Raw genomic sequence first — 56,972 nt, forward strand, 5'->3', positions numbered from 1 at the left:
CCTGACTGGAACTGGAAACGATTCTTCACGGCAGCCTCCTCGGATGGAATGTGCCGTGATTATATGAACCACCTACGACGTAATATGTCGCGCTTGTCTTCCAGCGGAAGATTGGCGCTAATCAGGAAAGCTTTTGAAGGGTGTTCTGGTAGCGCACGGAAAGCCGGGTCGAAAACCCACGATCTCGTGAAGCTTTTGACGGAGGTCGGTGAGTTTGTTCCGGAACTGCTCCCCTACGAAGACCAACTGGAAGAGGTCTCAGAATACGGGGTCGCGGTCAGGTACCCTAATGGTTTCGCGGAGCCGACTCTGGACGAGTCACGAAGGGCATACGAGGCAGCCAGGAAGGTACCAGAGTTAGTACTGCAGAAGATGAATCTATAAAGAAGGAGATTTTGATGGCACAGATTAACGACAACTACCTCAAACTCAAGGCCGGCTACCTTTTCCCGGAGATCGGGCGCAGGGTCCGCGCTTTTGCCGCTGCCAACCCCGACGCCAAGGTGATCCGCCTCGGCATCGGCGACGTGACCCAGCCGCTTACCCCGGCCGTCCTCAAGGCGTTCCACGATGCGGTCGAGGATCTCGCCAAGGGCGAAACCTTCATGGGCTACGGTCCGGAGCAGGGGTACGACTTCCTGATCGACGCGATCATCGAGAAGTCCTACAAGCCGCTCGGCGTGGAGCTCAAGAACACCGAGATGTTCATCTCCGACGGTTCCAAGTGCGACTGCGCCAACATCCTCGACGTCTTCGCCCTCGACAACATCGTCGCCATCGGCGATCCGGTCTACCCGGTCTACAACGACACCAACGTCATGATCGGGCGCACCGGCGATGCCGACGAGAAGGGGTACTACCAGGGGCTCGTCTACATGCCCTGCACCGAGGCAAACGGCTTCTTCCCGGCTTACCCGAAGGAGAAGGTGGACATCATCTACCTCTGCTTCCCGAACAACCCGACCGGCGCCGTAGCCACCAAGGAGCAGCTTAAAGGGTGGGTCGATTACGCCCTGGCCAACAACTCAATCATCCTCTTCGACGCCGCCTACGAGGCCTTCATCACCGACCCGACCATCCCGCACTCCATCTACGAGGTCGAGGGGGCCAAGAAGTGCGCCATCGAGTTCCGCTCCTTCTCCAAGACGGCCGGCTTCACCGGCGTCCGCTGCGGCCTGGTGGTCGTCCCCGAGGAGCTGGAAGGGACCACCTCCACCGGCGAGAAGTACAGCGTGAACAAGCTCTGGCTCCGCCGCCAGACCACCAAGTTCAACGGTGCCTCCTACCCGGTCCAGAAGGCCGCCGCCGCCGTCTACACCGAAGAAGGGTGGAAAGAGACCAAGGCGGTAATCGACTACTACATGGAGAACGCCCGCATCATCCGCGAGGGGCTGGCTGCCGCCGGCCTGACCGTGTACGGCGGCGTGAACGCTCCCTACATCTGGCTCAAGACCCCCGACGGGATGAGCTCCTGGGATTTCTTCGACAAGCTCCTCAACGAGTGCAACGTGGTCGGCACCCCGGGGAGCGGCTTCGGCCCGAGCGGGGAAGGCTTCTTCCGTCTCTCCGCCTTCGGCAACCGCGACAACGTCATCGAGGCCGTGGAGAGGATCAAGAGAAACCTGAAATAGCAGTAACCACCGGTTGCCCCACCAGGGCGGCCCCGACAAAGGGCCGCCTTTTTTTATGGCTTTCCCCGGCAGGCTCGTAATTTTTAATTAACCTTGTGGCAGCAGCCGCCCGAAAAGATGGCGAGGAGGATTTGTCATGGAAATCGTGGAGTGGAACGATGCACTGCTGCTGGGGTGCCAGGAAATCGACTCCCACCACCGGAAGCTGGTAGGGATCCTCGGCAAGGTTCATCAGGACTTTCTGGACGGGACGATAGATATGGGACCGGTGCTGGACGAATTGCAGGAGTATGCGAAGTACCACTTCCGGAGTGAAGAACTTTGGATGCTCGACGGAGTGTATCCTGAAATAAGCGCTCATAGAAGGGAACATTCCTTTTTCCTGGGCAAGGTGCGGGGGCTTCAGAAGGAATACGATCACGGAGTCCAGTACCTGTCCTTGGAAATGATCACCTTCCTGGAGGAGTGGATCACCAATCACATAAAAAAGATGGATGTCACCTTGGCCTGCCACATCCTCACCGGTCCTTCGGCGGCGTGGTCTGGCGGGGTAAACTGAGTTCGGCCATGGTGACCTCCCCCTCGCTCGGGGGAGGTCCCATGCCCCGTGCTACCTTCCTAATTCCCCTATTTACCTACCATTCTCATCAGCTCCCGGTTGAAGGCCGGTAAATCACCCGGCTCACGAGAGGTGATCAAGTTGCCGTCGACCACGACCTCGGTATCCTCGTACCGGGCTCCAGATTCACGCAATTCGGTGACTACCGTTTTGTAGCACGTTGCCCTCCGCCCGCGCAGGAGCCCGGCCGAGATGAGTATCTGGGGACCGTGGCAGATGGCGGCCACCGGTTTCCCCTCGGTCAGGAATGTCCTGGCTATTTCCTGGACCTTCGGGATGCCCCGAATGGCTGCGGGTGCCTTGCCGCCCGGGAGGATGAGGACATCGTAGTCATCAGGCGATATTTCGGAGAAGATCTTGGTCACCGGCACTTCGTACCCGTGTTTCCCGCGGATGGCGTCCCGTTTTTCGGAGGCTACCTCCACGTTGAACCCGGCCTCGCGCAGACGGTACAGGGGGACGAGCAATTCGGTATCTTCGAAATCGTTGGCACTGAGAATCAGAACGTTCTTGGCTGTCATGTGAACCTCCGTTCTTTGCTGTTGGAATGACGTGGAAACTTAAACAGCGGCACTTGCCGCTGGTTAGATTTTACCAAGAAGAAGCCAGGAAGGGGTACAAATTTGGCTTCCCTCTGCATGACATAGGGCCGAGCAAAAAAGTACCGCTGAAAGTCAATATCAAAAAAGCGGGATGTCTGGTAGAGTATAGGGAACGAGTCGCAGAAACAGCATGGCAACACACAGACAGAGGGTGAACCGATGATAGGATTTGTGGAGTGGACGTTGGCAGTAACCTTGGCAGCTTCGGTCGCACTGGTCATTGCCCAGTGCAGGTCCTACTACAAGGCGAAATATTAACCACTGCGGGTGGCCCTGCAGGTGTCATAACCAACAAAGCCGGATCCGAAAGATCCGGCTTTGCCGTTTCTGGAATTTGGAGAGTTCTGCCGGCCGTCAATCCATTTCGAGGCAGACGGCATCGCAGGCCGGATCCCCCGGATAGGCCCAGCTTTCCTCGGCGATCAGTCCGAAACGGCTGATCATCTCGTGCAGGGTCTGCCAGAGCACCGGCTTGGCCACGAACCCGTCGCATCCCTCGTTTTCGAGCGCCTGTAACATGTGCTCAGGGCTGTGGCTGGCGGTAACCATGATGATTACCGACCGTCGAGCGTCGTGGCGCTTTTCGGCGGCCCTGATGGTATGCAGCGCCTCCAGACCGTCCATCTCGGGCATCACGATGTCCATGCAGATGAGATCGAAGGGATCTTCGGCCGCGAGAGCTTCCTCCACGGCCCAAACGCCCTCGGCCCCGTTGACAGCCATGAAGGTCTCGCCAAGACCGTGGAGCATGGCATCCAGGATGAGACGGTTAATCTCCAAATCGTCGACGATGAGTATTTTCACGGCGTATTCACCCGTTTTCGGTCGATCTCGGCCTGGCGAATGAAGGTTGCTTCTATGTCACAGGCTTTGAAGGACAGGTCGGTTAAACCGAGGAAGCGGGGACCACCTTCCACCTTGTTTTCGATCATGGAGAAGGGGCCCGGGCGTTCCTCTCTGAACTCCTCGGAAAGCATGTCGAGGCTGACAGTCACCCCGCCATAGAGAACGTTGCGGACATTGATCTTGGGATTGGCTTCAGGGTAGACGCGGCTGCGAATGTCCCTGATCCGTCCGGCGACGACGGCCCGCTCTTTGAGGCATTCGTCCCGGCCGTTCTTGGAGAGTTCCAGATCCTTCTGGCGGTTGGCAATCTCCTTGAGATCCTCGAAGCAGCGGGAGATCTCCTCGAGGTCGCGGTAGTTGATGCCGACCACGACCCGGGTATGAAGTGAGGTTACGCTCCCCAGCGTGCCGACATCGACGCCGCCCAGGGCGACGCACTCGCCCCCGACGATGCCGCGCTTGGTGACCCGCACGGCACCGAGACACTTGATGCCGCAAAGGCGGATCTCGGACTCCACCAGCACGTCCCCCTTCACCTCCACCTTGGTCTCGTAGATGAAGTTCGCCTTGAGGTTGCCACCGCAGCGGATTTCACCGCTTCCCTGGCCGTTCATACCGCAAAAGACGATGTCCCCCTCCGAGATGACGCTGCAGGCACCTATGTTGCCCGCGACCTTGATCCCCTTGCTGGCGGACACCTTGAAGCCGTCGAGAATGTCCCCGGTGACCTCGAGATAGCCGTTGAAATTGATGTTGCCGATCTTGAAGTCGACGTTGCCGCGCACTTCGTAGACGTCTTCGACCGAGATCTCGTTCCCCTGCAGGAACACGCGGCCGGAACCGGTGGCCAGGATGGTGACGCCGTCATCGGCCACGGCGACGTTCTTGCCGAGTTTCACGACCATCGGCTTACCGGGGGGCGCAGGGATCTCGGTGCCGAATACCGTCATGCCGGGAATGCCATCACCGGCCGGCAAAACGGTGGCTACCACGTCGCCGGTCTCGACGTTGATGAATTCCTGGACCTGGTGGAAGTCGACGACGTTTTCGCTCTCCTGGCTTTCCTCCGTACCCCTTCCACTCCCGGTGGAAAGGGCAATCCGGCCGTCCTCTCCGGGGACCATCGGGGTGCCCAGGGCGAGGACCAGCCCCTCGATGGCCCGGTTCTCCTGGGCGTGGACAAGGAGTTGCTCGACCGCCTCTTCAAGGATGCTGGTTTCGAGACCGGAATCGGTGAGGAAATTGGACAGGTCTTTCTCGGAGAGGAAAGGGCCTTCACCGGGCTGATAGGACGCGAGACAGGTGGAATGATCGGGAGCAAACGAGAGCTCCAGCCTGAAACCGGGTCCGGTCAGGTCCAGCCGCTTGGCTAACGTGCTTTCAGTCGTGGCTGGGGTCATAAGAACCTGCCCAATGAGAGAAATCGCCTTCCTTACGGCTCTCATATCGGCATCGGAGTGCTCTTCTTTAGTAAATTAGTGATTTAGGGGGGAGGCCGCCCTGTGGGAGGTGGAACGAACGGGCAAGGCGGGCCTGGCGTACAGGGGGAAGAGCGCCATGGGGGCACCACCCGGGAGAATGGGTTAGACAAAGAAGGAGAAATGGGGTAAGGGAAGCGTATGAAATGGCAGGTCTACATGATTCTCTGTTCGGACGCCAGCCTCTATACCGGCATCACGACCGATGTGGAGCGGCGCTTCAACGAGCACGCCACCGGACGCGGCGCGAAGTACTTCCGCGGCCGCCGTCCGGAGCGCCTGGTTTACCTCGAGGCGGGGCATGACCGCAGCTCGGCCAGCAAGAGAGAGTCCCACCTGAAAAGCCTCACCCGGCGCGAGAAGGATCGAATGATCGCCGCGCCGGAGAACGTTGCCGGCACCGTTTTTCCCTCCCCCATCCCACCGATCACCTGAGCGGCTTCCCCGCCACCTTTTCACGAAGATAGCGATCAATGGCGGCGGAAGCGCGCTTGCCGTCTCCCATGGCAAGGATGACGGTGGCGCCTCCCCGCACGATATCGCCGCCGGCAAAGACGCCGGGGATGCTGGTCTGTCCGTGCTCGTCGACGGTGATATTCCCCCACTTGTTGAGGGAGAGGTCGGGGGCGGTGGCGGTCAAGAGCGGATTGGCCGAGGTGCCGACGGCATTCACCACGATTCCGGCGGGCAGGACGAATTCGCTGCCCGGAACGGCAACCGGGCGGCGGCGCCCCGATTGGTCAGGCTCACCCAACGTCATCCGCATGCATTTCAATCCCCCAACCCACCCCTCCGACGTCGGGACGATCTCGGTCGGAGCGGTCAGCATGACGAACTCCACCCCTTCCTCCTTGGCGTGCTTGATCTCCTCGACCCGGGCGGGCATCTCTTCCTCACCGCGGCGGTAGACGATCATCGCCCGCTTGGCACCGAGCCTCCGCGCAGTCCTTACGCAATCCATGGCGGTATTCCCCCCGCCGATGACCGCCACTTGAGAGGCCTTGAGGATGGGGGTAGCGGCGCCTTCGTGCCGACCCGCCTCCATCAGGTTGATCCGGGTGAGGTACTCGTTGGCCGCATAGACTCCCTTGAGGTTTTCCCCGGGGATGCCGAGCATGATCGGGAGCCCGGCGCCGTTGGCGATGAAGACGGCATGGAAGGTACGGCTGAGATCGGCGAGGGAGAGGGTCTTACCGATGATGACGTTGCACTCAATGGTAACGCCGAGGGACGTGAGGATGCGGACCTCGCGGTCGATGATCTCCTTGGGGAGCCGGAATTCGGGAATCCCGTAGCGGAGCACGCCGCCGGTATCGTGCAGCGCCTCGTAGATGGTCACGGCATGTCCCATCCGGGAAAGTTCCCCGGCGGCGGTCAGGCCGGCCGGCCCGCAACCGATGACGGCCACGGAAAAGCCGCTTTGGGCCGGTGGGGCGATCGGGGGAAGTTCATCGGGATGAGCCATCGCCCAGTCGGCAACGTAGCGTTCAAGGTAACCTATGGCGACCGGTTCACCTTTCACCTTGCGGACGCAAAGCGCCTCGCACTGGGTCTCCTGCGGGCACACCCTGCCGCAGACGGCGGGAAGGGCGTTATCCCCCCTGAGAATGGTAGCGGCCTTGGGAAGTTCGCCCTCGGCGAGAGCGCCGACGAATTCCGGGATGGAGACGGCGACCGGGCAGCCGTTGACGCACGGCCGATGCTTGCACTGCAGGCAGCGCCGGGCCTCCAGGAGCGACTGCTCGTGGCTTAGCCCCCGGTTCACTTCCTCGAAGTTGCCGCTGCGGACCACGGCCGGGAGTTCCGGCATCTCGGCGCGGTTGATGGCCATACGTTCTTTCGCAGAGAGGGAATTGGTCATGATTGCACCTCCTGAGAAAGTTTGCATTTGGCGGCGGCCAAGCTGGCCGCCTCCTGGTCGCGGTAGCAACGAAGCCGGTCGCCCAGGGAGTCGAAATCGACCAGGTGGGCGTCGAACTCGGGACCGTCGACGCAGGCGAATTTGGTCTCGTTACCGACCCGTACCCGGCAGCCGCCGCACATCCCGGTGCCGTCGATCATGATGGGATTCAGGCTGGCGATGGTCTCGATCCTGTAGGGGCGGGTCACCTCAGCGACCGCTTTCATCATGGGGACCGGGCCGACTGCGAAGACGGCATCGGGGCGCTGGCCGGGATCGGCGATGAGCCCCGTCAAGGCGGCGGTCACCAGGCCACGTTCACCGAGAGAGCCATCCTCGGTGGTGATCAGCAGGGTTTCCGACAGCGGGCGAAGCTCGTCTGCCAGGATGATGAACCGTTCGGACCGGCCACCGATGATGGTGGTGATCCTGTTCCCGGCCGCTGCCAGCGCCTTGACCAGCGGGAAAAGGACGGCGGTGCCTACCCCTCCGCCCACGCAGGCGACGCGCCCCCAGCTGCGGATCTCGGTCGGCATGCCAAGAGGGCCCGCCACGTCCCGGAGAAAGCCGCCGGGCGCGGTATGGACGATATTGAGGGTGGAGGCGCCGACCGCCTGAACGAAAAGGGTAATGGTGCCCTTCTCGGCGTCCGCATCGCCGATGGTCAGCGGGATGCGTTCCTCCCCCGGGGCGAGTCGAACGATGACGAACTGGCCGGGCTTCCTTGCACGGGCGATGAGGGGGGCGGAAACCACCATCTTGTGGAGGTTCTCCGCCAGGATCTCGTTGCTGATCACTTGGAACATCGGTCTCACCTGTGGAATAGGATAGAAAGCTATGGCTTTAAAATAGCAGCAGGGGACGAAGAGGCAAGGACGTATACGGCGTATACCGAGGCCCAGGCAAAAACCGTCATGTAGCGGCGGGAATAACCGCGGAGGAGCCTATGCAGGCTGGGTGAAATCGGTATTGTGTCACCGGAATAAAAGCGAATTCCGGGGACACAATACTTATGTCGTGGCGCTGGGGGAGCTGGGCTTATTTTTGCGGAGTGGTGGCGGGTTGGACGCGGAAGGTTGCGCAGAGGATGCCGGCGAAGATGAGAACGATGCCGGCTACGTGGAACACCCGGAGCCGTTCGCCCAAAAAGAGAACGGCCAGCATGGTGCTGAAAGCGGGCATGAGGTGGATGAATTGGCCTCCGAGGTGGGCGCCGACGCTGCGCAGGCCGCTGGTCCAGGCGGAGAAGGCCACTACCGAGGCGAGAATGCCGACGTAGCCTATGCTGAGGATGGTGGCGGTGTTGAGGGTGAGGAAGCGGCCGCAAGCGAGCTCCCAGGCGTAGAAGGGGGTGAGGAAGATGAGCCCGGCAATGGAGATGGCGAAGAGGAAGACGAAGGGGTTCAGTCCGGCCGGGAATTTCCTGAGAAGCACGGAGTAGAGGGCCCATACTACGGCAGCGACAAGGACCAGTAGGTCCCCGCGGTTGAAATGGAGCGTGAGGAGCCGGGTAACGTCGCCCTGAAGGATGATGGCGGCAACGCCGCAGAGGGAGAGGGCGATACCGAGGTGCTGGCGCAGGGAGACCCGCTGGGAGAAGATGATGCGGGCGAACATCAGGATGAAGACCGGGATGGCCGAGTTGACCAGGGCGGCGTTGATGGCCGTCGTGTAGTGCATCGCGGTGTAGATGAGGAAGTTGAAGAGGGTGACCGAGAAGAGGCCGCAAAGGGAGATAAAGCCGAGGTTTCCCCGGATGATTGGCCACTCCTTGCGCAGTCTCGGCAGGGCAATGGGGGCGAGCACGACGAGGGCGATGACCCAACGCCAGAAGACGAAGCCGGCGGGGGGAATGACCGCATTCATGGCGCGGCTGATGACGAAGTTCCCGGACCAGATAAGGGCGCTCAGGGTAAGAAGGAGGTAAGGCATGGGACCTGTCGCTTGCGAGAGAGTGGGATGAGGTGCAGGCGCTAAGTTGTCTTAAGAGGGGAGGGAAGTCAAGAGGAAGGTGAGTATACGGCCAGTAGTGGGGCGGGCGCGTAGGGTGGGCAGCCCTCTGCCCACCATTCCCTGACGGACGTCCGACCCGCGTGGGCACGGGGTGCCCACCCTACCCAAGGGGGGAGAGTGGGCAAAGAAGGGGAGAGTCAGAATTCCTGCGACATGGCCTTCACCTGGCCGGCGGTGAAGACGGGGCCGTCTTTGCAGACGTAGACGTTGCCGACGTTGCAGCGGCCGCACTTGCCGACGCCGCACTTCATCCTGTTTTCCAAGGTGGTGTAGATGGCGTCGTCGGTGAAGCCGAGGCGCTCGAGTACCGGGAGGGTGAACTTGATCATGATGGGGGGGCCGCAGACGAGCGCAATGGCGTTCTCGGCGCTGGGAGCGGCCTCCTCGAGGACAGAAGGGACGAAGCCTACCTTGCCGTCGAAGTTGGGCCCGTTGCCGCCGGGATCGACGCATTTCACCAGCCGGACATCGGAGCGCTCCTGCCACTCGGCCAGCTCCCGCTTGTACACGAGGTCCGCCTCGGAACGGGCGCCGTAGACGATGGTGATATCACCGAACTTGTCGCGGAGGTCGAGGCAGTTCCAGATCACGGTCCTAAGCGGCGGAAGGGCGATGCCGCCGGCGATGAAGACGAGGTTCTTGCCGTAGAAGTCCTCGATGGGGAAGGAGTTGCCGTAGGGGCCGCGAACGCCGATGGTGTCGCCGACCTCGAGCCTGCGAAGCTCCTCGGTGACCCTGCCGACGCTCCGGAAGCAGCACTCGATGTACCCTTTCCTGGTCGGTGCCGAGGCGATGCAGAAGGTCGACTCTCCGGCGCCGAAGGCCGAGTACTCGGCGAACTGACCGGCACGGAAGGAGAAGTTCTCCCTGACGCTCTCGTCCTGGAACACCAGGCGGAACGTCCTGACGTCCGGCGTCTCATCGACGATGGCTTCGATGGTTGCGAGGTTGGGAAGGTATATGTTCTTCGACTGGCACATGTCTTTGCCTCAAAACTTCCCCCCTCGGTAAAAGGGGGGCCAGGGGGATTTTTCGCTTTACAGGTGACGGGGGAAATCCCCCCAAATCGCCATTTTTCAAAGGGGAACTTTGTCAGACGGCCTTGGAGTTGATCCTATTGAGGATATCCCCGATATCGATTCCGACCGGACAGGCCCTGATGCAGCGGCCGCAGCCGGTGCAGAGGGTCTTGCCGAACTTGTCGTCGTAGTACTTGAACTTGTGCATGATCCGGTTCCGGTAGCGCTTGTTCTGGATGTCGCGCGGATTGTGCCCGGAAGCGTGGTTGGTGAATTTGCCGAAGCCGCAGGCGTCCCAGTGTTTGCGGCGGGTGCCATGGTCGGGAGTCCCCTCGTCGTTGATGTCGAAGCAGTGGCAGGCGGGGCAGATGAAGGCACAGGCGCCACAGCCGAGACAGACGTCGGCGATGCTCTGCCAGAGGGGATCCTCGAAGTGAGTGTTGAGCCACTCCTTGATCTTGGCCAGATCCAGTTTCGCGGTGTCGGGATTTGCCAAGGGGGCCGCATCGGCGGCAGGGCCGTCCTTGAAAAAGGAGCCGTGGGCGCTCACCAGCTTCTCTCCCTTTTCGGTGACCGCGTTGCAGGCGTAGGAGCCGTCTTTCATCGGGGTCAGGAAGAGATCGCTCCCGGCCGGGGAGTCGGGGGCGTAGCCGACCGCGGTGCAGAAGCAGGCGTCGTCGCAGCTCGTGCAGGCGATGCCGACGAGGGTGCTCTTCCTGCGGCGCTCGAGGTAGAACTCGTCGTTGTAGTCCCAGGAGAAGACGGCGTCGAGGATGGAGGGGGAGCCGGCGTCGCAGGGGAGGGCACCGATGAGAACGGCTTCGGGGAAGGAGGTGCGGTCCACGTCCTTCACCTTGGTGACCCCGTCCTCCTTCCCGTAGGCGAGGATGTCCTCGCAGATGGGGAAGAAGAGCTCCTTGGAGGAGCGGCGGGGTAGGGCGCCGAGCTTCAGGTCGGAGCCGTGGGCGAGCGGCTGGTAGAGGACCATGGAGCCGGCCTCCTTCGGGCCCACCACCAGCTTGGACTCCTTCACAAGGGCGTCGATCAGGCTGCGGAGATTCGCTTCAGTAATAATCTGCGGCATAAAGGGACTCTCTGGACCCCATCCTCACCCTGTCCCTCCCCTTGAAGGGGAGGGTACGAGAGGAAGCAGGGTATTTTTGAAATCGATGACACCTGTTGTTTCACGCTTGTCCCATCTGAATCCGGCGCTCCCTCCCCTTCAAGGGGAGGGCAGGGGTGAGGATGGGGTTGACGCCAGCTATTTGATAAACGACTGGTCGTCGTCTTCCTTGTACTGGTTGAGCGGCCCCTTTTCCTGGGGGGCCATGGACGCCTCGTAGTCGTACAGTTCCTTCAGCTCCTGGGCCATCCGGCGATTGAGGAGGTTCAGGGGAATGTCCATCGGGCAGGAACGTTCGCACTCGGCGCACCCAGCGCAGCGCCCGGCCAGGTGCATGGCGCGCACGATGTGCCACGCGGTATTGCCGGCCGGACGGGGAGACGATTCCACCGCCTGGGGGCGGTTCTTATCGCACAGGCACTGCTCGCAGTAGCAGAAGGGGCAGACCTGGCGGCAGGCCATGCAGCGGATGCAGCGGGAGAACTGCTCCTTCCAGTAGGCCCAGCGCTCGGCCTGAGGCATCGCCTCGATGCGGGCGAGCTCCTCGGCCTCCAGCGGGGTGAGCCCGTCGAGGTGGGGAAGGGTGCCGGCCACGAAATCGGCCCCCTCAGGGGCGTGCGAGGTGCACTCGCGGCACTTCTTCGCGATGGATGTCTCGGTCAGGTGCCCGTTACCGGCGGCGACGGCTCCCTGGACACCCGCACAGTTGATCCCGATGATGAAGAGGTCGTCCCGCTTGATCTGCGATTCGCCCATCAGGCCGGCCAGCGCCCGCAGGTCGCACCCCTTGGCGACGATGCCGATCTTTCCGCCGGGAAGGATCCCCTTCTTGGCCTTGGTCAGGTAGAGGGAGAGGTTGTTGACGCAGGCGGGGGAGAAGATCAGTCTTCCCGCCTCCTCCTCGGTGGTAACCACGGCGGGAACCGCTGCCGACTTGCGGCGCCCGGGGAGGTAGCCGATCACCGCGGAGACCGCACCCTCCTTGAGGATCTTCACCGCCTGGCTGCGGATGGCCTCCGTCACGGCATCGTAGTAGGCCGGTTCGATCCCGCACCCTTTTGCTTTCTGTGCTTTAGCATTCATGAAATATCGCACCCTCTGGCGCCCGCCTCATGCGGCCGGGACGCAGGAATGAATGTGAAACGGGAAGAACCCCGGGCCTTCAGGTGATGCTGTCGTAGGCGGCTTTCAGCTCCGGCGTGGAGAGGGAGGCCGACCACTGTTCCTCGAGTTCGAGCTCCTTGAATTCCTTCATCGGCCCCATGGCACGCACCCGCTCGGTCAACTCGGTCACCACCTCGACCCATTTGCCACCCTCGGCCGCGGAGACCCAGGAGAACTGGAGCCGGTTGAGGTCGACCCCGACGAAGTCGAGCAGGGCGCGGAAGGCGGCGAAGCGGCGGCGGGCGTGGAAGTTACCGGCCATGTAGTGGCAGTCGCCCGGGTGGCAGCCGGAGACCAGCACCCCGTCGGCCCCTTTCTGGAAGGCACGCAGGATGAAGACGGGATCGATCCTGCCGGTGCAGGGAAACTTCAGCACCCGGACGTTGGGGGGATACTGCATCCGGCTGGTGCCGGCCAGGTCGGCACCGGCGTAGGTGCACCAGGTGCAGACGAAGGCGACCACCTTCGGCTCGAAATCGTGCATAAGAACTCCAAAACCAGTTCTAGGTTCTACGTTCTATGTTCTAGGTTGAAAACAAAATTGACTCGTGCCAGCCAATTCGCCCATCAACTTGAAACCAGGACGTAAAACCGCGAACTGCAGGTATTGTGTTGGGTCACTCAAGTGTCTTTCAACGTAGAACGTAGAACCTAGAACTGCAGTTAAAGACTTTCAATCATCGCCATGATCTGCTCGTCGGTATAACCGTCGAGTTCCACGGTCTTGGAGGGGCAGGTGGCCTGGCAGGTGCCGCAGCCGCCGCAGACGCCGGGATTGACGTAGGCGATCACCTTGACGACGTTCCCCTGGCGGTCCTTGATCTCTTTTTCCTCGATGGCGCCGTAGGGACAGACCTTCTTGCAGGCGAAGCAGCCGACGCAGTACTTCTCGTTGACCTTGGCCACCACCGGGTCGCGCTCCAGCTGGTCCTTGGCGAAGAGCGTCATCACCTTGGCCGCGGCGGCGGAGGCCTGCGAGACGGTGTCGGGGATATCCTTCGGGCCCTGGCAGGCGCCGGCCAGGTAGATGCCGGCGGTGGCGCACTCGACCGGCTTCAGCTTGGCGTGCGCCTCGGAGTAGAAGTTGTACTTGTCGTAGGAGATGCCGAGTTTCTGGGCCAGGAGATCCGCCCCTTCCTGCGGCTGGACGGCGGTGGCAAGCACCACCATGTCGGCCTCGATCTCCACCTGGACGCCGACCAGGGTGTCGCTCCCCATGACGATTATCTTCTCCCCCTTCTGGTACATACGGGAGACCATCCCCCTGATGTAGACCGCTTCCTCTTCCTCGACGGCGCGGCGCCAGAACTCGTCGTATCCCTTGCCGGGAGTCCTCGCGTCCATGAAGAAGACGTAGGCCTGCCCGTCATGCACCTTGTGGTGATAGAGCATGGTGTGCTTGGCGGTGTACATGCAGCAGATCTTCGAGCAGTAGGAGATCCCCTTCTCCCTGGCGCGGGAGCCGACGCACTGGATGAAGACTATCTGCTTCGGTTCCTTGCCGTCCGAGGGGCGAAGGATCTTGCCGCCGGTGGGGCCGGAGGCGGAGGCGAGACGCTCGAAGGTCATGCCGTCGATGATGTCGGGAATGGTGCCGTACCCGAACTCGCCGTACCCCTGGATCATGCTTCCTTCGGGCTTGCGGTCGATGGAGTAGAGCTTGAAGCCGGTGGCGACCACGATGGCGCCGATCGATTCCACCGTGATGGTGTCTTCCTGCTGGTAATCGACGGCGCCCGGCCCGCAGACCTTGGCGCAGACCCCGCACTTGCCGCTTTGGAACATGGTGCAGTTCTCGCGGTCGATGACGGGGGTGTTGGGTACCGCCTGCGGGAAGGGGACGTAGATGGCACTGCGCATCCCGTGCCCCTGGTCGAATTCGTTGGGGATCTTCTTCTTGGGGCACTTGGACATGCAGACGCCGCAGCCGGTGCACTTCGACTCGTCCACCGAGCGGGCCTTCTTGCGGACGGTGACCTGGAAGTTGCCGATGTACCCTTCGACCTTCTCGATCTCGGAATAGGTGTAGAGGGTGATGTTGGGATGGTTGGCGAGATCCACCATCTTCGGGGTCATGATGCACTGGGAGCAGTCGAGCGTCGGGAAGGTCTCGGAGAGCTGGGCCATGTGGCCGCCGATGGAGGGTTCGCGTTCCACGACCAGCACCTGGTGGCCGGCGTCGGCGATGTCGAGCGCGGCCTGGATGCCGGCGATGCCGCCGCCGATGACCAGCGCCTTCTTGGTGACCGGGACGGTGATGGGGGCCAGCGATTTCCCTTTCTTCACCCGCTCGACCATGAGATGGACGATGTCGGAGGCCTTGGCGGTCGCCATCTCCCGGTTCTCATGCACCCAGGAGCAGTGCTCGCGGATGTTGGCCATTTCGCAGACGTACGGGTTCAATCCAGCCGCGTCGGCCGCCTTGCGGAAGGTCTTCTCGTGCATGCGCGGGCTGCAGGCCGCCACCACCACGCCGGTCAGGTCGTGCTCGGCGATCGCCTTCTTCAAAAGGTTCTGGCCCGGGTCGGAGCACATGTACTTGTAGTCGCACGAGAATGCGACCCCGGGGATCTTCCCGGCGGCTTCCGCTACCCGTTCCACATCCACCGTGCGGGAGATGTTCTCGCCGCAGTGGCACACAAAAACACCGATTCTAGACATAGGTTCCTCAGGAGATGATTAAGCAACTTCTCCCTTTCCTTCAGGAGAGGGTACTCGTAGGTCGCGTTGAACAGCTTCATCGTGAAACGCGACGCTTGCCTTGACGGCCGGCAGCCACGTCGCGTTTCGTTCCTCGACGCGACCTACGTCTGCTATAGGGTCGAAGGAAGAGGCCAAAATTAGATAAGCTGTTTTTCCCTCAAAAGGGGCCGCGGGTCGATGATGACGCTGTCGAAGCCGAGGTCCGTGGAAGGGACGCCCAGGGCCAGCGCCACCAGCTGGGTGAAGTAGAAGATCGGCAGCTCGTAGCTCGCGCGGTTGTTGCTCTCGATGCTCTCCTGCCGGATGTCGAGGTTGCCGTGGCAGAGCGGGCAGGCGACCATGATGCAGTCGGCTTGGGCGAACTGGGCCGAATCGAGGATCGCGTTGGAGAGCTTCATGACCACGCCGGGGCGGGAGAGGGTGAAGTTGGCGCCGCAGCACTCCATCCGGTGGGACCACTGGACCGGCTCGGCGCCCAGCGCGCGGAGGATGTCCTCCATGATGCTCGGATCCTCGCAGTCGTCCAGTTCCGGCACCTCGGGGGGGCGCGTCAGGAGGCAGCCGTAGTAGCAGGCGACCTTCAGCCCCAAGAGCGGCTTCTTCACGCTCTCCTCGAGCTTGGCGAGGCCGTATTCGCGGGCCAGGATCTCCAGGATGTGCTTGACCGGCTTGTCCACCGTGGCGGGGCCGTCGATGGCGGTTTCCACCTGGCGGCGACGGGTCTCGTCGTGGCCGATCTTGTGCTGGGCGTGCTTTAAGCGGGAAAAGCAGGCGGCGCAGGCGACCGCCAGGTCCCCTTCCACGCCCTTCGCCATTTCCAGGTTCTTGGCGCAGAGGGAGAGGGAAAGGAGCTCGTCCACGTTATGGGCAGGGGTGGCGCCGCAGCAGAACCAGTCCGGTACTTCTTTCAGACCCAGCCCGAGCGCCTTGAAAAGGGCGCGGGTGGAGATGTCGTACTCGCGGCCGGAGGCGTGGAGGGAGCAGCCGGGATAGTAGGAGTAGTTGAGACGTTTCTTCGGGGTCACAGTGCCTCCCCTTTCTTGCGCATCTCCTCAATCCGTTTGAAGATGCCTTCGATTTCGGCGATGTTCCGGTTCTTGCTGTGGAACATCTTGAGCTTGCCCTTGGAGAGGAGTTTCGGGCCCAGCATGAGGTCCTTGAGGAACTGCCCGCTCTTCATGTTGAAGGCGGCGCCAAGCCTCAGCTCGTACTGGCGGCCGTAGGTGCGGATGTTTTCGATGAAGAGCCGGTTGGCAAGCTGGACGTAGCTTTCCTTGGAGGGGCCGTCGGCGTCCCAGGAGAGTTTCCTGAGGGCGTCCATGATGGAGGCGAGATCGACCTTGTTGGGGCAGCGGGTGGTGCAGGTCTCGCAGGAAGCGCAGTACCAGATGGAGCGGCCGGCCAGTACGCGCTCCCACTGCCCGAGCTGGAGCAGGCGCACGATCCGGTTGGGGGGATGTTCCATGAAGGCCGACATGGGACAGCCGGCGGAGCACTTGCCGCACTGGAAGCAGCGGCGGACCGAGCTGCCGGAGAGGGATTCCACCTTCTTCACGAAACCGATGTTCATGGTCTCGTTGGAGAGGTGCATCAACTTGTTTTTCACCGCGGACCTCGTAACGTCTTTGTCTTGAGAGGGGCGCAGGGCCGCCTCCGGGGCGTGCCCCCTGCCGTGAACCGGTGCGGGAAAATCCGGCTTCAGGCCGGAAAACCCCGTGAAATCAGCTTAAATCGGGATTGTTGTAACGCTGTTTTATTTTAATATCTTCGCGCCGTTAGTAGATATACGAGAGGGGTGTGTGTTAAATTTTTGTGAAATATACGCTTTTTTAAAACAAAAAAGCAAGCATTAGTTTTACTGAAACTTGGCGGACTGGCTCTGGTGTCGCAAAAAAGCACCACTATGACTAAATTTATCTCATTTGACTTCCGGGATGGGGCAGTTGAGAGGTAAAAAGAGGCCTGCCCGGGCCCTTTAGTCAATTCCGAAAGCTAACATCAATAGCAGTGGCGGTTTTGCGTGTAAAAATCATGGCAACTGGGCCATGAGACGCCGGTTTGAAAGAGCCCGATTGGGTCCATTTTAAAACAACAAGCGGCGCGCCATTGACGTCAGCGGAAGTCCGGGCAAACTCTTTGACAGTGACCGATAAATAGATTAGCTTTAACGATCCCTTAGATTCTCCACCGAGGTGTCGCATCAGCGAAAAGAAGAGATTATACGGCTACATGCTGACCTGCAGGTGGTCCTACCTGGCGGGCGCTCTGCTGCTGGTGGGAACCAACCTCTGCGGGCTCGCGATCCCGTGGCTGATGAAGCTCGCCATCGAGGGGTTGCAGCACCCCGCGTCGGTTCGTTTCACCCCCGCCCAGTACGCCGCGATGATCGCGTTGGCGGCGGCCTGCCAGGGCATCATCCGGGTCTTCTCGCGCACCACGCTCCTCAACGCGGGCCGGCGCATCGAGTACCTGCTGCGGGAGGATCTGTACGGGAAGCTTCTCACCCTCGACCTTGCCTACTTCTCTGCCTGGCGCACCGGCGACATTCTCTCGCGCCTGGCCAACGACCTGACCAACGTCCGGATGCTGCTCGGCTTCGGCGTGCTGGGAACCTTCAACACGCTGGTCCTGTACGTCGCCGCGGTGATCCTGATGTCGCAGATCTCGCTTACCCTGACCGTCTGTGCCATCATCCCGTTCCCGGTGATGATCGTCATCGTGCAGCGGATGAGCGCCTCCATGTTCAAGCGGTCGAAGCACATGCAGGAGACCCTGTCGCATCTCTCTACCAGGGTGGAGGAGAACGTGTCGGCGGCCGCGGTGGTGAAGGCCTACTGCCGGGAGCAGGGGGAGATCGAGACCTTCCGCGAGGCCTGCCAGCAGTACACCGATGCGAGCCTGGAGGTGGCCAAGCTCCGCGGCGCCATGCTCCCGATCATGGCCGCCACCGGCGCGGTGGGAACCCTCATCGTCCTCTTCATGGGGGGGAGCCAGGTCATCCGGGGCACCATCACCCTGGGGGGCTTCGTCGCCTTCAACGGCTACCTGGCCATGCTGGTCTGGCCCACGGTGATGCTCGGATGGATCCTGAACCTCATGCAGCGAGGGGCGGCGTCCATGAGCAGGCTGGGAGAGATCCTGAGGGCGGAAGCGGAGGTCAACGAGCCGGCGGACCCCATCGATCCCGGCCACATCGCGGGAGAGATCGAATTCCGGGGGCTTACCTTCGGATACGGTGCGGCTCCGGTACTCCACGGCATCGACCTCAGGATCAAGCAAGGGGAGCGGATCGGGGTCGTCGGCGTGATCGGCAGCGGCAAGTCGACCCTGGTCCGGCTCATTCCCCGGCTTTTCCAGGTGCCGGAAGGGCAGCTCCTCATCGACGGGATCGACGTCAATCGGATCCCCCTCAAGCGGCTGCGCGAGGCGGTGGGATTCATTCCGCAGGAAAGCTTCCTCTTTTCCCGCACCATCGGGGCCAACATCGGTTACGGCAAGCGCGACGCGAGCAGGGAGGAAATCGAGCGCGCCGCGCGGATCGCCGGACTGGCCAAGGATATCGCGCGCTTCCCGGACAGCTACGACACGCTGGTCGGTGAGCGCGGGGTGACGCTTTCGGGGGGGCAGAAACAGCGGGTGGCCATCGCCCGGGCGCTCATCAAGGAGCCGGGGATCCTCATCCTCGACGATCCCCTTTCGGCGGTCGATGCCGACACCGAGGAGGCGATCCTCAGCGAGCTTTCGGCCTACTACGGCAAGCGGACGGTGATCATCGTATCCCACCGGCTCTCGCCGCTACGCGACTGCGACCGCATCATCGTGATGGAAGAGGGGACGATCGTGGAGCAGGGGAGCCACGACGAGCTCGTGTCCCTGGGCGGCCGCTACGCCGAGCTCCACCGGACGGAACAGTTGAAGGCGGAAATCGGGAGGATGTAATCCGCTCCCGTTGCCCTCTCCCTCCGGGAGAGTTCAGTAGGGTGGGCCCCCTGTGCCCGCGCGGATGGTTGAAGGTTCACGGTAGGCAGAGGGCTGCCCACCGTACGGAATGCGGCTCATCAAGCTCTCCCTCCCCTTCAAGGGGAGGGCTGGGGTGAGGATGGGGTTAGGCAGTAGCGAGATCAATCAAGGAGTCCCATGCATCACGGCGGCATCTACGAAGACGAGATAGTCGGCAAGATCTACGACCGGCGGCTGATGAAGCGGTTCATCGGCTACGTCATGCCGTACCGCGGCATGATCGTGATCACGCTGTTCCTGTTGCCGCTCATCGCCGCCGCCAAGCTCTCGCAACCGTACCTGCTGAAGATCGCCATCGACAACCACATCGTCACCCACAAGATGGCGGGGCTTCCCTCGGTCGCCGCCGGCTTTCTCGGCGTCATCGTCGCCGAATCCTTCCTCACCTTCGCCGAGGTCTACCTCCTCCAGTACGTCGGCCAGCAGGTCATGAACGACATCCGCGTCCAGCTTTTCACCCATCTCCAGAGGCTCTCGGCGCGCTTCTTCGACCAGACCCCGGTCGGGAGCCTGGTATCGCGGCTGACCAGCGACGTGGAGGTCTTAGGCGAGATGTTCGCCGCCGGGGTCGTCTCGGTGGTCGGCGACGTACTGGTACTGGCCGGCATCGTCGGGATCATGCTCTGGATGAACGTCCGCCTCTCCCTGGTCACCTTCTCGGTGCTGCCGGTCCTGATCTGGGCCGCCTTCGCCTTCCGGAAGTGGATGCGGGCCGCCTTCAGGCAGGTGCGGGCACGGCAGGCCAACCTCAGCTCCTTCCTGGCCGAGAACATCGGCGGTATCTCCGTCGTCCAGCTCTTCAACCGGGAGAGCGACGAGGCGGCGGAGTTCCGGCGTCTGAACGCCTCGTACATGGAGGCCAACCTTCCGGTCATCACCTGGGATGCGGCCCTGTACGCCGTGGTCGAGGCGATCTCCTCGATCGCCGTCGCGCTGATCATCTGGTACGGCGGAGGAGAGATCGTCAGGGGCACCCTCTCTTTCGGTGCCTTGGTCGCTTTCATCCAATACATCGAGAAATTCTTCTCCCCCATCCGCGACCTCTCGGCCAAGTATTCGGTCATGCAGGGCGCCATGGCATCGCTGGAACGAATCTTCACCCTGCTGGACCGCGACCCGGAGCAGGAGACGACCCTCGAGCCGGTAGCGGGAGCGCAGCCGGAGCGCCTTGGTGAAGCGCCTCGGGAGGCTGCCGCCGGAACCCACCGGGAGTCTTCGACTGGAACGCCGCAGGAGGCCTCCACCGCAACCCAGGGGGTGCCTGTCCCCGGGGTGCAGCGGGAGGAGCTCTCGATACCCGCCCGGAAAGCGCACGAGGCGATCTCCTTCAAGGACATTTGGTTCGCCTACAACGAGGAAGAATACGTCCTGAAGGGATTCTCCCTGGAAATGAAGCGCGGCGAGAAGGTGGCGCTGGTCGGGGAAACCGGTGGCGGCAAGACCACGGTCACCCGGCTTCTATCCCGCTTTTACGAGGTATCCCGGGGTGCCATCACGATCGACGGCGTCGACATCCGTCAGTTGCCGCTTCCGGCCCTTCGCCGACGCATCGGCGTGGTGCTCCAGGACCCCTACCTCTTCTCCGGAAGCGTCGCCTACAACATCTCGCTGGGCGACCCGCTGGCAGCCGAGCGCGTGGAACAGGCGGCGGCCCTGGTCGGCGCCGACCGTTTCATCCGTAACCTTCCCAACGGCTTCGACGAGGAGGTCCGGGAGCGGGGTTCGAACTTCTCGGCCGGAGAGCGCCAGCTGATCTCCTTCGCGCGCGCGGTCGCCTTCGATCCCGAGATACTGGTCCTCGACGAGGCGACCGCGAGCGTCGACCCGGCCAGCGAACACCTCATCCAGGAAGGGCTCTCCGCGCTGATGGCGGGACGGACCACCCTGGTGGTGGCCCACCGCCTCTCGACCATCCGGGATGCGGACCGGATCGTGGTCATCCATCACGGCGAAAAGGTAGAGGAAGGGACCCACGGCGAGTTGATGGAGGCACAGGGAGTCTACTACCGGCTCTACCAGTTGCAGTTCAAGGAGTAGCGCAGCATGAAGCATCTCATTCTCGGCACCGCCGGCCATATCGACCACGGCAAGACCTCGCTGGTCAAGGCCCTCACCGGCATCGATACCGATCGCCTCAAGGAGGAGAAGGCCCGCGGCATCACCATCGAGCTCGGTTTCGCCCACCTGGAGCTGCCGGGCGGTCTCCGGTTCGGGATCGTCGACGTTCCGGGCCACGAGCGTTTCGTCCGCGCCATGGTGGCCGGCGTCGGCGGGATGGATCTCGTCCTGCTGGTGATCGCGGCGGACGAGGGGATCATGCCCCAGACCCGGGAGCACCTGGAGATCTGCCAGCTCCTCGGCGTGAAACGGGGGATGGTGGTGCTCACCAAGAAAGACCTGGTGGATCCCGACTGGCTCGACCTGGTGACCGAAGAGGTCCGCGATTACCTGGCCGGAAGCTTCCTCGAGGGCGCGCCGATCATCCCCGTTTCCTCGCGGACCGGTGACGGCATCGAGGCCCTCAAGGCGGAGCTGGTAAACATGGCGGGCGAGATCGAGCAGAAGCGGGTGGATGCCCCCTTCCGCCTGCCGGTGGACCGGGTCTTCACCGTGACCGGTTTCGGCACCGTGGTGACCGGGACACTGCTGTCCGGTGCGATCTCGGTCGGTGAGGAGGTCGAGGTGCTTCCCGCCGGGCTTCCCTGCCGCGTGAGGGGGGTCCAGTCCTTCGGAGCCAAGGTGGAGAAGGGGGGCGCCGGCGAGCGGCTGGCGGTCAATCTCCAGGGCGTGGAGCATACCCAGGTGGAGCGGGGGGACGTGGTGGTCCCCAAGGGGCTCTACCGCCCGACCACGGCGGTGGACGTCAGGATCAACCACCTCGCCTCGGCGGTGAAGGAGCTGAAGCATCGGGCCACGGTCAGGCTCCATTCGGCGACCTACGAGGTGCAGGCCCAGGTTTCCCTCTTCGACCGCCCCTCGCTCGCGCCCGGCGAGTCCGCCTACGCGCAGCTGAGGCTGGCCCGTCCGGTGCTGCTTCTCCCGGGCGACCCGTTCGTGCTGAGGACCTATTCGCCGCAGGCCACCCTCGGGGGCGGGACCGTGCTCGATCCCGCGCCGCCGCGCAGGAGGAGACGGTCGGCGGAGGCGTTGGCGCTCCTGGAGGCGACCGAGGCAGGGGTGGACCAGGATCGTATCCGCCTGCTGGTGGAATCCTCGATCCTTTCCGGCATTTCCATTCAGGAGATGGTGAACCGCTCGGGGATGTCGGCCAAGCGGATCGAGGCGGCGCTGACTCCGCTGCTTTCTGCCGGCGCCATCATCCAGGTGGTGAAGGAACCCCGCATCTTCCTCGGCAAGGACGCCTTTGGCACCCTGAAGGGGCGGCTTGCCGGGGAGCTCAACGAGTACCTGGTCGATAACCCGATGCAGGAGGGGATCGGCAAGGAGGAGTTGAAATCCCGCATTCCCAAGCGGAGCGATGCCCGGTTCTTCGGTCCGGTGCTGGCCGCGATGGAGAAGGACGGGGTGGCGGTCTCGGACCGGGACCTCGTCAAGATTCCGGGACGCAAGGCCGGGGTGACGGGGGCCCAGGCGGACCTCCAGGGGATGCTGGAAGAGGCGCTCAGGAAGGGTTGGACCGAGCCTCCGACCTTGAAGGAGCTCGGCGAGCTGCTGGGGTGCGGCGAGAAGCAGGTGCTCGAGCATGCCAACATGCTGGTCCGGGGGGGGAAGTTGACCAAGGTGAAGTCCGATATCTTCTACGCGCCGGGCGCCGTCGCCGAGCTCAGGGAGAAGCTGGTCGCCTACCTCAAGGAGCACGGCGAGATCATGCCCCCGCAGTTCCGGGAGATCACGGGGTTGTCGAGAAAGTTCATGATTCCCCTCCTCGAGTATTTCGACCAGGAGAAGGTGACCATCAGGGTGGGAGACAAGAGGACGCTCCGGAGAGGGTAAAAAACTCCCTCACCCGGCCTCTTCGCAGATCTCCCCTCGCCCCCGCCGGGGGAGAGGGGAGGGGGCAGAGTCAAAACCTCCCTCGCCCGGCCTTCGGCCACCCTCTCCCCTGTAGGGGCGAGGGTATAATTGGGGGCTCTTACCAGATGTAATCCTTGGCGATCTCGCGCTTGTCGCGGCCGTAGAGGATGTGGAAGACGCGGAGCTTCTTGAGCGCCACGGGGGAGAGGCTCCCCAGCGGCAGGTAGATGATCCGCTTCCCGATCCGTGAGGCCCACTGCTTGAGGTAGCTCCGCGGGGGGCGGGCCGCCACGTAGATGACGTCCTTCTCCACCGAGTAGTCGAGCGCCGCCAGCAGGAGGACTTCGGCCTTGTCGCGTGCCCCCTGGTAGTCGCGGTCGCTCCAAACGTCGCTCATCCGCCGCGGCGGATAACTCAAGAGAAACCCGCCATACTCGCAGCGCGAGATCCCCGGCCCCACGATGTTGCCGGCGGGGGGCGTTGCGTAGAAGGCCATGTCCGATTCCTGCGCGTGCTCACCCAGCCAGGTCATGCAGTAGGGAAACTTCTCCCCCTCCCGGTCGTCCTCAAAGATCACCACCACCGATCCGACCCCGCCCCTCACCCGCTGGTGCTCGCGCACGTAGATCTTCTTCTCGTGCAGGTTCCTGATGGTCTCCCGCATGTCGATCCCGTCCAGCATGGAGGCGGTGAACGGCTCGCATCTGCTCTGCTCCTCGCTCAGCTGGCGGGCCACGATCTTCTTGAGGTTGCGGCCGTAGTCCTCGATGATCAGGTCCTCCGGCGGATACGAGCAGATGGAGGGATTGTCGAAGCCGTCCAGCCACTCGCCGGGGGTGCGCTCCTTCTTCCTCTTGTTCATCCGCAGGCCGTTACGTCCCTTGCCGCGCTGCTGCTCCCGCGGGCGGAAGCGGATGCGCCGGGTGGCGGACCAGAGATCGGCAGCGGTGAGCCGCAGGGTAGGAACGTCGGTAGCCTCCTTTTGCCAGGGATAGAAGGCCGCCAGCCGGAAGAAGGCGTAGGCGAAGTTGTCGTCCAGGCAGCCGCGGGCGGCGGCCAGCATCTGGAAGAGGTCGGGCAAAAGCGCCTGCGAGACGAGGGCGTAGTTGCGGGCGAACTTGAAGAAGGCGCGTTTTTGCCAGTGGTGGACCTTCTCGCCGGTTTCCTGGCGGTAGTGCCGGGCGGCCTCCATGAAAAGCCGCAGCATCGCCCGCTGCCGGTCGGTCATCTCCTCTTCTTCACCGACCCGCCGGCTGCTCCGCTGGACCGATTCGTGGAGCGCCTCTTCCTCGGACTGGGTCTCCTTTCCTCCCAGGATCAGCTCCATGGCGTTGTAGCTCTTCCGAAGCGACGGCCCGGGAAGGGGCTCGGGAGGAAGCGGCGAGCGCCGGGTCTCGTAGAGGGCGGAGAGGAAGGGATACTCGGCCAGCACCTCGTGGCAGCATTCGGGGTGGAGGTTCCAGATGGAGACCCCCTCCCTCCTCGTGCGGGAGAGCTGTTGCGCCTGCGGGCGGCCGAACAATTCGCGGATCCGCTCCAGGTGGGCCATCCCGCAGATGAAGAGGACCCGCTCGTGGCTCGCCGAGAGCTGCTGCAGGCGGAAGGCCATCCCGCTTTCCCGGCGCCGGTCCTCGTCGGCGGGTGCGATGGAGCGGTACATGGCGGCCACCTCCCGGTAAAAGGGGGCCAGGCCGATCCGCTGCACGGCGTAGGAGTCCGGGAGCTGTTCGTTGTAGGAGGGATAGCTGTCGAGGTCGACATCGACCAGGTGCAGGGGGGCACCCCGCTCGATGGCCAGCCGGGCTCCCTCGATGAGGGGATCGGCCGGTTCGATGATCAGGAAGACGGACTGCTCCCCGACCTGGTAGGAGAGCACCGACAGTTCGGGCAGCCGGCGGATCCCCCTGACGAAGGGGGTCTCCAGGGTCTGGGGGAGCTCGATGGCGACGCAGTCCGGCCTCACACGGTCGAAGGCCTCCCGCACCAGGTGGGCAAACTCCATCCGGTAGTGGAGGATCGGCAGGGCGTGGACGTTGCCGAATCGTTCCAGGTGCAGTCGGTGGGACATGGGCGGGATCTCCGGGGGGCTAGCGGAGGTAGCGGAGCGCCTCTTCGCCGAGGATCCGTTCCACGGCGAGCGGGAGGAGGTCGCGGGGATCCTGGTCGTTGGCCGCCATCATCTTCAGCGCATAGCGGGCGATGTTGATCCCGTCCCGGACCGAGTACGGCTCGTCGGCGGCGTGGCCGCGCTGGAGGAAATCGACCACGTAGCGCAGGATCGAGCTGCTCGCGAAGGGGAGGTTCTCCTTCAGGATGGTGAGCTCCTCCTCGGCCTCGGGGAAGTCGATGTAGAGCTGCGGCTGCAGCCGGGAGTGGATGTACTCGGGGACCTCGAAGGTGGAGGAGTCCTCGTTCATGGTGACCACGATCCGGAAGTCGGGATGGGCGGAGATCCTCACCCCGGTGATGATCGACTCGACGTAGCGGCGGTCGTCCAAAAGCGGTGCCAGCGAGGCCCAGGCCTTTTCGCTCATCCGGTTTCCCTCGTCGAGGATCAGCACCCCGCCCTTGATCATGGCGGAGACGAGAGACGAGGCGGAGTACTGGATGGTGCCGTCGGGACCGATTACCGGGGTGACGATCAGGTCCTCCGGCCGGGTGTCCATGGTGGCCTGGAAGAGGTAGACCTTTCTCCCGAGCCGTTTGGCGGCCGCGTAGCCCAAGGTAGTCTTGCCGACCCCGGGCTTGCCGATCAGGCGCGGGTTGAAGGGGATGTCCCTCTCGTCGATGACCATCCAGGCGGCGAGAAGCTGCTTCAGGAGTTCGTCGTTACCGACCCAGTTGAGCGGGAGCTCGATCGGGCTGGCGAGGGTCAGCGATATGTTGTCGATGGTGACTCGTTCCATGGGTGAGGCTCCGGTGTCAGGTGTTCATCTCGTGGCAGTACATCATGGATAGCCGGGCGCGGTTCTCCAGGCAGCTCTGGCAGAGCTCGCCGGCGTCCTTCCAGAACTCCCCAGCCAGCCACTCCCCCGCCTCTCCGTAGAGCGACCGCGGCTCGTTCTCGTCGAATTCGTTTTTGCAGATGGTGCAGGTTTTCATCGGGCGACCGCTTTTTTCACCAGGTCGGCCAGGCACTGCAGGAACAGCGGGGAATCATTGAGCGATTCCGAACGGATGAAACGCTCGATGCCGAGCTCTTTGGCCTCGTCGCCGTACTGGATGTCGATCTCGTAGAGGGTCTCGATGTGGTCGGAGACGAAGGAGAGCGGCACCATCAGGAGCTCCTTCCGGTTGGAGATGGCCAGCCGTTTGATGGTCTCCTCCGTCGAGGGCTCCAGCCACTTGACCTTGCTCGCCTTGGACTGGAAGCAGAGGTGGTGGCTGCGCATGCCGATCCTTTCCATCACCAGGCGGATGGTGGCCTGGATGTGGTCCAGGTAGGGGTCCCCCTCGTCGATGAAGGATTGGGGGAGGGAGTGGGCGGAGAAGACGATCTCGGCCTTGGACGGGTCGGGGAACCGGGTGAGCGCCTGGTTGATCTTCTCGGCCAGCGCCTCGATGTAGAGCGGGTGGTCGTAGAAGCGGTCCACGGTGATGAGGTCGAACTTGTGGCCGGAGGCCTTCAGGACCCGCTGCAGTTCGTTCATGCTCGACCCGGTGGTGGCCTTGGAGTAGTGCGGGTAGAGCGACACCGCCACGATCCGGCTGATCCCTTCCTTCTTGATGGCGGCCAGGGCCTCCAGCGTGGAGGGGCGGGAGTAGCGCATGGCGACGAAGGAGCGGTAGCCCTCTCCCATGAGCTTCTGGAGACCCTCCCCCTGGGCGTTGGTGAGCTCCCGGATCGGGGACTTGCCGCCGATCTGCCGGTAGTACTCGGCTACCTTGGGGGCGCGTTTCTTGACGATCCGCCGGGCGATGAAAGGCTGAAGGAAGGAAGGACCTATCTTGATGATGTCGCGGTCGGTAAACAGGTTCATCAGGAAAGGTTCCACCGCAGGGATGGAGTCAGGGCCCCCCATCTGGAGCAGGAGCAGAGCAGTGGTGTCCGACATGAGACCTCCGGTGTGTCATTGTGGTGTCGAATGTAGCAGAAAATTCCTGAGAAAAGAACTGGTTTATGCCAGTTGCAAAGGGGGCGGGAGTAGATATTATTGGGCAATGCTAATAATTATGAGCGCGCTGCAGGCGTCTCAAACAGGGAAAGGAGATTGCCATGATTACCCAGAAACAGGTTCCCCAAGTACGAAGCCTGGCTCGGTATGGCTGGGTCCCCGACATTCCGGACTTTCGAGACAAGATGTACGGCGCCGTCCGTCCCATTCCGGCCACCCTTCCCACCAAGGTGGATCTCCGGTCCCACTGCTCGCCGATCGAGGACCAGGGGGAGCTCGGAAGCTGTACCGCCAACGCGCTGGTCGGTGCCCTCGAGTACCTGGAGCTCAAGGAGTGCAAGCCCAACGAAAAGCATAAGTACACCAACCTGAGCCGGCTCTTCCTCTACTACAACGAACGGGTCATCGAGGGGACCGTCGCCACCGATTCGGGGGCCATGCTCCGCGACGGGATCAAGACGCTGGCCAAGCAGGGGGTCTGCACGGAGACCAACTGGCCCTACAGCGTGGCCAACTTCACCAAGAAGCCCCCCAAGGGATGCTACCAGGAGGGTGAGAAACACCAGATCCTGAGCTACGCACGCCTGAATACCCTGGACGAGATACGGGCTACCCTGGCGGAGGGGTTCCCCTTCGTCTTCGGCTTTTCCGTCTACGAGAGCTTCGAGTCGCAGGCGGTGGCGAAGACCGGCGTGATTAACATGCCGGAGGCGGGTGAGAAGCAGCTGGGGGGGCACGCGGTGCTGGCTGTCGGATACGACGACGCGAGCAAGCGGGCCATCGTGCGGAACTCGTGGGGGACCGGCTGGGGGCAGAAGGGATACTTCACCATGCCGTACGCCTACCTGCAGGACCGCAACCTCTCCGACGACTTCTGGACCATTCGCCGCTGCGAGCAGCTCTGACGCGGAGGTTTCTACCCCATCCTCACCCCCGCCCCCTCTGAAGGCCGCGGTCCTAGGGTGGGCACCCCGTGCCCACGCGGTTTCGAAAAGAGATGGTGGGCAGGGGGCTGCCCACCCTACCAAACCGACGGCGGATGGAGGTTAGCGATAAAAAAAGGGACGGCGCCGCCCGGGCACCGTCCCTTTTTCTACCTTTGACCGAGGTAGCGCTCTCACGCCACCCCGTGCTTTCTCAGGTGTGCTCCGTAGCGAAGATCCGACCCCTTGATGTGGTTGATCAGCCAGTCGTGGAGGAAATCGATGACCTCGTGGGTCAGCACGGTCTCTCCCGAATTGACCTTCTCCTGGAGGGCGAGGGCGGTCTTCACCAGATCCTGGTGCTGCCTGACATGCACCTCCTGCTCGGGATACCCGGTCCGCCGGAAGGCCTCCTCCTCCGCGGCGAAGTGGGTGCCGGTGTAGGAGATCAGCCTATTGAGCACCGAGGCGATGGTGTCCTTGCTCCGCTTTTCCTGCATGGCGCGGCTGAGTTCGTTGACCATGCCGAAGAGGGCCTTGTGCTGCTCGTCCATGCTGTGGATGGTGGTGCTGAAGCTTTCGTCCCAGATCAGGGCGTCGGAAAGCATGAAGTGGGAGACCATCTCGTGCAGATCGTCCACCTGTTCGGCCAGTCTGGCGGTTGCCGCCTTGGTTCCCCGGGCATTTTCCACGTTGGTGTGGACCACGGTGGTGATCAGCTGGATGTTGCTCGTTATCTCGTGGGTGGTTGCGGTCTGCTCCTCGGCGGCGGTGGCTATCTGGCTGATCTGCATGGTCAGGTCGTTGATCATCGCGAGGATCTCGGCCAGGGCCTCGCCGGAGCGGCCGGTCTCGGTGGTTCCCCGGTTGACCTGGTCGACCCCTTCGCCCATCGAGCCCACCGCGTTCCTGGTCTCGGCCTGGATGGACTTGATCATGGCGTCGATCTCCCGGGTGGCGCGGGTGGTCCGCTCGGCCAGGGCGCGCACCTCGTCGGCCACCACCGCGAATCCGCGGCCGCTTTCCCCCGCGCGGGCGGCCTCGATGGCGGCGTTCAGGGCGAGAAGGTTGGTCTGGTCGGCGATGTCCTCGATGGTCCCGGCGATCTCCCCGATCTGGTCGGAGCGTTCACCCAACCCTTCGACGGTCACCGAGGCGGCCATCACCCGCTGGGAGATGGCCTGCATCAGGCGTGCACTGCTGCTGACGATTTCGACCCCGGAGGTGGTGCGGTCGGTGACCTTGTGGGCGTTTTCGGCGGCATAGAGGCAGTTGCGGGCGATGTCGCTCGATGTGGCGGACATCTCCTCGCTGGCGGTGGCGATGGTGCTCGCCTGCATGGCAACGTCCTCGGCGGCGGTCGCCATCGCGTCGTTGGTAGAGCTCACCATGGCCACCGAGTCCCGCACGAGGTCGGTCACCGCGAAGAACTTGTGCATGGTCTGGTTCCAGTCCTTCATCATCAAGTTGTAGGCCCGCCCGAGCCTGGCAACCTCGCGGTTCCCCTCCGCCTTTACCCGGTACGATAGATCTCCTTGCGATGCCCTGTCCAGTGCAACGGCCATCTCTCCCAGCACCTCCACCGTCGGACGGAGCAGGGCCCGCCAGACCAGCGAGGAGACGGCGAGTATCGCGGCCGCAGCCAAAAAGAGTGCGGGGAGATTGGTCCCTTTACCGGCGAGCGCGGCCGCGGCAAGGGTGACGATTACGACGAAGGCGTTGACAACGTAGATGCGGGAGGCGAAAGACATGACACGTTCTCCTGAATAATTGCATTATCAGTAATCTGTCGATGGAGAGGCATGTCTAATATAATCGACATCGATCTTGCCAACTTGAGTGAATTTTCTCGTAATCATAATAGGTTACATTATGGTAACGATTCACTGACAAAGCGGATGGCAAGCGGTGAGGACGCGCGCGAGTTGGCAGGCCAGGCCCATGAACGGTAAACTGGTGGGCCTGACCTCATGAGGAATCGGTGGAGGTCCCGGTGGATTACCAGGAGGACGGGTAGATCCGGGCGGAAGCGGTCTGTTTGACTCGGGCAGGATGGGGGGATACTTGCCGGGGACGAACCTCATCGGAACGGGCTGGTTTGGCTTTTATCCCTCTTTCCTTGGCCCGGACGGTAGGTTCATTGGACATGGCGAGACCGCAGGAAAGGATGATGGCCGCCATTATGAGTTTTTCGGGTAATCTCCTCACCGCCAACCGTTTCATAGCAAACCTCCGTATGAGGATCAGGGACAGTCGGTGGAAATCGTATGAGAAAACACATGTGCGTATTTTAATATCAAAAAAGACGAAGTCAAGCACTTTGGTGGAAAGAGTGACAGGAATTTTTACGAAGTCTTGTCTTTGGCGGATTTATTGGAGTATGCCGAGTTTTTTGCCGAGCCGGGTGAAGGTTTCCAGTCCGCAATCGAGGTCCTGGCGGGAGTGGCCGGCGCTCAGCATGACCCGGATACGGGCCTTCCCCTGCGGAACGGTGGGGAAGCCGATCGGCATGGCGAATACACCGGGGTCGCTTTCGAAGAGAGCCCGGGAGAAGGTGCGGCAGAGGGTGGCGTCGCCGACCATGATCGGGGTGATGGGGGTGACGCTGGCACCGGTGTCGAAGCCGGCGGCCTTCATCGCCTCCTTGAAGTAGCGGGTGTTTTCCCACAGTGTATCGACGAGGGAGGTTCCCTCCTCGAGGACGTCCACGGCGGCCAGGCAGGCGGCGGTGTCGGCGGCGGTGACCGCGCTGGAGAAGAGGAAAGGGCGGGCCTTCTGGCGGATCCAGTCGATCAGGATCTTTTTACCGGCGATGACCCCGCCGACCACGCCGAATGCCTTGGAAAGGGTGCCGACCTCGAGGTCGAACTTGCCGTTAAGGCCGAAGTGGTCCACGATGCCGCGCCCGCCGTGGCCTACCACCCCCTCGCCGTGGGCGTCGTCGACCATGGTCATGATTCCGTGCTGTTCGCAAAGCTCGAAAAGCCGGTCCAGGGGCGCCATGTCGCCATCCATCGAGAAGACGCCGTCGGTCACCAGCAAGGCGCGCCGATGGTGGCCGAGGTTTTCGTGGATCTTGCGGGCGAAATCGGCGACGTCGCAGTGTTCGTAAACCACCACCTTCGCGGAGGAGAGGCGGCAGCCGTCGATGATGCTCGCGTGGTTGAGACGGTCGGTGAAGATGACGTCCTCCTTGCCGGCCAGGGCGGGTATCGCGGCCTGGTTGGCGCAGAAACCGGACTGGACGTAGAGGGCATCCTCGACCCCCTTGAAGGCGGCCAGCCGCCGCTCGAGGGTGCGGTGCAGCTCGAGGGTGCCGGCGATGCTCCTGACCGCGGCCGGCCCCGCTCCCCACTGGTCGAGAGCGGCCTGGGCGGCAGTTTTCAGGCGGGGATCGTTGGCCAGGCCGAGGTAGTTATTGGTGCTGAAGTTGAGCACCCGCTTGCCGTCCACGATCATCCAGGGGCCGCAGGCCGAGCCGATGGTGCGGATGTCGATCCTCAGCCCCTGCTTCTCCAGGTCGGCCAGCTCATCCTCGATCCAGGCGAATTTTTCGTCCATTTCTTCACTCCTTTCCGGCTCTGCTCTTCAATTGCGGCTGTCATCCCTCTCCCCCCGGGAGAGGGGCAGCGGTGAGGGAGGATTTCTACCCCTCCCGATGAATGAGATGGTATTGCCTGGTGCGCTACCGACCTATTCCTCGACCCAGTCGAGCAGGACCTTTCCTGCCTGGCCGGTCCCCATGATCCGGAAGGCCTCCTCGAACTCCGCGTAAGGCATCCGGTGGGTGATGATGGGGGCCAGCTCGAGACCGGTCTTGATGAGCGACTGCATCAGGTACCAGGTCTCGTACATCTCCCGGCCGTAGATCCCCTTGATGGTCAGCATGTTGAAGATGACCTCGTTCCAGTCGATGGCGAGCTCGTCGGAGGGTAGCCCGAGCATGGCGATCTTGCCGCCGTGGCACATGTTGTGGAGCATCTCCTTGAAGGCCTCAGGGCTCCCGGACATCTCCATGCCGACGTCGAACCCCTCCTTCATCCCGAGTTCCTGCCGCACCTCGGTCAAGGTCCGCTCCTTCACATTGACGGCCGCCGTGGCACCCATCCGTTTGGCCAGCGAGAGGCGGTAGGGGTTGGTGTCGGTGGTCACCACGTAGCGGGCGCCAGCGTGGCGGGCGATGGCGGTAGCCATGATGCCGATGGGGCCGGCCCCGGTGATCAGCACGTCCTCGCCGAGCACCGGAAAGGTGAGGGCGGTGTGAGTGGCGTTGCCGAAGGGGTCGAAGATGGCGAGGGTATCCATCGGGATGGTGGGGTCGGCGTGCCAGACGTTGGTGACCGGGATGCAGATGTACTCGGCGAAGGCGCCGGGGCGGTTGACGCCGACCGCGTTGGTGTCCTTGCAGAGGTGGCGCCGGCCGGCCAGGCAGTTGCGGCAGCGGCCGCAGACGATGTGACCTTCGCCGGAGACCACGTCGCCCAGGTTGAGGTCCGCGACGTTGCTCCCCATGGCGGCCACCCGCCCGACGAACTCGTGGCCGATCACCATCGGGACCGGGATGGTCTTCTGCGCCCAGCTGTTCCAGTCCCAGATGTGGAGGTCGGTGCCGCAGATCGAAGTCTTGTGGACCTTGATGAGGACGTCGTTGATGCCGACCTCGGGAACCGGTACCTCGTCGAGCCACAGCCCGGGCCTGGCGAACTTTTTCACCAAGGCTTTCATGGTCTTCTGCATCTCCCCCCCCTTTCGCCGACGCTGGTTGCGTGGGCCCCAGGAAAAATTGTTACCCGCTTCTTGCGTCCTGTAAATACCCGCCCCTCCAGAAGGGTGAGTTGGGGAGTCTAAAGGTCTCACAACCTAGAACATAGAACATAGAACATAGAACATAGAACCAACTTGCATAGAACGTAGAACTTGCTTAGTGGTACCATGGTGTGGGGGTGTAAATCCACGCAAAGGAGAACCGATATGAGCGAAACCGAAAGCTGCACGAAACCGGGCGAGCACAAGGCTCACATGTGCCAGCTCAGGGCGGAGGGGAAGTTGGAGGAAATCGACCGGCACTCCAAGGACCCGAAATTCACCTGTAACCGTTGCGGGGCCGAGGCCGACGAGGCCGATTACCTCTGCCAGCCGCGTGAACTGTAGATCGTAACGATCCAATAGTTGCACCGGGAGGCGGCCCAGAGGTCGCCTTCACTGTTTCAGATCCCGTTAAGAGGGAAAGCAGTCACGTCGGCACATCCCCTGAGAGAGTGGGAATTATGTGCTAAGCTATTGGCATCACCGTTTTTGCTTCACCTCGGTACCAGTTCCAGCTTGAGAGTGGGAGGAAGTAATGGATCTGCGAAAGACTCATTCGGTAGTGCTCAACGAAGGCGACCCGGAAGCCAAGCGGGCTGAGATACTTGAGTATTTTCACGCGACTTATGACGTCCACGAGCGGCTCTATGAGACTCTCAAGGAAGACGCCACCTTCTACTTGCGGGCGGACCGTTTGCGCCACCCGCTGATCTTCTATCTCGGTCACACCGCCGCCTTCTTCGTCAACAAGCTCATTATCGCCCGCCAGATCGAAAGCCGCATCAACCCGCGCTTCGAGTCGCTTTTCGCCGTCGGGGTGGACGAGATGTCGTGGGACGACCTCGATTCCACGCACTACGACTGGCCGAGCGTGTCGCAGGTGAAGGAGTTCAGGAACAAGGTGCGCCAGATGGTCGACGGGCTGATCCGGACCATGCCGCTGACTCTCCCGATCGCCTGGGAGGATCCCTTCTGGGCGATCGTGATGGGGATCGAGCACGAGAGGATCCACCTCGAGACTTCCTCGGTGCTGATCCGCCAGCTCCCCATCGACCAGGTGAAGCGCCACCCCTTCTGGGAAATCTGCCGGGACGCGGGGCTCCCTCCCGAGAACGCGATGGTGCCGGTCTCCGGCGGGAAGGTGCAGCTTGGGAAGGGGGATGACCATCCCCTCTACGGCTGGGACAACGAGTACGGCCACCGCGAGACCGCCCTGAACGGCTTCTCCGCCTCCAAGTACCTGGTGTCCAACAAGGAATTCCTCTCCTTCGTGGAGGCGGGAGGGTATCGGGAGCAGAAGTGGTGGACCGAGGAGGGATGGGCCTGGCGGAACTTCAAGCAGGCCAACTTCCCCCTGTTCTGGGTGCGCAGGGAAGAGGGGTGGGGGCTGAGGACCATGCTGGAGGTGATCGATCTCCCGTGGAACTGGCCGGTGGAAGTGAACTACCTGGAGGCGAAGGCCTTCTGCAACTGGCTGGCGGCCAAAAACGGCAAGGCGATACGGCTCCCGACCGAGGACGAATGGTACCGGATGCGGGACCTGACCGGGCTTCCCGACCCGCAGGGGTGGCAGCAGGCGCCCGGCAACATCAACCTCGAGTACTGGTCCTCATCCTGCCCGGTGGACCGCTTCCCCTTTGGGGAGCTCTACGACGTCCTGGGGAACGTCTGGCAGTGGACGGAGACGGCGATCTACCCGTTCCAGGGGTTCAAGATCCATCCCTGGTACGACGATTTCTCCACCCCGACCTTCGACACCCGCCACAACCTCATCAAGGGGGGATCCTGGATCTCCACCGGCAACGAGGCCACCAGGGAGTCGCGCTACGCCTTCCGGCGCCACTTCTTCCAGCATGCGGGCTTTCGGTACGTGGAAAGCGACAACCCGGTCGAGCAGCACGAAAACCAGTACGAGACCGACGCCCTGACCGCCCAGTACTGCGATGCCCATTACGGCCCCGAACACTTCGGCGTCCCCAATTTCCCCAAGGCCTGCGCCGAGATCTGCCTGGAGCTGACCAAGGGGAGGGCGCACGGGACGGCGCTCGACGTGGGGTGCGCGGTGGGACGCGCCTCATTCGAACTCGCGGCCGGCTTCGACCAGGTGACCGGCCTCGACTTCTCGAGCCGCTTCTTCAGGCTGGCGGCCGGGATGCAGCAGGAAGGGTACCTGCGCTACGCCCTGGAAGAGGAGGGTGAGATCCTCAGTTACCATGAGCTTTCGCTGGCGGAAATCGGGTTGGAGCGGTTGAGGGACAAGGTCCAGTTCTACCAGGCGGACGCCTGCAACCTCCCCGACAAGTTCACCGGCTACGACCTGGTGCTGGCGGCCAATCTTCTCGACCGGCTCTACTGTCCGCGGAGGTTTTTGAACGAGATCCGCGGGCGGATTAATCCGGGGGGGCTGCTGGTGATCGTCTCGCCGTATTCGTGGGCGGAGGATTTCGCCAAGAAAGAGGAATGGTTGGGGGGCTACCGCGAGGCCGGGGAACCGGTGTACACCATCGACGGCCTGAAGGCCGCCCTCTCACCGTACTTCACCATGCTCGGCGAGCCGAGAGACCTTGAGTTCGTGATCCGGGAGACCAGAAGGAAGTTCCAGCACAGCGTAGCTGAAGTAACCGTTTGGGAGCTTAAGTAGGAGGCCTGCCTGACACTCCCCCCTTTGCGAAGGGGGGGCAGGGGGGATTTACCCCCCCTGCCTACTCCTCAAATATCCTATTCTCCTGTTCCTGCACCCTGATGAAGGTGGTCCTTTTGGTGAGCTCCTTCAGCGCGTCGGCGCCCACGTACGTGCAGGCGGAGCGCACGCCCCCGAGGATCTCCCTCACCGTATCCTCTATCGCGCCGCGGTACGGGATCTCCACCGTTTTCCCCTCCGACGCCCGATACTTGGCGATCCCGCCGGCATGCTTCTCCATGGCGGTAATGGAACTCATACCGTAGAAGAGCTTGTACGGCTTCCCTTCTTTCATCACCAACTCCCCGCCGCTCTCCTCGTGGCCGGCGAACATCCCTCCCAGCATGACGAAATCGGCCCCGCCGCCGAAGGCCTTGGCGACGTCGCCGGGACAGGTGCATCCGCCGTCGGAGATGATCCTTCCACCCAGGCCGTGAGCGGCGTCCGCGCATTCGATCACCGCCGAGAGCTGGGGATAACCCACTCCCGCCTTGACCCGCGTCGTGCAGACCGAGCCGGGGCCGATGCCGACCTTGACGATGTCGGCCCCGGACAGGAGCAACTCCTCGACCATCTCCCCCGTCACCACGTTCCCCGCCGCAATCGTCTTCTTCGGAAAGGTGTCCCGTACTTTCCTCACGAAGGCGACGAAGCTCTCGGAGTATCCGTTGGCGACATCAACGCAGATGAAATCGAGCAGCGGATGCTTGGTGATGATCTTACAGAGCCGGGTGTAATCCTCGGTTGAGGTGCCGGTGCTGACCATGATGCGTGAGTAGATTCCCTCCGACCGGTCGCGTAGATAGGCGTCCCAGTCCGAGGGGGTGTAGTGCTTGTGGACGGCAGTCAGCATGCCATGCCTGGCCAGCACGTCGGCGACCTCGAAGGTGCCGGTAGAATCCATATTGGCGGCAATGATCGGGACGCCGCTCCATTCGTACCCGCTGTGGAGAAACTTGAAGGTCCTCAAGAGGTCGACATCCGACCTGCTCTTGAGATTCGACCTCTTCGGCCTGATGAGAACGTCAGAGAATCCAAGCTTTATATCGTTTTCGAGAAACATTGGGAACCTCGCTGCTGAATATCAAGAAGCCGGCAAGGAGAGAGTGGCGGTTATGCAATGGAAAGAACTGTTAATAGCATGGTGGCTGACTCAAAAGAGAGTATCCCAAATAACGGCCGTATCAAGGGAGCGATACCGGGTATGTCCAAGAGATGCTGTGGCAGTTGGGTGACGCAAACGGTCCACCCGTTACTTTACCCATGGATAACTGTGTGTTAGAGTGCCGAGCCGGAGGATTGCGATGCTCGATAAACGTCTGCGCCGCCAGCGCTGGGAGATCTTTTTCGTCTTGGCCCTGGTCTACATACTGGTCTACTTCTACCGCGTCTCGCTGGCGGTGGTAGCCAAGGACCTCGCGCGCGACCTGCAGCTCAACCCGGTCCAGCTCGGATCGCTGTCGAGCATCCTGTTCTACGTCTATGGCGCGGCGCAGCTCCCGTTGGGACCGCTCATCGACCGGCTGGGAAGCCGGCTGGTGATAAGCGTAAGCGGCATGCTGACCGCGGCCGGGGGCATCATCTTCTCCCAGGCCGCCAGCATGGAAGCCGCCATGGCGGGACGGGTGCTGTTAGGCCTCGGCACCGCCTGCGTCCTGATGGCGTCCCTGGCGGTCTTCAGCCACTGGTTCACCAGGCAGGAGTTCGGCAGGCTGTCGGGGATGATGGTGGCGGCCGGCAATCTGGGTAACCTGGCGGGGACGGCTCCGCTCGCGGTTGCCGTCGCCATGTTCGGGTGGCGCAATGCCTTTTTGGCGGTGGGTATTCTCCAGGCGGTGGCGACCGTCTTCGTATTCCTGGTCGTGAGGGACCGGCCGCCGCTCCAGCTGGCGGCAACGGAGGAGCACCATTCACCGATGGGGATGGTGGAGGCGTGGAAGCGGATCTTCGGGAGCCGGGATTTCCTGCTGCTCGGGGGGGTGGCCTTCGCCTGGTACGGGAATTACCTGGCGGTGCAGGCGCTGTGGGGTGGGCCTTACCTGATGGAAGTGCTGAAGCTTTCGCGCGAGGCCACGGGGAAGGCCTTGATGTTCACATCCCTCGGGTTCATCGTCGGGAGCCTCTTCATAGACAATGTGGCGAGGAAGGTGCTGCACTCCTACAAAAAGATGCTGCTGATCGGCCAGGTGCTCCTGTTGCTGCTCATGACGAGCTTCCTTGGATGGGTGGAGCTTTTGCCGTCGCCCGCCTTGTGGCTGCTATTCTTCGTGCTGGGGATCGGCGTCTCCAGCGGGGCGCTGATCTATCCTATCGTCCGTTCGATGTTCCCCGTCCGCATCGTCGGGACCGCGCTCACCTCGGTGAACTTCTTCGTCCTGCTCGGTGCCGCCTCCATGCAGCAGGCTATGGGGGTCATCATCGGGTCGTACAAGAAGACCGCTCCGGAGACCTCCGCCCAGGCGTTTCATGCCGCCTTCCAGCTTCCCATCGCCTGCCTGGCGGTCGCCATCGCCCTCTTCTTCTTTGCCAGGGATTATTGGGAGGAGAAGTAGCCTCTTCTACCCGCCGTTGCGGCGGTATCGCGCTCCGACGCGGCTCCGGCTCCGAGTCTGCTCGGCTCCCGTCACCCCTCTACGGCGCCAATTCCTCCAGCGCCTGCCGGAAGGCCTCGAGCGTCTTGGACCTCGTCAACCTTTTCAGTTCGTACTCGAGTTCAGCGTCCTCGACGTTGGACACCACCCCCTTGATCTTCCCGAGCACCTGCGCGTCGCCGCAGAAATGAGACGCGTAGCGCGGCAGCAGGTCCGTCAGGTACCGGTGCAGCATGATGGCGCGCTCCCGGAGCCCGGGCTCTGCGCAGGCCCGCCCGCGCAGCCGCTCGAAGAGCATCGGCTCACCGATCCCGCCCCGGCCGAGCATCAATCCAGCGGCCTTCGTCTCCTCAAGAACCTTTAGTCCTCCCGCGGTACTCCGGATGTCGCCGTTGGCAATGACCGGGATGTCCGTCCGCTTCACCACTTCGGCGGTGATGGAGTGGTCGGCGAACCCCTGGTAGGCCTGGCGAACGGTTCTCGGGTGAAGAACCAGGAAGTCGACCTTCGCCCTCTCGAAGAGCGGGAGGAGCGAAAAGACCTGCGACGGGTCGTCGTACCCGGCCCTCAGCTTGACGGAAAAACTCCCGGTGATCGCCTCGCGCATGGCGGGGAGGATCTCTTCGAGGAGTTCGGGGCGCTTCAGCATTCCGCCGCCGGTTAGGCCGCTGGTCATCCGCCCGTACGGGCATCCCATGTTGAGGTTGAGGTGGATGGCACCGGCCTCCTGGGCAACCTGTGCGGCGGAGACCAGTGCCTCGCGGCCGTGGCCGATCAACTGCACGATGAGCGGCACGCCGTTCTCGTCGCCGCTGATCTCGCGGATGTCGCTCGGCATCAGACGTTTCTTGGCCGCCACCGGGTTGACCCGCATGAACTCGGTGCAGACCACGTCGGGGCGGACCCATTCGATGAACAGGGAGCGCAGGGCACCGTTGGTGAGCCCCTGCATAGGGGCGAGCATGAGAGGGATCTCTCCGGCACGCCAAGGGAGAAGCCGGCCCGCGGTGACGTGCTGTCGGGCTTGGCCCGGACCGTGCGGATCGGGGGTGGCCCGGCCGGAAACTTCGGGAGAATTGGTGGCGGTGGTTGCCGAGAGGTGGGTATAGTTTTCAGTGCACGTTACGGTCATCGATAAAAAGGTGGTGCCATAAAAGCGGGGGGGCGGCCGTCGACCGCCCCCCCTTTGTTTTGTGATGTTCCGGTTACTAGTGGATCTCGACCAGTTCCACTTCGTAGGTGATGTCCTCGCCGGCCAGCGGATGGTTGGCGTCGACGGTGATGGTCTGCTCGTTGACCTCGACGATGGTAACGCCGATGGGATCCTCGTCCTCTCCGGAGAGTTCGAGTTCCATGCCGACCTCGGGGGTGATCTCGGGGGGGAGCTGCTCGCGGGGGATCTGGAAGACCTCTTCCTCGTCGTACTCGCCGAAGGCGTCTTCAGCGGGGATGACGACGGTCTTCTTCTCGCCGGGTGCCATGCCGATCAGGGCTTCCTCGATCTGCGGGAAGAAGTCCTCGTTGCCGATGGTGATCTCCATCGGGCCGGTCTCGCAGCCGCAGCCTTCATCGTCGCAGCCGCAGTCGTCGTCTTCACAGCAGCCATGATCGTGATCATGCTCATGCATGGTGCTGTCGAAGATCGAACCGTCCTCGAGGGTGCCGACGTAATTGATAAGAACCTTATCGCCCTGTTTAGCTGTTGCCATATGGATGTTTCCTTTGTCTGATTTTAGTTCCCATGAGGGGTAGTCGGTTGAATGGTACGTGTGAGAGTCACCGTAGTCCAGCAAAATCTACAAATGAGGGTGATTTTGCCTGTTTACAATACGGTCCCCTTTACAGCGGACGGAGTATCTGGAACAATTAGGCTGACCCGTACTAGGAGGAATCGTTATGGAAAAGAAGGAAAGAAAGGTGACACCTGAGGAGTGGAACCTGAGGTTCCGTGCTTTGGGACTGGATGACGAGACCGTCGGGCACTGGCATACCCTTTTCGAGAGGGAAAACCCCACCGGCCATCAGAGTTTCCTGGAATGGCTGGGGCTACCCGAGGAGCGGATCGCCCAGGTGCGAGCCAAGTCGGCGGATTCTAAGAAATAACTACCCTCACCCGGCCTTCGGCCACCCTCTCCCCCAAAGGGGGCGAGGGTGCCATAGCGAGTTTCTGGCCTACTTCTTCCCCGTTTTAACCTGCTCTTTCAGCTTGCGCGCATGGAAGTTGTAGCTCTGGAGATAGGTGAGGATGGTGAGGATGAAGCTGTAGTAGATGACGCTCAGGATGAAGGGGTCCGGCGGGGCCGCGGTGGCGAAGACCACGAAAAAGCCAAGAAAGGCGATCTTGATGATGTCGCTGAAACGCTTCTTCTTGGCCATCGCGTTCATCTCTTCGTTGGTCAGTGTTCCCCCCATCACGGTCAAGTCGCGGTCGGCGTCCTTGCCGGCCAGCTTGAAGATCGGAAAGAAAAGCAGCATCTGGAACGCGAAGGCCGCCAGCACCCCGTGCATGAACCTGAATTCCCGCCCCAGCAGCCGAAGCTTCTGCTGAAACTCCACCGCCATGAATACAAGCAGACCCACCAGCGCGATCTGGACCACACCGAAGATCCTGATAGTTTTATCCATTTTCTTGAAATCAACGATATTGGCCATTCAGCTCTCCTCGAGGTGGTTTCGCCAGGCGGGTTTGCCTCGGCAGGTGATACCATAGCAAATAAAATGTTGTTTTACAACTGCGAAGGTCTGGACCAGAGTTGTAAAAATCAGGGAGGAATTGAAAAAGGCGGCCAAAGAGCCGCCCGATTCGATTGAAGCTGAGTGTCCAAAGAGAGAACTATCGGGTGATGCTTCGTCCGGCAAGTAATCCTGCTATCAGCATGATCACGGCTACCGCGAGGAACAGGTAGAAGAGCAGTTTTGCAATACCCGCTGCCGCAGTGGCGACACCGGCGAATCCGAAAAACGCCGCGATGATGGAAATGATGAAGAAGATCAGAGCCCATCGCAACATATCGGTCCACCTCCTGTTTTTTTGTCATCCCTTACTCCTGTTGCCAGTATAGCACACCCCCCTTTCCGCTTGAAAGCTAGCCTCCCCGCTCCAGGTTGTCGATACAGCTCTCGATATCGATACCGGGTCCCAGCACGCCGCTGAAGAGGTCTCCCACCTGCTCCAGGCGCTTCAGGATGGTTCGGATGGTGAACTGGCTCGGGTGGAGGCCAACTTGTACCTCTTCCCATCTGAGCGGGGTGGAGACCGTGGCGCCGGGCCTGGGGCGGATGCTGTAGGCGGCGGCCAGCGTCTGCCCTGGTTTGTTCTGGAGAAAGTCGAGGTAGACCTTTTTCTGCCGCTTCGACGGGCTCCGGAGGAGACTGGTGAATTCCGGGACCTGCTGGTGGGCAAGGGTCGCAATGACGTGGGCGAACTGTTCTGCCTGGTGGTAGTCGTACTTGGCGCCGAGCGGGACGTAGATGTGGATGCCGGTGGCGCCGGAGGTCTTGGGGAAGCTGGTGGCGCCCGCCCGCTCCAGTACCCGGCGCACCGCCAGGGCGGTCTCCACGACCTTCTCGAAGGGGATATCCTCGGGATCGAGGTCGATGACCAGGTAGTCGGGATAATCGAGGTTCTGGATCCGCGACAGCCATGGGTTGATCTCGATACAACCGAGGTTGGCCATGTACACGAGGGTCGCCTCTTCCTGGCAAACGAGAAATTTCACGTCCTTGTCGACGTGCTTCGAATAGATCACCTTGGTGGCGATCCACGACGGAGGGAGGTCCCCGGCTTCCTTCTGGAAGAAGCCACCTTCGGTTATGCCGTGCGGGGTGCGGTAGAGCGATTCCGGCCGGTCCTGCAGGTGGGGGAGGATCAGGCGTGACACCGTGCGGTAATAGTCGATGACGTCTCCCTTTGTGTAGCCTTCGTTGGGCCAGAAGATTTTATCAAGGTTGGTGAGCTCCAGACGCCGGCCGTCGATGATGAGGAGCTGGTTTTTAGGAGAGAGGCGGGACGGAGGTTCCTCGGCGGGGGCGGGCTGTACTTCGGCAGGGAAAACCTCTCGCACGACTTGCCTGGGCTCCTTGTCTTCCCGCAGGCCGAGGAAAATCGGGATCCTCATCACACCTTCGTCGGTCCACTCAGAAAATTCCACCTCGCACACTAAGGCGGGTTTCACCCAGGTCACCGGCATGTCGGTCTTGATCTTCCGCCGAAACGGGGAGTCATCCTGGGCCAGGGGCGCAAGCTTACCGTACACGTCCTGCAGGGCGGCATCGTCGAAGCCTCCGCCGGTCAGCCCGATGTAAATCAACTCGTCATTCTCATAGACCCCCAGGACGAGGGATCCCAAATGCTTCCTGCTCCGGCGCGGCTGGGTGAAGCCGCAGATGACGGCCTCCTGCTGCAGGCGGATCTTGATCTTCAGCCAATCTTTGCTCCGTTTGCCGGTCAGGTAAGGGCTGTTGGCTTTCTTGGCGATGATCCCTTCGAGATTGTTCTGGCGGGCGAGCTCGAAGAATTCCCGGCCGGATTCGGCGATATGATCGCTGTATTTTACCCGGGGGAGGTCGGGTAGCAGGTTGCGAAGCATCTCTTTTCTGGTGAGCAGGGGGAGCCGGCGCAGGTCCTGCCCGTTCAGATAGAGGAGGTCGAAGACGAAGTAGACGATATTTGCTCCCCCGGTCCGCTGGCTGTTTTGAAACAGCTGGAAGTACGATCTGCCCTGCTCGTCGACGGCCACTACTTCGCCGTCGAGAACCGCATCGGCCTTGATAGTGGCGAGTGAGGCGACGACGTCAGGGAAGCGCTGGTTAAAGGAGAGCTTGTTGCGGGAGTAAAGGCGAACCTGGCCATTCTCGATCTCGGCCACCGAGCGGTAGCCGTCAAGCTTGATCTCGAAGACCCAATCGGGATCGTCGAACGGATCCTCGCCGGTGCCGGCCAGCATCGGGGTGATCTGGTGCGGCATCGGCGCCGCAGTGCTGCGGGAAAGAATCGACGAGAGTGGTGCCGTGGAGGCGGGCTTGGAGGAACTGGAGGAATTGGAGGTCGGGGAGGTCGGGGAGGTCGGCGAGGTCGGCTGGGCGGGAGTCGGGGGGGCTTTCCCCTCCTGGAGTTCCTGGATGGTGGCGTTATTTACCACCGAGCGGTCGAGTTGGGTGACGTCCCCGTCGGTGGCGTACTGGTCCTTCTTCTTGATCAGCAGCCACGTGTTGTCCTTGTCGGCCTTGATCCTCACCAAGGCAAACTCGCCTTTGAGCTTCTTCCCTTCCAGTACGAACTTCAGGTCGCCCTTTTCCAGCCCGCGCTGCAGCAGTGGTTCACTCTCTTCTCCGAACACTCCCGGCGCATGGTAGGTCCCCTCGTCCCAGATGATGACCTCTCCGGCCCCGTAGTTCCCCTTGGGAATAATCCCCTCGAAGCTTCGGTACTCGTAGGGATGATCTTCCACCATCATCGCCAGCCGCTTTATCGACGGGTCAAGGGATGGTCCCTTTGGAATGGCCCAGCTTTTAAGGACTCCGTCGATCTCCAGTCGGAAATCGTAATGAAGGTGAGAAGCCGCGTGCTTGTGAACGACGAAGCGAAGTCCGCCGTGCCTATTGAGAACAGTTGGCCCGGGCTCCGGTGTCTTTGTAAGATCCCTCTTCCTTTGGTACTCTTGTTGGGCCATTGGGAATACCCCCTCCCGATCAGTCTATCACACCTCTCCCCGGCTCAGCCAACGGTCGACGGCTCCCCCTTCGGAGAAAGATGTCGGGGATGCTCGACAATTAGAATTTTTTAGTCTAAATTCCGAGCTTGTATTAATCTTGAGCCTCGGCAATCATTGAGACTGTCCCAACCCCGTCAATGGGGGCATTAAAGACGCGGTGGCAACCTTCGCCAGTGAGAAGCGAACCCACAAAAGGAGAGGCTATGAAAGTTCAGGAAATCAAGGAGATCGCGCAGAGGATGTCCATCCCGGTGGGAAAGATGAAAAAGAGCGAACTGATCAGGACCATCCAGAGAGTCGAGGGAAACAACGAGTGCTTCGAGACCGGGATCGCCAAGGTCTGCGGCCAGGAGCACTGCCTCTGGCGGGAGGATTGCCAGTAGCAAGGCGATGGCGTTATCCTTGAATAAAAGGGGGATGAAGCCGTTCCCGGTTGGCCCCCGGAGGAGTCGCCATGGACCACGACTACAGCAGATATGAATACCTTCCCCTGTGCAAGGGGGGATGCGCCAGGATCACGGGGTGGCTGAGCAGCAAGGAGGTGGCCAAGGAGGCCGCCAACAACCACCACCGTCAGACCGGGCATGAGTGGAGGGTTCTGGAACGGATGAGGGAATGAGATTCGTGGGAGGGTGAAGTCTGCGCGGGGGAGGCAAATTCTTTCCCCTGTGTTGAAAACGCGGCTTCGTGTGCTAACTTTAGAAAAATCTAATTTTTCGGAGGTAGGCCATGATTAGAGACGACATTCTCAACCAGCTCGAGAAGCTTATTCACTTGGACGTCGACGCCACCCACGCTTACGACCAAGCCATCAAGAACGTCAACGAGCAGGTCATCAAGGACAAGCTGATCCAGTTCCAGGCGGATCACCGCAAGCACATCGATCTCCTCTCTGCCAAGGTGCTGGAACTGGGGGGGACCCCGCCCGAGCTCAGCTCGGACTTCAAGGGGTTCATCATTTCCGGCTTCACCGCGCTCCGCAGCCTGACCGGCACCAAGGGCGCGCTCGAGGCCATGGAGACCAACGAGCGGCTGACCACCTCGAAGTATGATGAAGCCTGCAAGCTCGACTTCCCGGTGGACATCAGGACCATCGTGGAACAGAACTACGCCGATGAGCAGCGCCACCTGGCCTTTGTCCGCGAAGCGCTGCAGACCCTGCAGAAAAGCTGAGGCCGAAGTCCAGAACTCCAGGACCGGTAGCTGAGAAAAAAGGCCCAAGTCATCGCGATTTGGGCCTTTTGCCTTTTTCTTCCCTGATGCTCATTGATCCGGTGGGCCGAGGGGCGGCCCCTCCAGTAGCTCGCTCCTCACCTTCGGGCGGTGCCAGGCCTGCGCTTCCACAAAAACCTTCTTCACCTCCGGCACCCGCTCCTTAATCTCCCGCTCTAGCAAAGGCACCGTCCGCTCGATCTCGCCCGCCGAGACCTCGTCGTTGAAATCAAGGCTGATGGTGACGACGATAAACTCCGGCCCCATGTGCAGGGTCAGCACCTCGTTGACATGCTCGACATGCTCGCCATGCTGCACGATCTCCCTGATGAGTTGAACAACCTCCCGCGACGCCGCTTCCCCGACCAGGAGCCCCTTGGTTTCGTGAGCGATGAGGATGGCGGTGCCGCCGAGGATGAGGCCGATGACGACCGAGGCGGCGCCGTCGTAACCGGGGGTGCCGGTGAGGGAGGCGAGATAGATCCCGGCCAGGGCGGCGAGGAGCCCGAGCAGGGCGGCGGTGTCCTCCAAAACGACCAGGAACAGGCTGGGGTCTTTGCCTTCGCGGATGGCCTGGTAATACCCCTGACCGGGCGCCTTGCTCTTGCCGAACTCGCGGAACGAGACGACCCAGGAGAAACCTTCAAAGAGCAGGGAGGCTGCCAGGATGATGTAGTTGACCTTGACGTCGCGCATCGGGTGCGGATGAACCAGGTGGTTGATCCCTTCGAAGAGCGACAACCCGGATCCCAACGAGAAGACCAGGATAGAAACGACGAAGCTCCAGAAGTAGATCTCCTTGCCATGGCCGAAGGGAAACTCCTCATCGGGGGCGAGGGCGGCCCTGCGCTGGCCATGGAGCATGAGGAGCTGGTTGCCGCCGTCCACGAGGGAATGGATGGCCTCGGACAAGATGGCGGAGCTTCCGGTGATCCAGGCGGCCACCATCTTGGTGCCCGCAATCAGCAGGTTGGCGGCCAGTGCGGCAATGATGACCTTCTTGGTTCCGCTTTTCATCTTCCCCCCAGGCCCGGGCGCCTTCGAGAGCTCCACCTCTCTCCGCTCACCTCCTCACGTTGACACGAGAATACCATAAAGTATCTTTAATAAATCCTTACCAATGTAAGCCGCAGCACCCAATCGACGCCTACTTTCCGGAGGTATCTCGTATGGCGACCGCCTCGTGGCAGTTCGACCTTGGCGCCACTGTTTTGAAAGGGGGGGGGACCCGCTTCCGCGTCTGGGCTCCCCGGGTGGAGACCGTCTCGTTGCTCCTTTTATCCGGCAAGGCGGTCGGCACCGTCCCCATGGATAAGGAGGAACTCGGCTACTTTTCGGTCACCGTGCCGGAGGCGGGAGACGGCGACCTCTACCTCTACCAGTTGGGCGAAAGCAAGGAGGGGCTTCCCGACCCGGTTTCGCGCTACCAGCCGAAGGGTGTCAGCCAGCCTTCCCAGGTCGTCGATCCCAACCTTTTCACCTGGCAGGACGAAGGGTGGGGAGGGATTCACCTGGAGCACTACCGGATCTACGAGCTGCACGTGGGGACCTTCACCAAGGAGGGGACCTTCCAGGCGGTCACCGACTTCCTGGACTACCTGGTGGAACTGGGGATCACCGCCGTCGAGCTAATGCCGGTTTCCCAATGCCCGGGGGGAAGGAACTGGGGGTACGACGGCGTCCACCACTTCGCTCCCCAGAACACCTACGGCGGTCCAGACGGGATGAAGCGGCTGGTCGATGCCTGCCACCGCAAGGGGCTCGCCGTCATCCTCGACGTGGTCTACAACCACTTCGGCCCGGAAGGGAACCACAACGGGGAATTCGGTTTCTACTTCACCGACAAGTACCGCACCCCCTGGGGAGGGGCCATCAACTTCGACGGCCCCTACAGCGACCACGTCCTCGAGTTCTTCGTCACCAACGCCCTCTACTGGATCAGCGAGTTCCACATCGACGCCCTGAGGCTCGACGCGGTCGACTGGATTTTCGACATGACCCCCAAGCACGTGCTGAGGCACCTCTCCGAACAGGTGGCGATCCAGCGCGAGAAGCTGGAGAGGATGATCTACCTGTTCGCCGAGAACGACACCAACGATGCCAGGCTCATCACCCCCCCCGAGATCGGCGGCCTGGGGGTCGACGCCCAGTGGTGCGACAACTTCCACCACGCGCTGCGGACCCTTTTGACCGGGGAGACGACCGGCTATTACGAGGATTTCGGCCAGTTCACCCAGATGGTGAAGGCGTACCAGGAGGCCTTCGTCTTCACCGGCGAGTATTCCCGTTACCGCAAGCGGCGCTACGGGGGGCCCGCCCGGGAAAACGCCACCTCCCAGTTCGTGGTGTTCATCCAGAACCATGACCAGGTGGGCAACCGCAAATGCGGGGACCGCCTGAGCACCAAACAGCCGCTTGAGAAGCTGCTGCTGGCGGCCGGGGTCATGATCCTCTCGCCCTACCTGCCGCTTCTGTTCATGGGGGAGGAGTACGGTGAACGGGCACCGTTTCACTACTTCATCGATCACAGCGACGAGGAGCTGGTTGAGGCGGTCAGGAAAGGGAAGCAGGAGGAGCACGCCTCGGGTATCTGCGAGGGGGCGATCCCCGACCCGTCGGACGAGTGGGTCTACCTCGAGTGCAAACTGGACCTGACGGCGAAGAAGGAGGGGGAACAGGCCATCATCCTCGACTTCTACAAGAAGCTCCTCTTGCTGCGCAGCACGCTTCCGGCCCTGCAGGTCACCCGCCGGGAGGAGATGGAGATCTGCGGGCTCCCGAAGGAGCGCGTCCTGTCCATCATCAGGGAGGCGGGCGCCAACGGGGTCCTCTGCCTCTTCAGCTTCAGCAATCTGACCGAGGAGATCGACCTGAAGCTCAAGCGGGGAAGCTGGTCCAAGATCCTCGATTCCTCGGCGCAGTTCTGGAAATGGCCGGGCGAACCGGCTCCCGACACCATCACGGTGGAAGACCCGGCAGCATGCACCCGGGTCCCCATCCATCCGTTCAACGTCCTCGTGTATTCAGCAGACCAGCTAGGAGGTTAACCATGCCGCAGCCCAACGAGCGTTTCGTCTGTGTTCACGGCCATTTCTACCAACCCCCCCGGGAAAACCCGTGGCTGGAGGCCGTGGAGATCCAGGATTCAGCCTTCCCCTACCATGACTGGAACGAGAGGATCACGGCCGAGTGTTACGCGGCCAATGGGGCCTCCCGGATCCTGGACGGGGACGGGCGGGTCATGGACATCACCAGCAACTACGCAAAGATGAGCTTCAACTTCGGCCCCACCGTCCTTTCCTGGATGTGCGTCTTCGACCGCAACACCTACCAGGCCATCCTCGACGCGGACCGCCAGAGCATGGAGTGGCGCTCCGGCCACGGCTCCGCGATAGCTCAGGTTTACAACCACATGATCATGCCGCTGGCCAACTCCCGCGACAAGAGGACCCAGGTGGTGTGGGGGATCAAGGACTTCGAGTCGCGCTTCAACCGTTTCCCGGAAGGGATGTGGCTGGCCGAAACGGCGGTCGACAACGAGAGCCTGGAAATCATGGCCGAGCAGGGGATCAAGTTCACCATCCTCGCCCAGTACCAGGCCGCCCGTTTCCGGAAGATCGGCGAGGAGCAGTGGACGGAAGGCGCCATCGATCCCACCAGGGCCTATCTCTGCCGGCTTCCCTCGGGGCGGACCATCAACCTCTTCTTCTACGACGGCCCCATCTCCCAGGCGGTGGCCTTCGAAAACCTCCTGAGCTCAGGGGAAGGGCTGGCGGGAAGGCTGATGGGGGGCTTCACCGACGACCGCGACTGGCCCCAGTTGATGCACATCGCCACCGATGGTGAGACCTACGGCCACCATCAAAAGTTCGGCGACATGGCGCTCGCCGCCGCCTTCCACCAGATCGAGGAATCCGGCAGCGCCCGCCTCACCAACTACGGCGAGTACCTCGAGCTCTGCCCACCGGAGTGGGAGGCGGAGATCGTGGAGAGAACCTCGTGGAGCTGTTCCCACGGGGTGGAACGCTGGAACAGCGACTGCGGCTGCAACTCGGGAGGGTATCCGAACTGGAACCAACAGTGGCGGACGCCGCTGCGCGCAGCGCTCGACTGGCTGCGGGACCGGCTGGCGCAAGGTTTCGAGCGCAAGGGGGGGGAATACTTCAAGGACCCCTGGGCGGCACGGGACGCCTACATCGAGGTCATCCTGCACCGGGAGATGGAGCAGGCCGAGACGTTCTTGGCCGAGCACGCGGCCCGGCAACTCTCCGCCGAGGACAAGATCGACGCCCTGAAGCTGCTGGAGATGCAGCGCCATGCCATGCTGATGTACACGAGCTGCGGCTGGTTCTTCGATGAGCTCTCGGGGCTTGAGACGGTGCAGGTGATCGAATACGCGGGGCGTGCGCTGCAGCTGGCGGAAGGTCTCTTCGAGGAGGGGGTCGAGAAGGGATTTCTGATGAGACTGAAAAAGGCGAAGTCAAACATACCGGAGCATCAGGACGGGGAGTGGATCTTCCGCAACTGGGTCCAGCCGACCCGTCTGGATCTGGTGAAGGTCGGCGCCCACTATGCCTTCAGCTCGCTGTATGAGCAATACGAGGAACACTCACAGATCGACTGCTATGCCGTGGCGAGGGAGGACTACACCAAGATCTCCGCCCAGGATGCCAGTATCGCCATGGGGAGGATCCACGTAGCCTCGGAGATCACCGAGGAATCGACCTGCCTCACCTTCTGCGTGGTGAAGCTCGGGAGCCACGACTTCAAGGGTGGCGTGGCACAGAGCTGCGACGCGGGCGGCTACCAGACCATGAAGGAGGAGATGACCAACACCTTCAACAAGGGGCTCTATACCGACTTGATCGGCCTGATGGATAAGCACTTCGGGACCCACAGCTACTCGTTGATCAACCTCTTCCGTGACGAACAAAGAAAGATACTGAACGAGATCTTCGAGAAGAGCGTGGAGGAGAGCATCGCAAGCTACCAGGCGATGTTCGAGCGCAGCAGGCCATTGATGGAGTTCGTGAAAGAGACCGGGATGCCGATCCCTCCGGTCTTTTCCATCGCGGCCCAGCCGGCCCTTTTGGCCGCCCTCAAAACCGAGCTGACCAAGGAGGAGATCGACCCCGAAGCGGTGCAAAGGATTGTCTCCCAGATAAAGACCTGGGGGGTCCCCACCGACACCCCGGAGACCGAGTTCTTCCTGCGGCGCCACGTCGAGTCCCTCACCGCGGAGCTCGTCAAGGACCCGGCCAATCTGAACCTCATGGCGAGGGTCCAGAAGTTCATGGACCTGATCAACGAGATCCCCATCAACATCGGCCTCTGGCAGGTCCAGAACGACTACTACCAGCTGGCGAAGACGCTGTATCGCGAGAATCTCACCAAGTCGCGCGCAGGCGACGAGGGAGCCGGCATCTGGCTGGATGCCTTCCGCAAACTGGGGGAAACCTTCCGCTTCAACCTCGGCGCCGTGCTGGTCGAGGGATAAGGGGCAGTCATGGACCAGGACCGGCTGCCGCAGGCGAGGATTCCTTCCGCCACCTACCGGCTGCAATTCAACGCGCAGTTTACCTTCGACGACGCCCGGGCCATCGTGGAGTACCTGCACGACCTCGGCATCAGCGACATCTACGCCTCCTCCTATGTTGCTGCCAAGCAGGGGAGCGTGCACGGCTACGACGTGGTCAATCACACCCTGCTCAATCCGGAGGTGGGGAACGAGGAAAGCCACACCGCCCTGATGGGCGAGCTCCGCCGCCTCGGCATGGGGCACATCCTCGACTTCGTCCCCAACCACATGTGCATCGAAAGTAACGAAAACGTCTGGTGGATGGACGTTCTCGAGAACGGCCAGAGCTCCCCCTACGCCCACTTCTTCGACATCGACTGGGCGCCCGTCAAAAAGGAGCTGACCGGCAAGGTGCTCCTCCCCCTTTTGGGAGACCAGTACGGAAAGGTGCTGGAAGCCTGCGGCTTGAAGCTCATCTTCAGGGAGGGCGCCTTCTTCATCGAGGTGCCGCCGGTACAGATCCCGGTAGAGCCCAAGAGCTACCTCCAGATCCTCGGGCACCGGCTGGAGAGCCTGCAGGAGCAGTTCGCCCCCGATGCCCCGGAGCTTTTGGAGCTTTTGAGCATCAACACCGCACTGCAGCACCTTCCCCCCCATACCGAGGAGGAGCCGGAGAAAAGGGGGGAGCGGCAGCGGGAGAAGGAGATCATCAAGAAGCGCCTCTGGACCCTCTGCCAGCAAAGCCCCCGGCTCGCCTCCTTCATCGACGAGAACGTCACCATCTTCAACGGGACCAAGGGGGATCCGGCCAGTTTCGATCTCCTGGACGGCCTGCTCCGCTACCAGGTGTACCGGCTCTCTTACTGGCGGGTGGCCACCGAGGAGATCAACTACCGGCGATTCTTCGACATCAACGCCCTGGCCGCCATCCGGATGGAGGATCCCGCCGTCTTCGACCAGACCCATGCGCTCCTCTTCCGGCTGATCAGGGAAGGGAAGGTGACCGGGGTCAGGATCGATCACGTGGACGGGCTGTACGATCCGCTCACCTACCTGGGAAACCTGCAGAAGGGGTGCTATGTCCAGCAGCGCCTCGGCCAAGAAGGGGAGCCGGCGGTGTCCCCGGAAGATAAGGAAAAGGTTCTCGAGGGGTGGTGCGACGAATACCGGGAGGTCCGGGAGCGGGACCGGGGCTACCAGCCGTTCTACGTGGTGGTGGAAAAGATCCTCCTGAAAGGGGAACAGCTCCCGGAGCAGTGGCCGGTGCACGGCACCACCGGCTACGAATTCATGAACGCGGTGAACGGGATCTTCGTCGACACCGAGAAGGGGAAGAGCTTCGACCGGATCTACCGGAGGATGACCGGGAAGACCGACGACTTCAACGAGGTGGTCTACGACAAGAAGAAGCTGATCATGCAGGTCTCCATGTCGGGCGAAGGGGGGATGCTGGCCCACGCCCTCAACAACATCTCCGAGGAGGACCGGCTCACCCGGGACTTCACCCTCAACAGCCTGGCGCGCGCGCTCGGGGAGGTGATCGCCTGCTTCCCGGTCTACCGGACCTACCTCAATTCGCCGACCGTGCGCGACAAGGATGTCCAGTACATCGAGGCGGCGGTGGCGCGGGCCAAGCGGAAAAACCCCGCGGTGAACGCCTCCATCTTCGATTTCGTGCGCGACGTCCTGCTGCTCAAATCCCCGGACACCGCCAAGGAGAAGGATCGCCAGGCGTGGCTTGCCTTTGCCATGAAGTTCCAGCAGATCACCGGGCCGGTCACCGCCAAGGGGCTGGAGGACACCGCCTTTTACGTTTACAACCGGCTGGTTTCCCTGAACGAGGTGGGGGGGATGCCGGCGAGGTTCGGGACCACCCGGGAGGCGTTCCACGGCCAGAACCTGGAACGGATGAAGACCTTCGCGAACGGGATGATAGCCACCGCAACCCACGACTCCAAGCGGGGAGAGGACGTCCGGACCAGGATCGACGTCCTTTCCGAGCTTCCGGACGCCTGGCAGCGGAACCTGGCCCGCTGGAGGCGCCTCAACCGCGCCAAGCGGACAATGGCGGAGGGGCAGACCATCCCGGACCGCAACGAGGAATACCTCCTCTACCAGACGCTCCTCGGCGCCTGGCCCTCGGAAGCGCTGGACGGCGAGGGATTCGAGCGGTTCAGGGGGCGGATCAAGGAGTACATGACGAAGGCGGTGCGGGAGGCGAAGACCAACACCAGCTGGGTGAGCCCGAACGCGCCGTACGAGGAGGCGGTGCTGGCCTTCGTGGACCGGCTGCTGAGCGACGAGGATAGCCCATTCGTGAAGGAGTTCATCCCGTTCCAGCGCTACATCGCCCGCTGCGGAATGTTCAACTCCCTTTCGCAGCTGCTGCTGAAGATGACCTCGCCGGGGGTGCCGGACTTTTACCAGGGGAGTGAGCTGTGGGAGCTTTCGCTGGTGGACCCGGACAACCGGCGCCCGGTCGATTACGCTCTGCGCAAGGAGATGCTGGCGGCGGTCAAGGCGCGGGAGGCGGAGGCCGGCGCCCGGGAACTCTTCCGGGAGCTCCTCGAAAATGGGGGCGACGGGAGGGTCAAGCTCTACCTCATCTACCGGATTCTGAATTACCGCAGGGCTCACCGGAACCTCTTTGATCGGGGCGACTACCTGCCGCTGGAGACCAAGGGGCACCGCGGCCGCTACCTGGTCGCCTTCGCCCGCCGCGCGGAGGGAGAGGCGGTCATCGTGGTAGTGCCGCGCCTGGTGGCAACCCTGCTGCAGGGGGAGGACCGGGAGCCGATGGGGGAGGAGGTTTGGGGAGACACGGTGGTGTACCTTCCGGAAGGGGCGGCCGGGAGATTCCGCAACATCGTCAACGACGAGGAGGTCGAGGCCGCCGAGCGCCACGGCCGTCCGGCCATACCCGTGGCCCGGCTCTTTGCCGAAGCTCCGGTAGCGCTCCTGGAGGCTTGGTAGGGTGGGCAGGCGAGAGGGTGCCCCGAAGGGCAGGTGAGGGAGGTTTTGAAGGCGATGGAAGGTCGAGAGCGGATAAGCATAGAAGGAGTCACCCCGCTGGTGGATTGCGGGCGCTACCCCGTCAAAAGGGTGGCCGGTGACGAGTTCATCGTCGAGGCGGACATCTTCGGCGACGGCCACGATGAGGTGATGGCGGTTCTCCTCTACCGGCGCGAGGAGGAAGCCGATTGGCGGGAAACCGTCATGGCCCGGCTGGACAATGACCGCTGGCAGGGGAGCTTTCTCCTCGAGGAACCGGGCGTCTACCTCTATACGCTGCTCGGCTGGGTCGATCACTTCCGCACCTGGCAAAAAGACCTCAACAAGCGCTACCAGGCGGGCCAAGACGTCACCGTCGATATTCTGATCGGTGCGAACCTCCTCGAACAGGCCGCCAAGGAGGCGTCCCCCGCCGATGCCGCCCGCATCACCTTGGTGGCCTCAACCCTCAAGAAGGAGGCGAGCCACCAGCAGGCCATCTCGCTCGGGCTCGACCCGGAACTGGCGGATCTGATCAGCACCTGCTGCGCCCGGGCGCTCGCCACCCGTTACCACCAGGAGCTCGCGGTCCGGGTGGACCGCAAGCGGGCGCTCTTTAGCAGCTGGTACGAGCTCTTCCCCCGCTCCGCCGACGGGACGCGCCACGGGACCCTCCAGGACTGCATCGCCCTCCTCCCCGAGATTGAGGAGATGGGCTTCGACGTTCTCTATCTCCCCCCCATCCATCCCATCGGCGAGGCCAAGCGCAAGGGGAAGCGAAACGCGGTTGCTGCGGAACCGGGAGATCCCGGAAGTCCCTGGGCCATCGGCTCATCAGCAGGGGGGCACAAGGCGATCCACCCTGAACTTGGCACCCTCGACGACTTCCGCCAGTTGGTCCGGGAGGCGGGCGGCCGCGGCATGGAGATCGCCCTCGACATCGCCTTCCAGTGCTCGCCTGACCACCCCTACCTCGCCGAGCATCCGGAGTGGTTCCGCTGGCGGCCTGACGGGACCGTCCAGTACGCGGAAAATCCTCCCAAGAAATACCAGGACATCGTCCCCTTCAACTTCGAGTGCGAGAAGTGGCAAGAACTTTGGGAGGAGCTGAAGAGCGTCATCTTCTACTGGATGGAGCTCGGGATCAACATCTTCCGGGTCGACAACCCCCACACCAAGGCGTTCCCCTTCTGGGAGTGGCTGATCGCTCGGGCCAAGGAGAAAGACGCCGGGGTCATCTTCCTCGCCGAAGCCTTCACCCGCCCCAAGGTCATGTACCGGCTCGCCAAGATCGGCTTCTCCCAGTCCTACACCTACTTCAGCTGGCGAAACAGCCGTGACGAGTTGGTCGGCTACCTTACCGAACTGACCAGGACCGAGGTGCGGGAGTTCATGCGCCCCAACTTCTGGCCCAACACCCCGGACATCCTCCCGGAATTCCTCCAGTACAGCGGTAGGGCCGGGTTCATGATCCGGGTAGCGCTGGCAGCGACCCTGTCGTCCAATTACGGGATCTACGGGCCGAGTTACGAGCTCTGCGTGGCGGCCGCCGAGCCGGGGAGCGAGGAGTACCTGGACGCCGAGAAGTACGAGATCCGCCCCTGGGACCGTAACGCACCGGGCAACCTGAGAGGGTTCATCACCTCCCTCAACCGGATCCGGCGCGACAACGACCCGCTCCAGGTCACCGCCAACGTCGAGTTCTATCCCACCGACAACGGCAGCGTCCTTTACTTCGGCAAGCTGGCCGCCGACGGCAGGAGCACGGTCCTCGTGGTGGTCAACCTCGATCCCTTCAAGCGTCAGCGGGTGACCCTCCGGCTGCCGCTGCAGTATTTCGGCGTGCAGCCGGGGCAATCCTACCTGGTGGATGATCTCTTGAACGAGGAGCGCTTCATCTGGCAGGGAGAGGAGAATGCTGTCGAGCTCGACCCGCAGCGGACCCCGGCGCGGATCTTCCGCATCCGCACCTGGCAGCGTCGCGAGGCGAACTTCGACTACTACCTGTAGCCTCATAGGGGACTGGCTCCTTTAGACGCCTGTCCCCTTGTCCGATCCGATGTGCCCTCACCCCGCCTTCGGGCACATCCTCCCTTCAAGGGGAGCGGCAGGTTGAGGATGGGGGGGTAGCAACTATCAGGAAGGGGAAGATCATGCCACTGAGAGCGGAGAAAAACCCACTCTGGTTCAAGGACGCCATCATCTACGAGGTTCATATCCGGAGTTTCGCCGACAGTAACGGCGACGGCATCGGCGACTTCCGCGGCCTTCTGGAAAAGCTTCCCTACCTCCGGGACCTGGGGGTCACCGCCATCTGGGTGCTTCCCTTCTACCCCTCGCCGCTTCGCGACGACGGCTACGACATCGCCGACTATCGCGGCATCCATCCCGATTACGGCAATCTTCGAGACTTCCAGGACTTCCTGCGCGGCGCCCACAAGCTCGGGATGCGCGTGATCACCGAACTGGTGCTCAATCACACCTCCGACCAGCACCCCTGGTTCCAGAAGTCGCGTAACGCGAAGCCCGGGTCACCCTGGCGCGACTTCTACGTCTGGAGCGACACCCCGGACAAGTACGCCGACGCCCGGATAATCTTCAAGGATTTCGAGACCTCCAACTGGTCCCGCGACCCGGTCGCCAAGAGCTACTACTGGCACCGCTTCTATTCCCACCAACCGGACCTCAACTATGACAATCCCCGGGTCCACGACGCCATGCTGCGGGTGATCGACTTCTGGCTCGGGATGGGGGTGGACGGCCTCAGGCTGGACGCCGTCCCGTACCTCTACGAGCGGGAGGGAACCAACTGCGAGAACCTCCCGGAAACCTACGAGTTCCTCAAGAAGCTCCGCGCCTACGTGGACGCCAAGTACCCGGACCGCATGCTCCTCGCCGAGGCCAACCAGTGGCCGGAGGACGCCGCCTCCTATTTCGGCGACGGCAACGCCTGCCAGATGGCCTTCCATTTCCCCCTCATGCCGAGGATCTACATGTCGCTGCAGATGGAGGATTCCTTCCCCATCATCAACATCCTGCAGCAGACCCCGGCCATCCCTGCCGCGTGCCAATGGGCCATGTTCCTGAGAAACCACGACGAGCTGACCCTGGAGATGGTGACCGACGAGGAGCGTGACTACATGTACCGGGTCTACGCCCGCGACCCGCGCGCCCGCATCAACCTCGGAATCAGGCGCCGGCTCGCGCCGCTGATGGGGAACGACCTGAGAAAGATCGAGCTGATGAACGTCCTCCTCTTCTGCCTCCCGGGGACCCCCATCATCTACTACGGCGACGAGATCGGCATGGGGGACAACTACTACCTCGGC

Annotated in this window: 47 protein-coding genes (1 of these 47 running past the window's edge); 20 read left to right on the forward strand and 27 right to left on the reverse strand. The window is 62.2% G+C overall.

From position 1 onward, the window contains the following. From ACYVL5_RS02030 to ACYVL5_RS02040, 3 genes are all read left to right on the forward strand, one after another. A partial coding sequence (locus ACYVL5_RS02030; RefSeq protein WP_460593881.1) for a HEPN domain-containing protein occupies positions 1 to 384 on the forward strand: 384 nt, incomplete at its 5' end. Positions 385 to 398: 14 nt separating this feature from the next. Beyond that, a complete protein-coding gene (locus ACYVL5_RS02035; RefSeq protein WP_460593882.1) occupies positions 399 to 1,631 on the forward strand; it encodes a pyridoxal phosphate-dependent aminotransferase in 1,233 nt (410 codons plus the stop codon). 136 nt (positions 1,632 to 1,767) lie between these two features. Beyond that, positions 1,768 to 2,190 carry a bacteriohemerythrin gene (locus ACYVL5_RS02040; RefSeq protein WP_460593883.1) on the forward strand — a complete coding sequence of 141 codons (423 nt, stop codon included), beginning with the start codon at positions 1,768 to 1,770 and terminating at the stop codon, positions 2,188 to 2,190. A gap of 68 nt (positions 2,191 to 2,258) precedes the next feature. Here ACYVL5_RS02040 and ACYVL5_RS02045 read toward each other — a convergent pair whose 3' ends face one another. The 3 genes from ACYVL5_RS02045 to ACYVL5_RS02055 form a co-directional block, all read right to left on the reverse strand. Further along, the gene (locus ACYVL5_RS02045; protein WP_460593884.1) at positions 2,259 to 2,771 is read right to left on the reverse strand and encodes a type 1 glutamine amidotransferase domain-containing protein; all 513 of its coding nucleotides are present in this window, start codon (positions 2,769 to 2,771) and stop codon (positions 2,259 to 2,261) included. Positions 2,772 to 3,206: 435 nt separating this feature from the next. Further along, on the reverse strand, positions 3,207 to 3,656 hold the full coding sequence (locus tag ACYVL5_RS02050) for a response regulator (RefSeq protein ID WP_460593885.1): 450 nt from the start codon (positions 3,654 to 3,656) through the stop codon (positions 3,207 to 3,209). Next, complete coding sequence (locus tag ACYVL5_RS02055) at positions 3,653 to 5,098, reverse strand: DUF342 domain-containing protein (RefSeq protein ID WP_460593886.1); 1,446 nt, start codon at positions 5,096 to 5,098, stop codon at positions 3,653 to 3,655. The genes ACYVL5_RS02050 and ACYVL5_RS02055 overlap by 4 nt, the downstream gene beginning before the upstream one ends. Positions 5,099 to 5,317: 219 nt before the next feature. On the opposite strand from ACYVL5_RS02055, the gene ACYVL5_RS02060 reads away from it, so the two are divergent. Further along, complete coding sequence (locus ACYVL5_RS02060; RefSeq protein ID WP_460593887.1) at positions 5,318 to 5,611, forward strand: GIY-YIG nuclease family protein; 294 nt, start codon at positions 5,318 to 5,320, stop codon at positions 5,609 to 5,611. Here ACYVL5_RS02060 and gltA read toward each other — a convergent pair. The 10 genes from gltA to ACYVL5_RS02110 all read right to left on the reverse strand — a co-directional run bounded on the left by gltA (position 5,604) and on the right by ACYVL5_RS02110 (position 16,704). Then, positions 5,604 to 7,037, reverse strand: coding sequence for an NAD(P)-dependent oxidoreductase (gene gltA, locus ACYVL5_RS02065; protein WP_460593888.1), 1,434 nt, complete (start codon positions 7,035 to 7,037; stop codon positions 5,604 to 5,606). The genes ACYVL5_RS02060 and gltA overlap by 8 nt on opposite strands. Further along, positions 7,034 to 7,882 (reverse strand): sulfide/dihydroorotate dehydrogenase-like FAD/NAD-binding protein, encoded by an 849-nt coding sequence (locus ACYVL5_RS02070; protein ID WP_460593889.1) that lies wholly within the window; start codon positions 7,880 to 7,882, stop codon positions 7,034 to 7,036. Before ACYVL5_RS02070 ends, gltA begins: the two co-directional genes overlap by 4 nt. A 232-nt stretch (positions 7,883 to 8,114) precedes the next feature. Beyond that, a complete protein-coding gene (locus tag ACYVL5_RS02075) occupies positions 8,115 to 9,008 on the reverse strand; it encodes a DMT family transporter (protein WP_460593890.1) in 894 nt (297 codons plus the stop codon). Between the two features lie 218 nt (positions 9,009 to 9,226). Further along, positions 9,227 to 10,069, reverse strand: coding sequence for an FAD/NAD(P)-binding protein (locus tag ACYVL5_RS02080; RefSeq protein WP_460593891.1), 843 nt, complete (start codon positions 10,067 to 10,069; stop codon positions 9,227 to 9,229). A 112-nt stretch (positions 10,070 to 10,181) separates the two neighbouring features. Continuing rightward, the gene (locus ACYVL5_RS02085) at positions 10,182 to 11,192 is read right to left on the reverse strand and encodes a 4Fe-4S dicluster domain-containing protein (protein ID WP_460593892.1); all 1,011 of its coding nucleotides are present in this window, start codon (positions 11,190 to 11,192) and stop codon (positions 10,182 to 10,184) included. A gap of 177 nt (positions 11,193 to 11,369) precedes the next feature. After that, positions 11,370 to 12,314, reverse strand: a complete 945-nt coding sequence (locus ACYVL5_RS02090; RefSeq protein WP_460593893.1) for a Fe-S oxidoreductase — start codon at positions 12,312 to 12,314, stop codon at positions 11,370 to 11,372. A 79-nt stretch (positions 12,315 to 12,393) separates the two neighbouring features. Continuing rightward, positions 12,394 to 12,879: a hydrogenase iron-sulfur subunit gene (locus ACYVL5_RS02095; RefSeq protein ID WP_460593894.1), complete on the reverse strand. Its 486-nt coding sequence runs from the start codon at positions 12,877 to 12,879 to the stop codon at positions 12,394 to 12,396. Between the two features lie 179 nt (positions 12,880 to 13,058). Beyond that, positions 13,059 to 15,056: a 4Fe-4S binding protein gene (locus ACYVL5_RS02100; RefSeq protein WP_460593895.1), complete on the reverse strand. Its 1,998-nt coding sequence runs from the start codon at positions 15,054 to 15,056 to the stop codon at positions 13,059 to 13,061. Between the two features lie 179 nt (positions 15,057 to 15,235). After that, the gene (locus ACYVL5_RS02105; RefSeq protein ID WP_460593896.1) at positions 15,236 to 16,123 is read right to left on the reverse strand and encodes a CoB--CoM heterodisulfide reductase iron-sulfur subunit B family protein; all 888 of its coding nucleotides are present in this window, start codon (positions 16,121 to 16,123) and stop codon (positions 15,236 to 15,238) included. Further along, entirely contained in the window at positions 16,120 to 16,704 is a 585-nt protein-coding gene (locus ACYVL5_RS02110; protein WP_460593897.1) for a 4Fe-4S dicluster domain-containing protein, read from the reverse strand. The genes ACYVL5_RS02105 and ACYVL5_RS02110 overlap by 4 nt, the downstream gene beginning before the upstream one ends. A gap of 623 nt (positions 16,705 to 17,327) precedes the next feature. On the opposite strand from ACYVL5_RS02110, the gene ACYVL5_RS02115 reads away from it, so the two are divergent. The 3 genes from ACYVL5_RS02115 to selB all read left to right on the forward strand — a co-directional run bounded on the left by ACYVL5_RS02115 (position 17,328) and on the right by selB (position 23,072). After that, positions 17,328 to 19,037, forward strand: coding sequence for an ABC transporter ATP-binding protein (locus ACYVL5_RS02115; protein WP_460593898.1), 1,710 nt, complete (start codon positions 17,328 to 17,330; stop codon positions 19,035 to 19,037). A 198-nt stretch (positions 19,038 to 19,235) separates the two neighbouring features. Further along, the gene (locus ACYVL5_RS02120) at positions 19,236 to 21,155 is read left to right on the forward strand and encodes an ABC transporter ATP-binding protein (RefSeq protein WP_460593899.1); all 1,920 of its coding nucleotides are present in this window, start codon (positions 19,236 to 19,238) and stop codon (positions 21,153 to 21,155) included. Between the two features lie 6 nt (positions 21,156 to 21,161). Further along, positions 21,162 to 23,072 carry a selenocysteine-specific translation elongation factor gene (gene selB, locus ACYVL5_RS02125; protein WP_460593900.1) on the forward strand — a complete coding sequence of 637 codons (1,911 nt, stop codon included), beginning with the start codon at positions 21,162 to 21,164 and terminating at the stop codon, positions 23,070 to 23,072. Between the two features lie 139 nt (positions 23,073 to 23,211). Here the strand turns inward: selB and ACYVL5_RS02130 are convergent, their stop codons facing one another. From ACYVL5_RS02130 to hemH, 4 genes are read right to left on the reverse strand one after another with little or no spacing between them, the layout of a single operon-like run. After that, positions 23,212 to 25,161, reverse strand: coding sequence for a TraB/GumN family protein (locus ACYVL5_RS02130; protein WP_460593901.1), 1,950 nt, complete (start codon positions 25,159 to 25,161; stop codon positions 23,212 to 23,214). 19 nt (positions 25,162 to 25,180) lie between these two features. Then, positions 25,181 to 25,999, reverse strand: a complete 819-nt coding sequence (locus tag ACYVL5_RS02135) for an AAA family ATPase (protein ID WP_460593902.1) — start codon at positions 25,997 to 25,999, stop codon at positions 25,181 to 25,183. Between the two features lie 16 nt (positions 26,000 to 26,015). Beyond that, complete coding sequence (locus ACYVL5_RS02140) at positions 26,016 to 26,195, reverse strand: hypothetical protein (RefSeq protein WP_460593903.1); 180 nt, start codon at positions 26,193 to 26,195, stop codon at positions 26,016 to 26,018. Continuing rightward, entirely contained in the window at positions 26,192 to 27,148 is a 957-nt protein-coding gene (hemH, locus tag ACYVL5_RS02145; RefSeq protein WP_460593904.1) for a ferrochelatase, read from the reverse strand. Before hemH ends, ACYVL5_RS02140 begins: the two co-directional genes overlap by 4 nt. A gap of 161 nt (positions 27,149 to 27,309) precedes the next feature. Here hemH and ACYVL5_RS02150 point away from each other — a divergent pair, with 161 nt between their 5' ends. Continuing rightward, positions 27,310 to 28,113: a C1 family peptidase gene (locus ACYVL5_RS02150; RefSeq protein WP_460593905.1), complete on the forward strand. Its 804-nt coding sequence runs from the start codon at positions 27,310 to 27,312 to the stop codon at positions 28,111 to 28,113. Between the two features lie 212 nt (positions 28,114 to 28,325). Here ACYVL5_RS02150 and ACYVL5_RS02155 read toward each other — a convergent pair whose 3' ends face one another. The 3 genes from ACYVL5_RS02155 to tdh form a co-directional block, all read right to left on the reverse strand. Beyond that, positions 28,326 to 29,882 (reverse strand): bacteriohemerythrin, encoded by a 1,557-nt coding sequence (locus ACYVL5_RS02155; protein ID WP_460593906.1) that lies wholly within the window; start codon positions 29,880 to 29,882, stop codon positions 28,326 to 28,328. 619 nt (positions 29,883 to 30,501) lie between these two features. Beyond that, positions 30,502 to 31,692, reverse strand: coding sequence for an aminotransferase class I/II-fold pyridoxal phosphate-dependent enzyme (locus ACYVL5_RS02160; RefSeq protein ID WP_460593907.1), 1,191 nt, complete (start codon positions 31,690 to 31,692; stop codon positions 30,502 to 30,504). A 132-nt stretch (positions 31,693 to 31,824) separates the two neighbouring features. Continuing rightward, complete coding sequence (gene tdh, locus ACYVL5_RS02165) at positions 31,825 to 32,868, reverse strand: L-threonine 3-dehydrogenase (protein WP_460593908.1); 1,044 nt, start codon at positions 32,866 to 32,868, stop codon at positions 31,825 to 31,827. A gap of 234 nt (positions 32,869 to 33,102) precedes the next feature. On the opposite strand from tdh, the gene ACYVL5_RS02170 reads away from it, so the two are divergent. Together ACYVL5_RS02170 and ovoA are read left to right on the forward strand one after the other, a co-directional pair. After that, a complete protein-coding gene (locus ACYVL5_RS02170; RefSeq protein ID WP_460593909.1) occupies positions 33,103 to 33,282 on the forward strand; it encodes a hypothetical protein in 180 nt (59 codons plus the stop codon). Positions 33,283 to 33,472: 190 nt separating this feature from the next. Next, positions 33,473 to 35,578: a bifunctional 5-histidylcysteine sulfoxide synthase/4-mercaptohistidine N1-methyltransferase gene (gene ovoA / locus ACYVL5_RS02175; RefSeq protein WP_460593910.1), complete on the forward strand. Its 2,106-nt coding sequence runs from the start codon at positions 33,473 to 33,475 to the stop codon at positions 35,576 to 35,578. Positions 35,579 to 35,639: 61 nt separating this feature from the next. On the opposite strand, the gene ACYVL5_RS02180 is transcribed toward ovoA, so the two are convergent. Beyond that, positions 35,640 to 36,680 (reverse strand): guanosine monophosphate reductase, encoded by a 1,041-nt coding sequence (locus ACYVL5_RS02180; RefSeq protein ID WP_460593911.1) that lies wholly within the window; start codon positions 36,678 to 36,680, stop codon positions 35,640 to 35,642. Between the two features lie 241 nt (positions 36,681 to 36,921). Here ACYVL5_RS02180 and ACYVL5_RS02185 point away from each other — a divergent pair, with 241 nt between their 5' ends. Further along, entirely contained in the window at positions 36,922 to 38,169 is a 1,248-nt protein-coding gene (locus ACYVL5_RS02185; RefSeq protein WP_460593912.1) for an MFS transporter, read from the forward strand. A 79-nt stretch (positions 38,170 to 38,248) separates the two neighbouring features. Here the strand turns inward: ACYVL5_RS02185 and ACYVL5_RS02190 are convergent, their stop codons facing one another. After that, the gene (locus tag ACYVL5_RS02190; protein ID WP_460593913.1) at positions 38,249 to 39,172 is read right to left on the reverse strand and encodes a tRNA dihydrouridine synthase; all 924 of its coding nucleotides are present in this window, start codon (positions 39,170 to 39,172) and stop codon (positions 38,249 to 38,251) included. A 244-nt stretch (positions 39,173 to 39,416) separates the two neighbouring features. Next, complete coding sequence (locus ACYVL5_RS02195) at positions 39,417 to 39,917, reverse strand: FKBP-type peptidyl-prolyl cis-trans isomerase (RefSeq protein ID WP_460593914.1); 501 nt, start codon at positions 39,915 to 39,917, stop codon at positions 39,417 to 39,419. Positions 39,918 to 40,104: 187 nt separating this feature from the next. On the opposite strand from ACYVL5_RS02195, the gene ACYVL5_RS02200 reads away from it, so the two are divergent. Further along, positions 40,105 to 40,311 (forward strand): MerR family transcriptional regulator, encoded by a 207-nt coding sequence (locus tag ACYVL5_RS02200; protein ID WP_250677311.1) that lies wholly within the window; start codon positions 40,105 to 40,107, stop codon positions 40,309 to 40,311. A 69-nt stretch (positions 40,312 to 40,380) separates the two neighbouring features. Here ACYVL5_RS02200 and ACYVL5_RS02205 read toward each other — a convergent pair whose 3' ends face one another. The 3 genes from ACYVL5_RS02205 to ligD form a co-directional block, all read right to left on the reverse strand. After that, positions 40,381 to 40,860, reverse strand: coding sequence for a hypothetical protein (locus ACYVL5_RS02205; RefSeq protein WP_460593915.1), 480 nt, complete (start codon positions 40,858 to 40,860; stop codon positions 40,381 to 40,383). Between the two features lie 181 nt (positions 40,861 to 41,041). Then, on the reverse strand, positions 41,042 to 41,218 hold the full coding sequence (locus tag ACYVL5_RS02210; RefSeq protein ID WP_250677309.1) for a DUF1328 domain-containing protein: 177 nt from the start codon (positions 41,216 to 41,218) through the stop codon (positions 41,042 to 41,044). 76 nt (positions 41,219 to 41,294) lie between these two features. Further along, positions 41,295 to 43,880: a DNA ligase D gene (gene ligD / locus ACYVL5_RS02215; protein WP_460593916.1), complete on the reverse strand. Its 2,586-nt coding sequence runs from the start codon at positions 43,878 to 43,880 to the stop codon at positions 41,295 to 41,297. A 245-nt stretch (positions 43,881 to 44,125) separates the two neighbouring features. Here ligD and ACYVL5_RS02220 point away from each other — a divergent pair, with 245 nt between their 5' ends. The 3 genes from ACYVL5_RS02220 (at position 44,126) to ACYVL5_RS02230 (ending at position 45,095) form a co-directional block, all read left to right on the forward strand. Beyond that, positions 44,126 to 44,305, forward strand: coding sequence for an SAP domain-containing protein (locus ACYVL5_RS02220; RefSeq protein WP_460593917.1), 180 nt, complete (start codon positions 44,126 to 44,128; stop codon positions 44,303 to 44,305). Between the two features lie 71 nt (positions 44,306 to 44,376). Beyond that, a complete protein-coding gene (locus ACYVL5_RS02225) occupies positions 44,377 to 44,541 on the forward strand; it encodes a hypothetical protein (protein WP_460593918.1) in 165 nt (54 codons plus the stop codon). 110 nt (positions 44,542 to 44,651) lie between these two features. Further along, complete coding sequence (locus ACYVL5_RS02230) at positions 44,652 to 45,095, forward strand: ferritin family protein (protein ID WP_460593919.1); 444 nt, start codon at positions 44,652 to 44,654, stop codon at positions 45,093 to 45,095. A 90-nt stretch (positions 45,096 to 45,185) separates the two neighbouring features. On the opposite strand, the gene ACYVL5_RS02235 is transcribed toward ACYVL5_RS02230, so the two are convergent. Then, positions 45,186 to 46,151, reverse strand: coding sequence for a cation diffusion facilitator family transporter (locus tag ACYVL5_RS02235; protein ID WP_460593920.1), 966 nt, complete (start codon positions 46,149 to 46,151; stop codon positions 45,186 to 45,188). Between the two features lie 152 nt (positions 46,152 to 46,303). On the opposite strand from ACYVL5_RS02235, the gene treZ reads away from it, so the two are divergent. The 5 genes from treZ to treS all read left to right on the forward strand — a co-directional run. Continuing rightward, positions 46,304 to 48,181: a malto-oligosyltrehalose trehalohydrolase gene (gene treZ / locus ACYVL5_RS02240; RefSeq protein ID WP_460593921.1), complete on the forward strand. Its 1,878-nt coding sequence runs from the start codon at positions 46,304 to 46,306 to the stop codon at positions 48,179 to 48,181. 2 nt (positions 48,182 to 48,183) lie between these two features. Next, complete coding sequence (locus ACYVL5_RS02245; protein WP_460593922.1) at positions 48,184 to 50,631, forward strand: DUF3536 domain-containing protein; 2,448 nt, start codon at positions 48,184 to 48,186, stop codon at positions 50,629 to 50,631. A 9-nt stretch (positions 50,632 to 50,640) separates the two neighbouring features. Continuing rightward, a complete protein-coding gene (locus ACYVL5_RS02250) occupies positions 50,641 to 53,625 on the forward strand; it encodes a malto-oligosyltrehalose synthase (protein WP_460593923.1) in 2,985 nt (994 codons plus the stop codon). A gap of 54 nt (positions 53,626 to 53,679) precedes the next feature. Continuing rightward, positions 53,680 to 55,653, forward strand: a complete 1,974-nt coding sequence (locus tag ACYVL5_RS02255; protein WP_460593924.1) for an alpha-1,4-glucan--maltose-1-phosphate maltosyltransferase — start codon at positions 53,680 to 53,682, stop codon at positions 55,651 to 55,653. Positions 55,654 to 55,796: 143 nt separating this feature from the next. Beyond that, positions 55,797 to 56,972 carry the 5' portion of a maltose alpha-D-glucosyltransferase gene (treS, locus tag ACYVL5_RS02260; protein ID WP_460593925.1) on the forward strand. 576 nt of this gene lie beyond the right edge of the window, so only the first 1,176 of its 1,752 coding nucleotides appear in the window; the start codon lies at positions 55,797 to 55,799; the stop codon falls past the right edge of the window.

Source organism: Geomonas sp. Red276, from assembly GCF_054784495.1.

What these genes read in the sequence shown, in the direction of transcription:
- ACYVL5_RS02035 (WP_460593882.1), top strand. Translation starts at nt 399, where the DNA reads ATGGCACAGATTAACGACAACTACCTCAAACTCAAGGCCGGCTACCTT.
- ACYVL5_RS02040 (WP_460593883.1), top strand. Translation starts at nt 1,768, where the DNA reads ATGGAAATCGTGGAGTGGAACGATGCACTGCTGCTGGGGTGCCAGGAA.
- ACYVL5_RS02045 (WP_460593884.1), bottom strand. Translation starts at nt 2,771, where the DNA reads ATGACAGCCAAGAACGTTCTGATTCTCAGTGCCAACGATTTCGAAGAT.
- ACYVL5_RS02055 (WP_460593886.1), bottom strand. Translation starts at nt 5,098, where the DNA reads ATGACCCCAGCCACGACTGAAAGCACGTTAGCCAAGCGGCTGGACCTG.
- ACYVL5_RS02060 (WP_460593887.1), top strand. Translation starts at nt 5,318, where the DNA reads ATGAAATGGCAGGTCTACATGATTCTCTGTTCGGACGCCAGCCTCTAT.
- gltA (WP_460593888.1), bottom strand. Translation starts at nt 7,037, where the DNA reads ATGACCAATTCCCTCTCTGCGAAAGAACGTATGGCCATCAACCGCGCC.
- ACYVL5_RS02070 (WP_460593889.1), bottom strand. Translation starts at nt 7,882, where the DNA reads ATGTTCCAAGTGATCAGCAACGAGATCCTGGCGGAGAACCTCCACAAG.
- ACYVL5_RS02075 (WP_460593890.1), bottom strand. Translation starts at nt 9,008, where the DNA reads ATGCCTTACCTCCTTCTTACCCTGAGCGCCCTTATCTGGTCCGGGAAC.
- ACYVL5_RS02080 (WP_460593891.1), bottom strand. Translation starts at nt 10,069, where the DNA reads ATGTGCCAGTCGAAGAACATATACCTTCCCAACCTCGCAACCATCGAA.
- ACYVL5_RS02085 (WP_460593892.1), bottom strand. Translation starts at nt 11,192, where the DNA reads ATGCCGCAGATTATTACTGAAGCGAATCTCCGCAGCCTGATCGACGCC.
- ACYVL5_RS02090 (WP_460593893.1), bottom strand. Translation starts at nt 12,314, where the DNA reads ATGAATGCTAAAGCACAGAAAGCAAAAGGGTGCGGGATCGAACCGGCC.
- ACYVL5_RS02095 (WP_460593894.1), bottom strand. Translation starts at nt 12,879, where the DNA reads ATGCACGATTTCGAGCCGAAGGTGGTCGCCTTCGTCTGCACCTGGTGC.
- ACYVL5_RS02100 (WP_460593895.1), bottom strand. Translation starts at nt 15,056, where the DNA reads ATGTCTAGAATCGGTGTTTTTGTGTGCCACTGCGGCGAGAACATCTCC.
- ACYVL5_RS02115 (WP_460593898.1), top strand. Translation starts at nt 17,328, where the DNA reads ATGCTGACCTGCAGGTGGTCCTACCTGGCGGGCGCTCTGCTGCTGGTG.
- ACYVL5_RS02120 (WP_460593899.1), top strand. Translation starts at nt 19,236, where the DNA reads ATGCATCACGGCGGCATCTACGAAGACGAGATAGTCGGCAAGATCTAC.
- selB (WP_460593900.1), top strand. Translation starts at nt 21,162, where the DNA reads ATGAAGCATCTCATTCTCGGCACCGCCGGCCATATCGACCACGGCAAG.
- ACYVL5_RS02130 (WP_460593901.1), bottom strand. Translation starts at nt 25,161, where the DNA reads ATGTCCCACCGACTGCACCTGGAACGATTCGGCAACGTCCACGCCCTG.
- ACYVL5_RS02135 (WP_460593902.1), bottom strand. Translation starts at nt 25,999, where the DNA reads ATGGAACGAGTCACCATCGACAACATATCGCTGACCCTCGCCAGCCCG.
- ACYVL5_RS02140 (WP_460593903.1), bottom strand. Translation starts at nt 26,195, where the DNA reads ATGAAAACCTGCACCATCTGCAAAAACGAATTCGACGAGAACGAGCCG.
- hemH (WP_460593904.1), bottom strand. Translation starts at nt 27,148, where the DNA reads ATGTCGGACACCACTGCTCTGCTCCTGCTCCAGATGGGGGGCCCTGAC.
- ACYVL5_RS02150 (WP_460593905.1), top strand. Translation starts at nt 27,310, where the DNA reads ATGATTACCCAGAAACAGGTTCCCCAAGTACGAAGCCTGGCTCGGTAT.
- ACYVL5_RS02155 (WP_460593906.1), bottom strand. Translation starts at nt 29,882, where the DNA reads ATGTCTTTCGCCTCCCGCATCTACGTTGTCAACGCCTTCGTCGTAATC.
- ACYVL5_RS02160 (WP_460593907.1), bottom strand. Translation starts at nt 31,692, where the DNA reads ATGGACGAAAAATTCGCCTGGATCGAGGATGAGCTGGCCGACCTGGAG.
- tdh (WP_460593908.1), bottom strand. Translation starts at nt 32,868, where the DNA reads ATGCAGAAGACCATGAAAGCCTTGGTGAAAAAGTTCGCCAGGCCCGGG.
- ACYVL5_RS02170 (WP_460593909.1), top strand. Translation starts at nt 33,103, where the DNA reads ATGAGCGAAACCGAAAGCTGCACGAAACCGGGCGAGCACAAGGCTCAC.
- ovoA (WP_460593910.1), top strand. Translation starts at nt 33,473, where the DNA reads ATGGATCTGCGAAAGACTCATTCGGTAGTGCTCAACGAAGGCGACCCG.
- ACYVL5_RS02180 (WP_460593911.1), bottom strand. Translation starts at nt 36,680, where the DNA reads ATGTTTCTCGAAAACGATATAAAGCTTGGATTCTCTGACGTTCTCATC.
- ACYVL5_RS02185 (WP_460593912.1), top strand. Translation starts at nt 36,922, where the DNA reads ATGCTCGATAAACGTCTGCGCCGCCAGCGCTGGGAGATCTTTTTCGTC.
- ACYVL5_RS02190 (WP_460593913.1), bottom strand. Translation starts at nt 39,172, where the DNA reads ATGCTCGCCCCTATGCAGGGGCTCACCAACGGTGCCCTGCGCTCCCTG.
- ACYVL5_RS02195 (WP_460593914.1), bottom strand. Translation starts at nt 39,917, where the DNA reads ATGGCAACAGCTAAACAGGGCGATAAGGTTCTTATCAATTACGTCGGC.
- ACYVL5_RS02200 (WP_250677311.1), top strand. Translation starts at nt 40,105, where the DNA reads ATGGAAAAGAAGGAAAGAAAGGTGACACCTGAGGAGTGGAACCTGAGG.
- ACYVL5_RS02205 (WP_460593915.1), bottom strand. Translation starts at nt 40,860, where the DNA reads ATGGCCAATATCGTTGATTTCAAGAAAATGGATAAAACTATCAGGATC.
- ACYVL5_RS02210 (WP_250677309.1), bottom strand. Translation starts at nt 41,218, where the DNA reads ATGTTGCGATGGGCTCTGATCTTCTTCATCATTTCCATCATCGCGGCG.
- ligD (WP_460593916.1), bottom strand. Translation starts at nt 43,880, where the DNA reads ATGGCCCAACAAGAGTACCAAAGGAAGAGGGATCTTACAAAGACACCG.
- ACYVL5_RS02220 (WP_460593917.1), top strand. Translation starts at nt 44,126, where the DNA reads ATGAAAGTTCAGGAAATCAAGGAGATCGCGCAGAGGATGTCCATCCCG.
- ACYVL5_RS02225 (WP_460593918.1), top strand. Translation starts at nt 44,377, where the DNA reads ATGGACCACGACTACAGCAGATATGAATACCTTCCCCTGTGCAAGGGG.
- ACYVL5_RS02230 (WP_460593919.1), top strand. Translation starts at nt 44,652, where the DNA reads ATGATTAGAGACGACATTCTCAACCAGCTCGAGAAGCTTATTCACTTG.
- ACYVL5_RS02235 (WP_460593920.1), bottom strand. Translation starts at nt 46,151, where the DNA reads ATGAAAAGCGGAACCAAGAAGGTCATCATTGCCGCACTGGCCGCCAAC.
- treZ (WP_460593921.1), top strand. Translation starts at nt 46,304, where the DNA reads ATGGCGACCGCCTCGTGGCAGTTCGACCTTGGCGCCACTGTTTTGAAA.
- ACYVL5_RS02245 (WP_460593922.1), top strand. Translation starts at nt 48,184, where the DNA reads ATGCCGCAGCCCAACGAGCGTTTCGTCTGTGTTCACGGCCATTTCTAC.
- ACYVL5_RS02250 (WP_460593923.1), top strand. Translation starts at nt 50,641, where the DNA reads ATGGACCAGGACCGGCTGCCGCAGGCGAGGATTCCTTCCGCCACCTAC.
- ACYVL5_RS02255 (WP_460593924.1), top strand. Translation starts at nt 53,680, where the DNA reads ATGGAAGGTCGAGAGCGGATAAGCATAGAAGGAGTCACCCCGCTGGTG.